This window comes from Streptomyces sp. NPDC003038 (assembly GCF_040611115.1).
Taxonomy (GTDB): domain Bacteria; phylum Actinomycetota; class Actinomycetes; order Streptomycetales; family Streptomycetaceae; genus Streptomyces.
In genome coordinates, this window is the sequence record NZ_JBEXNN010000008.1 from 167,216 (window position 1) to 224,886 (window position 57,671).

Annotated in this window: 42 protein-coding genes and 2 pseudogenes (1 of these 44 cut by a window edge); 27 read left to right on the top strand and 17 right to left on the bottom strand. The window is 72.0% G+C overall.

What is annotated here, in order from left to right; all coding sequences use genetic code 11:
• Positions 1 to 832, top strand: partial view of a chaperonin GroEL gene (gene groL / locus ABZX75_RS13330; RefSeq protein WP_355410263.1) — the 3' portion only. The gene continues 791 nt to the left of window position 1, outside the view; 832 of the gene's 1,623 nt are visible here — the last part of the coding sequence; its start codon lies off the left edge, out of view; the stop codon is at positions 830 to 832.
• An 88-nt stretch (positions 833 to 920) separates the two neighbouring features.
• Here the strand turns inward: groL and ABZX75_RS13335 are convergent, their stop codons facing one another.
• The 3 genes from ABZX75_RS13335 to ABZX75_RS13345 form a co-directional block, all read right to left on the bottom strand.
• The gene (locus ABZX75_RS13335) at positions 921 to 1,619 is read right to left on the bottom strand and encodes an ester cyclase (RefSeq protein WP_355410264.1); all 699 of its coding nucleotides are present in this window, start codon (positions 1,617 to 1,619) and stop codon (positions 921 to 923) included.
• A gap of 72 nt (positions 1,620 to 1,691) precedes the next feature.
• On the bottom strand, positions 1,692 to 2,465 hold the full coding sequence (locus tag ABZX75_RS13340; RefSeq protein ID WP_355410265.1) for an SDR family oxidoreductase: 774 nt from the start codon (positions 2,463 to 2,465) through the stop codon (positions 1,692 to 1,694).
• Positions 2,466 to 2,490: 25 nt separating this feature from the next.
• On the bottom strand, positions 2,491 to 3,171 hold the full coding sequence (locus ABZX75_RS13345) for an MOSC domain-containing protein (RefSeq protein WP_355410370.1): 681 nt from the start codon (positions 3,169 to 3,171) through the stop codon (positions 2,491 to 2,493).
• Positions 3,172 to 3,261: 90 nt separating this feature from the next.
• Between ABZX75_RS13345 and ABZX75_RS13350 the strand changes: the two genes are divergently transcribed.
• Positions 3,262 to 4,170, top strand: a complete 909-nt coding sequence (locus ABZX75_RS13350) for a LysR family transcriptional regulator (RefSeq protein WP_355410266.1) — start codon at positions 3,262 to 3,264, stop codon at positions 4,168 to 4,170.
• A 148-nt stretch (positions 4,171 to 4,318) separates the two neighbouring features.
• Here ABZX75_RS13350 and ABZX75_RS13355 read toward each other — a convergent pair whose 3' ends face one another.
• Complete coding sequence (locus tag ABZX75_RS13355; protein WP_355410267.1) at positions 4,319 to 4,690, bottom strand: WhiB family transcriptional regulator; 372 nt, start codon at positions 4,688 to 4,690, stop codon at positions 4,319 to 4,321.
• 379 nt (positions 4,691 to 5,069) lie between these two features.
• Here ABZX75_RS13355 and ABZX75_RS13360 point away from each other — a divergent pair, with 379 nt between their 5' ends.
• The 4 genes from ABZX75_RS13360 (at position 5,070) to ABZX75_RS13375 (ending at position 9,768) form a co-directional block, all read left to right on the top strand.
• The gene (locus ABZX75_RS13360) at positions 5,070 to 5,681 is read left to right on the top strand and encodes a response regulator transcription factor (RefSeq protein ID WP_003948568.1); all 612 of its coding nucleotides are present in this window, start codon (positions 5,070 to 5,072) and stop codon (positions 5,679 to 5,681) included.
• Between the two features lie 413 nt (positions 5,682 to 6,094).
• On the top strand, positions 6,095 to 6,766 hold the full coding sequence (locus ABZX75_RS13365; protein WP_355410268.1) for a sigma-70 family RNA polymerase sigma factor: 672 nt from the start codon (positions 6,095 to 6,097) through the stop codon (positions 6,764 to 6,766).
• A gap of 154 nt (positions 6,767 to 6,920) precedes the next feature.
• Positions 6,921 to 8,429, top strand: a complete 1,509-nt coding sequence (guaB, locus tag ABZX75_RS13370; protein WP_355410269.1) for an IMP dehydrogenase — start codon at positions 6,921 to 6,923, stop codon at positions 8,427 to 8,429.
• Between the two features lie 214 nt (positions 8,430 to 8,643).
• The gene (locus tag ABZX75_RS13375) at positions 8,644 to 9,768 is read left to right on the top strand and encodes a GuaB3 family IMP dehydrogenase-related protein (protein ID WP_355410270.1); all 1,125 of its coding nucleotides are present in this window, start codon (positions 8,644 to 8,646) and stop codon (positions 9,766 to 9,768) included.
• A 136-nt stretch (positions 9,769 to 9,904) separates the two neighbouring features.
• On the opposite strand, the gene ABZX75_RS13380 is transcribed toward ABZX75_RS13375, so the two are convergent.
• Positions 9,905 to 11,134 (bottom strand): nucleotide sugar dehydrogenase, encoded by a 1,230-nt coding sequence (locus ABZX75_RS13380; protein WP_355410271.1) that lies wholly within the window; start codon positions 11,132 to 11,134, stop codon positions 9,905 to 9,907.
• Positions 11,135 to 11,403: 269 nt separating this feature from the next.
• Between ABZX75_RS13380 and ABZX75_RS13385 the strand changes: the two genes are divergently transcribed.
• The 6 genes from ABZX75_RS13385 to ABZX75_RS13410 all read left to right on the top strand — a co-directional run bounded on the left by ABZX75_RS13385 (position 11,404) and on the right by ABZX75_RS13410 (position 23,875).
• On the top strand, positions 11,404 to 13,110 hold the full coding sequence (locus tag ABZX75_RS13385) for a glycerol-3-phosphate dehydrogenase/oxidase (protein WP_355410272.1): 1,707 nt from the start codon (positions 11,404 to 11,406) through the stop codon (positions 13,108 to 13,110).
• 149 nt (positions 13,111 to 13,259) lie between these two features.
• The gene (locus ABZX75_RS13390) at positions 13,260 to 15,638 is read left to right on the top strand and encodes a protein kinase (RefSeq protein WP_355410273.1); all 2,379 of its coding nucleotides are present in this window, start codon (positions 13,260 to 13,262) and stop codon (positions 15,636 to 15,638) included.
• A 78-nt stretch (positions 15,639 to 15,716) separates the two neighbouring features.
• Positions 15,717 to 18,371 carry a serine/threonine protein kinase gene (locus tag ABZX75_RS13395; protein WP_355410274.1) on the top strand — a complete coding sequence of 885 codons (2,655 nt, stop codon included), beginning with the start codon at positions 15,717 to 15,719 and terminating at the stop codon, positions 18,369 to 18,371.
• A 125-nt stretch (positions 18,372 to 18,496) separates the two neighbouring features.
• The gene (locus ABZX75_RS13400) at positions 18,497 to 20,206 is read left to right on the top strand and encodes a serine/threonine-protein kinase (RefSeq protein WP_355410275.1); all 1,710 of its coding nucleotides are present in this window, start codon (positions 18,497 to 18,499) and stop codon (positions 20,204 to 20,206) included.
• Positions 20,207 to 20,344: 138 nt separating this feature from the next.
• Positions 20,345 to 21,976, top strand: coding sequence for a succinic semialdehyde dehydrogenase (locus ABZX75_RS13405; RefSeq protein ID WP_355410276.1), 1,632 nt, complete (start codon positions 20,345 to 20,347; stop codon positions 21,974 to 21,976).
• A gap of 108 nt (positions 21,977 to 22,084) precedes the next feature.
• Positions 22,085 to 23,875, top strand: a complete 1,791-nt coding sequence (locus ABZX75_RS13410) for a GMC family oxidoreductase (RefSeq protein ID WP_355410371.1) — start codon at positions 22,085 to 22,087, stop codon at positions 23,873 to 23,875.
• A gap of 547 nt (positions 23,876 to 24,422) precedes the next feature.
• On the opposite strand, the gene ABZX75_RS13415 is transcribed toward ABZX75_RS13410, so the two are convergent.
• Entirely contained in the window at positions 24,423 to 24,686 is a 264-nt protein-coding gene (locus tag ABZX75_RS13415) for a chorismate mutase (RefSeq protein ID WP_355410277.1), read from the bottom strand.
• 301 nt (positions 24,687 to 24,987) lie between these two features.
• On the opposite strand from ABZX75_RS13415, the gene guaA reads away from it, so the two are divergent.
• From guaA to ABZX75_RS13435, 4 genes are all read left to right on the top strand, one after another.
• On the top strand, positions 24,988 to 26,574 hold the full coding sequence (gene guaA, locus ABZX75_RS13420) for a glutamine-hydrolyzing GMP synthase (RefSeq protein WP_355410278.1): 1,587 nt from the start codon (positions 24,988 to 24,990) through the stop codon (positions 26,572 to 26,574).
• A 153-nt stretch (positions 26,575 to 26,727) separates the two neighbouring features.
• Complete coding sequence (locus ABZX75_RS13425; RefSeq protein ID WP_355410279.1) at positions 26,728 to 27,573, top strand: class II aldolase/adducin family protein; 846 nt, start codon at positions 26,728 to 26,730, stop codon at positions 27,571 to 27,573.
• A 102-nt stretch (positions 27,574 to 27,675) separates the two neighbouring features.
• Positions 27,676 to 28,941, top strand: a complete 1,266-nt coding sequence (locus tag ABZX75_RS13430) for a hypothetical protein (RefSeq protein ID WP_355410280.1) — start codon at positions 27,676 to 27,678, stop codon at positions 28,939 to 28,941.
• A gap of 87 nt (positions 28,942 to 29,028) precedes the next feature.
• Positions 29,029 to 29,490, top strand: coding sequence for a DoxX family protein (locus ABZX75_RS13435; protein WP_355410372.1), 462 nt, complete (start codon positions 29,029 to 29,031; stop codon positions 29,488 to 29,490).
• 8 nt (positions 29,491 to 29,498) lie between these two features.
• On the opposite strand, the pseudogene ABZX75_RS13440 reads toward ABZX75_RS13435, so the two are convergent.
• From ABZX75_RS13440 to ABZX75_RS13460, 5 genes and pseudogenes are all read right to left on the bottom strand, one after another.
• A pseudogene (locus ABZX75_RS13440) lies at positions 29,499 to 29,968 on the bottom strand (NUDIX domain-containing protein).
• A pseudogene (locus tag ABZX75_RS13445) lies at positions 29,968 to 30,237 on the bottom strand (XRE family transcriptional regulator); the annotation flags it as partial. The pseudogenes ABZX75_RS13440 and ABZX75_RS13445, both read right to left, overlap by 1 nt.
• A 339-nt stretch (positions 30,238 to 30,576) precedes the next feature.
• The gene (locus tag ABZX75_RS13450) at positions 30,577 to 32,109 is read right to left on the bottom strand and encodes a recombinase family protein (protein WP_355410281.1); all 1,533 of its coding nucleotides are present in this window, start codon (positions 32,107 to 32,109) and stop codon (positions 30,577 to 30,579) included.
• 96 nt (positions 32,110 to 32,205) lie between these two features.
• Positions 32,206 to 32,430 carry a hypothetical protein gene (locus ABZX75_RS13455; RefSeq protein WP_355410282.1) on the bottom strand — a complete coding sequence of 75 codons (225 nt, stop codon included), beginning with the start codon at positions 32,428 to 32,430 and terminating at the stop codon, positions 32,206 to 32,208.
• Positions 32,417 to 33,727 (bottom strand): PspC domain-containing protein, encoded by a 1,311-nt coding sequence (locus tag ABZX75_RS13460; RefSeq protein WP_355410283.1) that lies wholly within the window; start codon positions 33,725 to 33,727, stop codon positions 32,417 to 32,419. Before ABZX75_RS13460 ends, ABZX75_RS13455 begins: the two co-directional genes overlap by 14 nt.
• Positions 33,728 to 33,858: 131 nt before the next feature.
• On the opposite strand from ABZX75_RS13460, the gene ABZX75_RS13465 reads away from it, so the two are divergent.
• The 3 genes from ABZX75_RS13465 to ABZX75_RS13475 all read left to right on the top strand — a co-directional run bounded on the left by ABZX75_RS13465 (position 33,859) and on the right by ABZX75_RS13475 (position 37,036).
• Positions 33,859 to 35,160 carry a PspC domain-containing protein gene (locus tag ABZX75_RS13465; RefSeq protein WP_355410284.1) on the top strand — a complete coding sequence of 434 codons (1,302 nt, stop codon included), beginning with the start codon at positions 33,859 to 33,861 and terminating at the stop codon, positions 35,158 to 35,160.
• Positions 35,157 to 35,849, top strand: coding sequence for a response regulator transcription factor (locus tag ABZX75_RS13470; RefSeq protein WP_355410285.1), 693 nt, complete (start codon positions 35,157 to 35,159; stop codon positions 35,847 to 35,849). The genes ABZX75_RS13465 and ABZX75_RS13470 overlap by 4 nt, the downstream gene beginning before the upstream one ends.
• Before the next feature lie 83 nt (positions 35,850 to 35,932).
• Entirely contained in the window at positions 35,933 to 37,036 is a 1,104-nt protein-coding gene (locus tag ABZX75_RS13475; protein ID WP_355410286.1) for an alpha/beta hydrolase-fold protein, read from the top strand.
• 12 nt (positions 37,037 to 37,048) lie between these two features.
• On the opposite strand, the gene ABZX75_RS13480 is transcribed toward ABZX75_RS13475, so the two are convergent.
• Positions 37,049 to 38,116, bottom strand: coding sequence for an NlpC/P60 family protein (locus ABZX75_RS13480; RefSeq protein ID WP_355410287.1), 1,068 nt, complete (start codon positions 38,114 to 38,116; stop codon positions 37,049 to 37,051).
• Between the two features lie 128 nt (positions 38,117 to 38,244).
• The gene (locus ABZX75_RS13485; protein WP_355410288.1) at positions 38,245 to 38,598 is read right to left on the bottom strand and encodes a hypothetical protein; all 354 of its coding nucleotides are present in this window, start codon (positions 38,596 to 38,598) and stop codon (positions 38,245 to 38,247) included.
• 173 nt (positions 38,599 to 38,771) lie between these two features.
• Here ABZX75_RS13485 and ABZX75_RS13490 point away from each other — a divergent pair, with 173 nt between their 5' ends.
• The 4 genes from ABZX75_RS13490 (at position 38,772) to pcrA (ending at position 45,946) form a co-directional block, all read left to right on the top strand.
• On the top strand, positions 38,772 to 39,077 hold the full coding sequence (locus ABZX75_RS13490) for a metalloregulator ArsR/SmtB family transcription factor (protein ID WP_355410289.1): 306 nt from the start codon (positions 38,772 to 38,774) through the stop codon (positions 39,075 to 39,077).
• A 615-nt stretch (positions 39,078 to 39,692) separates the two neighbouring features.
• Entirely contained in the window at positions 39,693 to 41,135 is a 1,443-nt protein-coding gene (locus ABZX75_RS13495; RefSeq protein ID WP_355410290.1) for a VCBS repeat-containing protein, read from the top strand.
• Between the two features lie 539 nt (positions 41,136 to 41,674).
• A complete protein-coding gene (locus ABZX75_RS13500; RefSeq protein ID WP_355410291.1) occupies positions 41,675 to 43,162 on the top strand; it encodes a VCBS repeat domain-containing M23 family metallopeptidase in 1,488 nt (495 codons plus the stop codon).
• A 210-nt stretch (positions 43,163 to 43,372) separates the two neighbouring features.
• Positions 43,373 to 45,946, top strand: coding sequence for a DNA helicase PcrA (gene pcrA / locus ABZX75_RS13505; protein ID WP_355410292.1), 2,574 nt, complete (start codon positions 43,373 to 43,375; stop codon positions 45,944 to 45,946).
• Positions 45,947 to 45,974: 28 nt separating this feature from the next.
• Here the strand turns inward: pcrA and ABZX75_RS13510 are convergent, their stop codons facing one another.
• Together ABZX75_RS13510 and ABZX75_RS13515 are read right to left on the bottom strand one after the other, a co-directional pair.
• Positions 45,975 to 47,654 (bottom strand): M23 family metallopeptidase, encoded by a 1,680-nt coding sequence (locus ABZX75_RS13510; protein WP_355410293.1) that lies wholly within the window; start codon positions 47,652 to 47,654, stop codon positions 45,975 to 45,977.
• Positions 47,655 to 47,818: 164 nt separating this feature from the next.
• Positions 47,819 to 48,610: an alpha/beta fold hydrolase gene (locus ABZX75_RS13515; RefSeq protein ID WP_355410294.1), complete on the bottom strand. Its 792-nt coding sequence runs from the start codon at positions 48,608 to 48,610 to the stop codon at positions 47,819 to 47,821.
• Positions 48,611 to 48,821: 211 nt separating this feature from the next.
• Here ABZX75_RS13515 and ABZX75_RS13520 point away from each other — a divergent pair, with 211 nt between their 5' ends.
• Entirely contained in the window at positions 48,822 to 49,223 is a 402-nt protein-coding gene (locus tag ABZX75_RS13520; protein WP_355410295.1) for a cobalamin B12-binding domain-containing protein, read from the top strand.
• A gap of 288 nt (positions 49,224 to 49,511) precedes the next feature.
• Here ABZX75_RS13520 and ABZX75_RS13525 read toward each other — a convergent pair whose 3' ends face one another.
• Positions 49,512 to 51,095: a DUF5691 domain-containing protein gene (locus ABZX75_RS13525; protein WP_355410296.1), complete on the bottom strand. Its 1,584-nt coding sequence runs from the start codon at positions 51,093 to 51,095 to the stop codon at positions 49,512 to 49,514.
• Between the two features lie 274 nt (positions 51,096 to 51,369).
• A complete protein-coding gene (locus ABZX75_RS13530; protein ID WP_355410297.1) occupies positions 51,370 to 52,707 on the bottom strand; it encodes an SWIM zinc finger family protein in 1,338 nt (445 codons plus the stop codon).
• A 134-nt stretch (positions 52,708 to 52,841) separates the two neighbouring features.
• On the opposite strand from ABZX75_RS13530, the gene ABZX75_RS13535 reads away from it, so the two are divergent.
• From ABZX75_RS13535 to ABZX75_RS13545, 3 genes are all read left to right on the top strand, one after another.
• Positions 52,842 to 53,948, top strand: coding sequence for an AAA family ATPase (locus tag ABZX75_RS13535; protein ID WP_355410298.1), 1,107 nt, complete (start codon positions 52,842 to 52,844; stop codon positions 53,946 to 53,948).
• Positions 53,945 to 56,344 carry a DUF5682 family protein gene (locus ABZX75_RS13540; RefSeq protein WP_355410299.1) on the top strand — a complete coding sequence of 800 codons (2,400 nt, stop codon included), beginning with the start codon at positions 53,945 to 53,947 and terminating at the stop codon, positions 56,342 to 56,344. Before ABZX75_RS13535 ends, ABZX75_RS13540 begins: the two co-directional genes overlap by 4 nt.
• Before the next feature lie 113 nt (positions 56,345 to 56,457).
• Positions 56,458 to 57,663 (top strand): VWA domain-containing protein, encoded by a 1,206-nt coding sequence (locus tag ABZX75_RS13545; RefSeq protein ID WP_355410300.1) that lies wholly within the window; start codon positions 56,458 to 56,460, stop codon positions 57,661 to 57,663.
• Positions 57,664 to 57,671 lie beyond the last annotated feature (8 nt).

Sequence of the window (57,671 nt, forward strand, 5' to 3'; positions counted from 1 at the left end):
CAACAAGATCCGCGGCACCTTCAACGCGGTGGCCGTCAAGGCCCCGGGCTTCGGCGACCGCCGCAAGGCCATGCTCCAGGACGTCGCCACCCTCACGGGTGCGACCGTCATCGCCGAGGAGGTCGGCCTCAAGCTCGACCAGGCCGGTCTGGACGTCCTGGGCTCCGCCCGCCGCGTCACGATCTCCAAGGACGACACGACCATCGTCGACGGTGGCGGCAGCCACGAGGAAGTCGTCGGCCGTGTCAACCAGATCAAGGCCGAGATCGAGTCCACGGACTCGGACTGGGACCGCGAGAAGCTGCAGGAGCGCCTGGCGAAGCTCGCCGGCGGCGTCTGCGTCATCAAGGTCGGCGCCGCCACCGAGGTGGAGCTCAAGGAGAAGAAGCACCGCCTTGAGGACGCCATCTCGGCGACCCGCGCCGCGGTCGAGGAGGGCATCGTCTCCGGCGGTGGCTCCGCGCTCGTCCACGCCGTCAAGGTCCTCTCGGACAACCTGGGCCTGACCGGCGACGAGGCCACCGGTGTCGCGGTCGTGCGCCGCGCCGCGGTCGAGCCGCTGCGCTGGATCGCCGAGAACGCCGGCCTCGAGGGTTACGTCATCACCTCGAAGGTCGCCGAGCTCGACAAGGGCCAGGGCTTCAACGCCGCCACCGGCGAGTACGGCGACCTGGTCAAGGCCGGCGTCATCGACCCGGTCAAGGTCACCCGTTCCGCGCTGGAGAACGCCGCCTCCATCGCCTCCCTGCTGCTCACGACCGAGACCCTGGTCGTCGAGAAGCCGGCGGAGGACGAGGGCGACGCCGGTCACGGCCACGGCCACAGCCACTGACGCTGTCGCTCGTACACGAGAGGCCCCCGTCCCGCCGTTTCGTACGGCGGGACGGGGGCCTTCCCGTTGGTCGCGAGGCGGTGCGCGCTCAGCCCTCCATCAGGCCCAGCTGCCGCATCATGCTCATGATGTCGTAGTGCCACCAGCCCTCGGCGATCATGCCGTCCTTGCAGCGGAAGGTCGTCGAGCCGGTCGCACTGACCTTCTTGCCGGTCGGCGCCAGGCCCATGAACTCACCTGTGTGCGTGGCGTTCCAGGTCCACAAGGTGGTGACGAAGTCGCCTTCGGCGAGTTGGTGGTCCTTGGTGAAGGTCATGTCGAAAGCGGACCGCCACATGTCGAGGTCCGCCATCAGACCGTCGATCCCTTGCGCGTCGGGGTCGGCCTTGAAGATGTCGTGGTCGACGTAGTCGGGGGTGAAGATCTCCTCGGCGATGGAACGGTCCCCCGTGACGGCCAACTCGTCGAACATCCGGTCCACAACCAGCTTGTTGAGGTTCTCGTCGCGGACCACGTCGAGGTTGGTGAAGGTGGGCATCCCCTCGCACAGCGCCACCATCTCCTGGAACATCCTGTCCGTCTCCGGGAGATGAGAGTTCTTCATGGCGTCGTCGTACGAGGGGAATTCGACCACGTCCACGTAGTGGTTCTCTGCCTCGCGGTCCTTGCCCACGATGCTGTGGGTGACCGTGCGCTTGCCCTGGCTCTGCGAGACGTACCGGTCCAGCAGCTGGTTGAGGTCGTCCTGCCGACTGGTCTTGTAATCGATTATCTGTACGAATGTCATGACGCCTCCCGGGTGGATGGGACATGTCCAGTCTAGGAAGATTTCACCCGTTCGGCCGGTTTTACCGGCGAGTTACTGGGGCCCGTACTTGCGCCCCGTACGCGAGGTCACGCCACCCAGCAGCGCGCGCGGCGTCAGCTTCACCACGCCCATCAGCGCCTTGTACCGCGGGTCCGGAACCGACACCGTCTTGCCCCGCGCCAGGTCGGCCAGGGCCGCGGCGACCAGCTTGTCGGCGTCCAGCCACATCCAGCCGGGGATGTTGTCCGTCCCCATGCCGGCGCGCTCGTGGAACTCCGTCCGTACGAAGCCCGGGCACAGCGCCATCAGCCGTACCCCCGACCCCGCCAGGTCCTTCGCCGCGCCCTGGGTGAACTGCACGACCCACGCCTTGCTCGCCCCGTACGTGCCGCGCGGCACGAAGGCCGCCACCGAGGCCACATTGATCACGCCGCCGCGGCCGCGCGAGCGCATGGACTCGGCCGCGGCCGAGGTCAGCCGCAGGACCGCCTCGACGTGCACCTTCAGCATGGTGAGCTCGTCGGCCATGGGGACTTCGAGGTACCGGCCCTTGTTGCCGAAGCCCGCGTTGTTGACCAGCAGGTCCACCGGGTGCGTGCGGTCTCCCAGGCGCTGCTCGACCGCCGCGATGCCCTCCTCCGTGGAGAGGTCGGCGGCCAGCACCCCGGCCTCGATGCCGTGCCGGTCGTGCAGCTCGGTGGCCTGCTCGCCGAGGCGCTTGTGGTCGCGCGCCACCAGCACCAGGTTGTGGCCCTGGGCGGCGAGCCGCCGGGCGAAGGCGGCGCCGATGCCCGCCGTGGATCCCGTAATCAACGCAGTCGTCATAGGCGCAACCTAGCCTCCCGGGATGTCAGGTCAGCGCGTGCCCGTGCTGTCGCGCGTACGCCAGCGCCTTTTCCCGGACGTCCGGGGCCAGGGCCCGGCCCGCCGCCAGGACGCGGGGCAGCAGCGCGCGCTCCGTGGTCCAGGCACGGAACAGGAAGGCCGAGGTCACCTCGTGGTCCGGTCGGTGGGTGATCTCGATCCGGTCGCCGGGGGAGACCCGGCCCTCGCGGACCACCCGCAGATAGGCGCCCGGCCGCCCCTCCTGGGTGAACCGCTTGACCCAGCCCTTCTCGCCCAGCGCGCCCTGGAAGGTCCGGCACGGGATGCGGGTGGAGGAGACCTCCAGCTCCACCTCGGAGCCCACCTGCCAGCGCTCGCCCAGCAGTGCGCCGCTGAGGTCGATGCCGCTGGTGGTGAGGTTCTCGCCGAACAGGCCGGGCGGCAGCGCGCGGCCCAGCTCGCGCTCCCACCAGTCGAGGTCCTCGCGGGCGTACGCGTAGACGGCCTGGTGGTCACCCCCGTGATGGCGGCGGTCGCACACGGCGTCGCCCTCCAGGCCGCTGCCGAGGCCGGTGGCCTTGAGGCCCGGGGCGAAGACGCGGACCGGCCCGGGGACCGGCAGCTTGCCGATGCCGGTGACCCCTCCCTCCGCGTCGGTGTAGTCGACGACCGTCGCGCGGCCGAGGTTCACGGAGACGAGATGCATAGGCGGCATGGGAGGACACGCTAGCCGAGCCTCCTCAAAGAGTCGCGGGGATATTCGCATCCCGGTCAAAGCGGCCCTTATGCTCGAAGGGTGATCGAGGCACGTCATCTCCGGGTTCTGCGCGCTGTCGCCGGGACCGGGTCCTTCTCCGCCGCCGCCCGCGAGCTGGGCTGCACGCAGCCGGCCGTCTCCCAGCAGATGAAGGCGCTGGAACAGTCGGCCGGCACCCCGCTGCTCATCCGTACCGGCCGCGAGATGCGGCTCACCCAAGCCGGCGAGGCCCTGGTCCGGCATGCCGCCGGGATCCTCGCCGGGCTGACCGCCGCCGAGGAGGAGGTCGCGGCCATCGCCGGCTTGCGCGCGGGCCGGGTCCGGCTGGTGTCCTTCCCCAGCGGCAGCTCCACCCTGGTGCCGACCGCGCTCGCGGCGATGCGCGCCGCGCACCCGGGCACCCGTATCTCGCTGGTCGAGGCCGAGCCCCCGCGCTCGGTGGAGATGCTGCGCGAGGGCGACTGCGACGTGGCGCTGGCCTTCCGCTACGGCGGGGACGGCGGCTCGCCGGGGACCGCCGCCGAGTGGGAGGACCTCGTGGTGCGCCCGCTGCTGACGGACCGGCTCGTCGGGCTGGTCCCCGAGGGGCACCGGCTGGCCGGAGCCGAGCGCGTGGGCATGGCGGAACTCGCCGACGAGCCCTGGATCGCGGGCTGCCCGCGCTGCCGCCGCCATCTGGTGGAGGTGTGCGAGGCCGCGGGCTTCACCCCGCGCATCGACTTCGCCACCGACGACTACCCGGCGGTGGTCGGCCTGGTCGGCGCGGGGCTGGGCGTCGCGGTACTGCCGGAGCTCGCGGTGGAGTCCGTACGGGCCAAGGGCGTGAGCACCGTGGCCGTGGAGCCGGCCGTCGAACGGGAGGTCGTGGCCCTGACCCTGCCCGACCTGGCCCGGGTGCCGGCCGTGGCGGCGACCCTGGCCGAGTTGGAGCGGGCCGCCACGCGCTGAGCCGGGGCTCCACCCGGCGGTGCCGGGGGGAGGTACGGCCGAACGCGTGACGCCCGATGCCCGTGGTGCGACACGCCCGGGCGGGTTGGTCCGTCAGTGAATCGAGGAAACGTTCCTTCAGGCGTTTTCCGATCCGGTCAGGATCCGGTCAGTGAGGTGCGACCGGTCCGATGGGTCCGACCGGGCCGACCGGGCCGACCGGGCCGACCGGTCCGATCGCGCTGGACGCGGGGATCAGGCGATGCCGGGCGCGACCCATCAGTTCCTCGCGCTCGTCCTCGGTGAGGCCGCCCCACACCCCGTAGGGCTCGCGGACGGCGAGTGCGTGCGCCGCGCATTCCGAACGCACCGGGCAACGCATGCAGACCTCTTTAGCCGAGGCCTCGCGCGCGCTCCTGGCCGCGCCCCGCTCGCCTTCCGGGTGGAAGAAGAGGGAGCTGTCGACCCCCCGGCAGGCAGCCAGCAGCTGCCAGTCCCAGAGGTCGGCGTTCGGTCCGGGGAGGCGGGAGAAATCTGCCATTGGTAGTCCTCTTGGTGCCGGTACTGAGGCGGATACGGTCCATGTCTCCACACCTACTGTCCTAGTAGATGTAAATATGACTCATTCGGAATCTAGCCTCAGACACGTGCCAAACGGAAGGAAAGCCGCCAAATAGGGCATAGCTCCAGATGGAGGACGGATGGCTTGTGGCGCCTACGCCGTGTTCGCTTCCTCACGTAGAGTGCCGAAGGTGTCCGTCCGACCCGTAACTCTTTCGAGTGACCATCGTTGAGTGTGCGAAGGCGGTTGAACCAAGAAGTTCTCGGACGGGTGTCCGGGGGCATCGACCGCACAGGTGACGATACGTACCAGCCTGGAGGCTCAAGGTGACGCGCATCAGCAGCTGCGGAGGGCGGTCATGACATCCGTCCTCGTCTGCGACGACTCCCCGCTTGCCCGAGAGGCGCTCCGTCGCGCGGTTGCCACCGTGCCCGGCGTCGAGCGTGTGACGACGGCTGCCAACGGCGAGGAAGTCCTCCGCCGCTGGGGTGCCGACCGCTCCGACCTCATTCTCATGGATGTACGGATGCCCGGGCTCGGCGGTGTGGAGACGGTCCGACGGCTGCTCTCGGCCGACCCCGGGGCCCGCATCATCATGCTGACGGTCGCCGAGGACCTGGACGGCGTGGCCCTCGCGGTCGCCGCCGGTGCCCGGGGCTATCTGCACAAGGACGCCTCGCGCGCCGAACTGCGGGCCACGGTCACCCAGGCCCTCGCCGACCCGACCTGGCGACTGGCCCCGCGCCGGCTCCGCTCGGCCGAGATGGGCGCCGCGCCCACGCTCACCGCGCGCGAGATCCAGGTACTGGAGGGCATGAGTCACGGCCGGTCCAACGCGGAGATCGGGCGCGAGCTCTTCCTCTCCGAGGACACGGTCAAGACGCACGCCCGCAGGCTGTTCAAGAAGCTGGGCGCCTCCGACCGGGCCCACGCCGTGGCACTCGGGTTCCGCTGGGGCCTCGTCCGCTGACCTTCGGGCCACGGCCGTCCGCCGTCGGTCGCGGACCGCGCGGAGCGGTCCCGTCCGCCATCGGCGGGCGGGGCGGCACTCCCGGGACCACCGCTGGGGGTGCCCCCTGCTCGCGGGGTACCGCGTCCGGCCTGTCCGGCGGGCGCCTCCTCCGTCCTGCCGTACCCGGTGCGCGGCCGGGGGTTGGCGGGGCACAATCCGGGGGACGTGTCGCTTCGCGGGCGATGCCGCATCCTTGAGGGTGTGCCGCATCCTTGGAGGTGTGGAGTCCCCGGGGAATCCTCGGGGGCGATTCGGCCGAGCGGGAGGGGAGGGCGCAGACCATGAGTTCCGGCGCACCCGCTCATAACGCTTCGATGCACAACACGGGCCACGGTGCCACGGATGCAGCGGCGTCAAGGCACCATGGATCGATGCGCGACGACGAGGCCCTGGGGTCACCTGCGGCCACAGGCCCCACAGGCCCCACCGGCGCCGCCAAAGGCGGCAGCCGTGGCGGCAGTGGTGGCAGCGGTGGTCCCGGCGCCGGGCCCGTCAGCGCGCTCGTACGCCGCGCGGTGGAGGGTGACGAGCAGGCCACGCACGACCTGCTCGCCTTCGTGCACCCGCTGGCCATCCGCTACTGCCGCACCCGGCTCTCGCGGCTTCCCGGTGACGCTCGTCACTTCGTGGAGGACCTGGCGCAGGAGGTCTGCGTCGCCGTCCTGATGGCCTTGCCGCGCTACCGGGACACCGGGCGCCCCTTCGAGGCCTTCGTCTTCGCCATCGCCGCGCACAAGGTCGCGGACCTGCAGCGGGCCGCCATGAGGCATCCGGGCAGCACGGCGGTGCCGTCCGACGAGATGCCGGAGCGGCCCGACGACTCGCTGGGCCCGGAAGAGCGGGCGCTGCTCAGCAGCGACGCCGCCTGGGCCAAGAAGCTGCTGGCCAACCTGCCGGAGAACCAGCGCGAGCTCCTCGTCCTGCGGGTGGCGGTCGGGCTGACGGCGGAGGAGACCGGTCAGATGCTCGGAATGTCCCCCGGTGCGGTGCGGGTGGCCCAGCACCGGGCGCTCAGCCGGCTGCGGGCGCTCGCCGAGCAGTAGGGGCGCGGTGGCGGCGCCGTTAGGAGGCCGCGGTAGCAGGGTGTCGTCGTAGGAAGCGACGAAACTTTTCCCTGTCCTTAGTGGTGGAATGAGACGCTGCGGGATCCCGTTAGCATGGACATCCGCGCTGAGCAAGACCATTTGGGAAGGTGTCATGACTGACAGCGGTTCGACTGGAGTGCCCGACAAATTCGCCACGCTCGGACTGACCTACGACGACGTGCTGCTGCTGCCGGGCGCGTCGGACATGTCGCCGAATGCGATCGACACCTCCTCCCTCATCTCGCGGAACATCCGTGTGAACGTTCCGCTGCTGTCCGCCGCCATGGACAAGGTCACCGAGGCCCGCATGGCCATCGCGATGGCCCGTCAGGGCGGCGTCGGCGTGCTGCACCGCAATCTCTCCATCGCGGACCAGGCCAACCAGGTCGACCTGGTCAAGCGCTCCGAGTCCGGCATGGTCACCGACCCGATCACGGTGCACCCGGACGCGACGCTGGGCGAGGCGGACCAGCTGTGCGCGAAGTTCCGCATCTCCGGCGTTCCGGTCACCGACGCGGCGGGCAAGCTGCTCGGCATCGTCACCAACCGCGACATGGCCTTCGAGTCGGACCGCAGCCGCCAGGTGCGCGAGGTCATGACGCCGATGCCGCTGGTCACGGGCAAGGTCGGCATCTCCGGTGTGGACGCGATGGAGCTGCTGCGCCGCCACAAGATCGAGAAGCTTCCGCTGGTCGACGACGCGGGCATCCTCAAGGGCCTCATCACGGTCAAGGACTTCGTCAAGGCCGAGCAGTACCCGAACGCCGCCAAGGACAGGGAGGGCCGGCTGCTGGTCGGCGCCGCCGTCGGCGTCGCCGGTGACGCGTACGACCGCGCCCAGGCCCTGATCGAGGCGGGCGCCGACTTCATCGTCGTCGACACCGCCCACGGACACTCCCGGCTGGTCGGCGACATGGTCGCCAAGATCAAGTCGAACTCCACCGTCGACGTCATCGGCGGCAACGTCGCCACCCGCGACGGCGCCCAGGCGCTCATCGACGCCGGCTGCGACGGCATCAAGGTCGGCGTCGGGCCCGGCTCCATCTGCACCACCCGCGTGGTCGCCGGCATCGGCGTCCCGCAGGTCACCGCGATCTACGAGGCCGCACTCGCCGCGAAGGCCGCGGGCGTCCCGGTCATCGGCGACGGCGGCCTCCAGTACTCGGGCGACATCGCCAAGGCCCTGGTCGCGGGCGCCGACACGGTGATGCTCGGCTCGCTGCTCGCGGGCTGCGAGGAGTCTCCCGGCGAGCTGCTCTTCATCAACGGCAAGCAGTTCAAGTCGTACCGCGGCATGGGCTCGCTCGGCGCGATGCAGTCCCGTGGCGAGCAGCGCTCCTTCTCCAAGGACCGCTACTTCCAGGAGGGCGTGGGCGGCGACGACAAGCTCATCCCCGAGGGCATCGAGGGCCAGGTGCCCTACCGCGGTCCGCTCTCCGCGGTCGTGCACCAGCTCGTCGGCGGCCTGCGCCAGTCGATGTTCTACGTCGGCGGCCGCACGGTTCCCGAGCTGCAGGACCGGGGCCGCTTCGTCCGGATCACCTCGGCGGGCCTCAAGGAGAGCCACCCGCACGACATCCAGATGACGGTCGAGGCGCCGAATTACTCCCGCAAGGGCTGAGCGGACGGCGTAGCGCGGCGGTGAAGGGCGGGCCCGGACGAACCGGGCCCGCCCTTCCGCCGTACGGGTCCGCCCGTCCGCCGTCCGGGTGTGTTCCCGGTGCCCGCGACGGCCGCGCCGCGCGCGAGCGGCGTCCGTACAGCGGTCACCGGAACGCGGCCCCCCGGGGTTCGGGGATACTGGACGGGCAGACCCAGAGGAAAGGCCACCACACGTGACTGAGATCGAGATCGGGCGCGGCAAGCGCGGCCGCAGGGCGTACGCGTTCGACGACATCGCCATCGTCCCGAGCCGGCGGACCCGGGACCCGAAGGAGGTCTCGATCGCCTGGCAGATCGACGCGTACCGCTTCGAGCTCCCGTTCCTGGCCGCCCCCATGGACTCGGTCGTCTCCCCGCAGACCGCGATCCGCATCGGCGAGCTCGGCGGCCTCGGCGTGCTGAACCTCGAAGGCCTGTGGACCCGGTACGAGGACCCGCAGCCGCTGCTCGACGAGATCGCGGAGCTGGACGAGGAGTCCGCCACCCGCCGTCTCCAGGAGATCTACTCCGCGCCGATCCAGGCGGACCTGATCCGCCGGCGCATCAAGGAGGTGCGCGACTCGGGCGTCGTGACCGCCGCCGCGCTCTCGCCGCAGCGCACCGCCGAGTTCTCCAAGGCCGTCGTGGACGCGGGCGTGGACATCTTCGTGATCCGCGGCACCACCGTGTCGGCCGAGCACGTCTCGGGCGCCGCGGAGCCGCTGAACCTCAAGCAGTTCATCTACGAGCTCGACGTCCCGGTGATCGTCGGCGGCTGCGCCACCTACACCGCGGCCCTGCACCTGATGCGCACCGGCGCCGCGGGCGTCCTGGTCGGCTTCGGCGGCGGCGCCGCGCACACCACGCGCAACGTGCTCGGCATCCAGGTCCCGATGGCGACCGCCGTCGCGGACGTGGCCGCGGCCCGCCGCGACTACATGGACGAGTCCGGCGGCCGCTACGTGCACGTCATCGCGGACGGCGGCGTGGGCTGGTCGGGCGACATCCCCAAGGCCGTCGCCTGCGGCGCGGACGCCGTGATGATCGGGTCCCCGCTGGCCCGTGCCACCGACGCGCCCGGCAAGGGCAACCACTGGGGCATGGAGGCCGTCCACGAGGACGTGCCGCGCGGCAAGAAGGTCGACCTCGGGACCGTCGGCACCACCGAGGAGATCCTCACCGGTCCGTCGCACAGCCCCGACGGCTCGATGAACATCTTCGGCGCGCTGCGCCGCTCGATGGCCACCACCGGCTACAGCGAGCTCAAGGAGTTCCAGCGGGTCGAGGTCACGATCGCGGACTCGCAGCACAGCCGCTGATCCGCTTCGGCCTCCCGTACGTACGCTGGAGGGCCGGCACCCCGAGCGGGGTGCCGGCCCTCCGGCACGTCCTGGGGCCGGGCGGCCGTGTCAGTCGCCGACGCCGACCGCGGCGTAGAGGGGGATTCTCCGGCCGTCAGAGCCGGTGCGCCGCGCCCGCGGGGCTGGCGCCGCGGGTGTCCAGGAGCAGTTGGGCCTTCACCGCGAGGCCTTGCATGTCGTAGGTGCGGTGGTGCTGGAGCAGGATCGTGAGGTCGGCGTTCGCGGCGGCCTCGTACAGCGACTCGGCGCGGGGGATCGGCTGGTCCCTGACCCGCCAGCCCGCGATGTAGGGGTCGTGGTAGCTGACCAGCGCACCCAGGTCGATCAGGCGGCTGGCGATCTCGCAGGCCGGGGAGCCCTCCTGGTCGGCGAGGTCGGGCTTGTACGTGACCCCGAGCAGCAGGACCCGGGCCCCGCGGGCGGATTTGCCGTGCTCGTTCAGCAGGGTGGCGGAGCGCTGGATGACGTACTGGGGCATCCGGGTGTTGATCTCCTGCGCCAGGCCGACCATGCGCAGGGGGTGGCCGGGGGTGCGTGTGGTGTGCGGGAGGTAGTTGGGGTCGAGGGGGACGCCGTGGCCGCCGACCCCGGGGCCGGGGCGGAAGGCCTGGAAACCGTACGGCTTGGTCTCGGCGCAGCGGATGACGTCCCACAGGTCCACGCCGAGGTCGTGGCAGAGCACCGCCATCTCGTTCATGAGGGCGATGTTGACGTGCCGGTAGTTGGTCTCCAGGAGCTGTACGGTCTCGGCCTCGCGCAGGCCGCGGGCGCGGACCACCTTCTCGGTGAGGCGGGCGTAGAAGGCGTGCGCGGACTCCGTGCAGGCCGGGGTGAGGCCGCCGATCACCTTGGGGGTGTTGGAGATGCCGTGCGTGCGGTTGCCCGGGTCGAGGCGGCTGGGGGAGTAGGCCAGGTGGAAGTCCCGGCCGGCCCGCAGGCCGGAGCCCTCTTCGAGGATCGGGCGCAGGTAGTCCTCGGTGACACCCGGATGGGCGGCGGATTCGAGGATCACGGTGGTGTGTGCGCGCAGCCGGGCGGCGAGTGCGCGGCCGGCCTCGCCGACGGCGGAGAGGTCCAGTGCGCGATCGGCGCCGAGCTGGGTGGGGGCGCAGATGACGGCGGTGCGGACCCGCCCGAGTTCGGCGGGGTTGGTGGTGACCCGGAAGCCGGCCGCCGACATGCGGCGGATCTCGGCGGCGGTGAGGGTGGAGTCCGTGACCGGACCGCTGTCGTAGCCGACCGTCTCGATTCCGGCGGCCACGGCCGCCTGGGCGAGCGGGAGGCCGAGATGGCCGAGTCCGATGACGGCGAGATCTGCGGGCATGGGGGTGCCGTCCCTTCCCTGACATGAGGGGGCTGCCGCGCAAGTCCTCCGGGGTTCCTCCGGCCGAAGTGTGGGGGAACAGGGGAGCTGGCGCAATGTCAGACTAGGCGTATATATGACAGATATGTCGCATTCTGAGGTGGCGGCCGCCGTTGTGTTGTCCACAGGCGGTGGCTGATGTGGGTGCGGGCGGTCAGAATCATGAACGGGGAATGTGAGCGGGATCACCCGCGCGACGCTGGGATTCCCCGCACCAACGGGAGGCAGCCGTGAGGACAGCGACACTGGGACCGGCGCAGCGCGCCGAGGCCCTCGCCCGGATGGCCGAGCGGGAGCTGGATGTACTGGTCGTGGGCGCGGGAGTGGTCGGTGCCGGCACCGCACTCGACGCGGTGACCAGAGGCCTCGCCACCGGGCTGGTGGAGGCGCGCGACTGGGCGTCGGGCACGTCCAGCCGGTCGAGCAAGCTGATCCACGGCGGCCTCAGATACCTGGAGATGCTCGACTTCGCCCTCGTGAGGGAGGCGCTGAAGGAGCGCGGGCTGCTCCTGGAGCGGCTGGCGCCGCACCTGGTGAAGCCGGTGCCGTTCCTGTACCCCTTGCAGCACAAGGGCTGGGAGCGGCTCTATGCCGGCTCGGGCGTCGCGCTGTACGACGCGATGTCGGTGTCCAGCGGGCACGGGCGGGGACTTCCCGTCCACCGGCACCTGTCGCGCAAGCGCGCGCTGCGGGTCGCGCCGGCGCTGCGCAAGGACGCGCTGGTGGGGGCCCTTCAGTACTACGACGCCCAGATGGACGACGCCCGGTACGTCGCCACGCTGGTCCGCACGGCCGCGGCGTACGGGGCGCACTGCGCCAACCGGGCGAGGGTGATCGGCTTCCTGCGTGAGGGCGAACGGGTGGTCGGCGCGCGCGTAGAGGACGTGGAAGGCGGCGGCGAGTACGAGATCCGCGCCAAGCAGATCGTGAACGCGACGGGGGTGTGGACGGACGACACCCAGGCGCTGATCGGGGAGCGGGGGCAGTTCCACGTACGGGCGTCGAAGGGCATCCACCTCGTCGTCCCGAAGGACCGGATCCATTCGAGCACCGGGCTGATCCTGCGGACCGAGAAGTCCGTACTGTTCGTCATCCCGTGGGGGCGGCACTGGATCGTGGGCACCACCGATACCGACTGGGACCTGGACAAGGCGCACCCGGCGGCGTCGAGCGCGGACATCGACTACCTGCTGGAGCACGTGAACTCGGTGCTGGCCGTGCCGCTGACGCGCGACGACGTCCAGGGGGTCTACGCGGGCCTGCGGCCGCTCCTGGCCGGGGAATCGGACGCGACGAGCAAGCTCTCGCGCGAGCACACGGTGGCGCACCCGGTGCCGGGGCTGGTGGTGGTGGCGGGCGGCAAGTACACGACGTACCGGGTCATGGCGAAGGACGCGGTCGACGAGGCGGTGCACGGGCTGGACCAGCGGGTGGCGGAGTGCGTGACGGAGGACGTGCCGCTGGTGGGCGCGGAGGGGTACCGGGCGCTGTGGAACGCGCGGGCGAGGATCGCGGCCCGGACGGGGCTTCATGTGGTGCGGGTGGAACACCTGTTGAACCGGTACGGGGCGCTGACGGAGGAACTGCTGGACCTGATCGCCGCCGATTCCGGGCTGGGCGAGCCGGTGTCAGGGGCGGACGACTACCTCCGGGCGGAGATCGTGTACGCGGCCTCGCACGAGGGCGCGCGGCACCTGGACGACGTGCTGACGCGGCGGACGCGGATCTCGATCGAGACCTTCGACCGGGGGACGCGGTCGGCGCGGGAGTGCGCGGAGTTGATGGCGCCGGTGCTGGGCTGGGACAAACAGCAGATCGAGAAGGAGGTGGAGCACTACGAGAAGCGGGTACAGGCGGAACGGGAATCCCAGCGCCAACCGGACGACCAGACGGCGGACGCGGCCCGGCTCGGGGCGCCCGACATCGTTCCGTTGTAACTCCGGGATGTGGAAGGGGGAACCACGGACCCGGGGGGTCCGTCCGTTGCGGAGTGAGGAACAATGAGGGTTCTGCCGGGGAGGGTTACCGCGCACCCCGGCCGCTGCCGGGGCAGCCGGAACGGGCGGCACGATCGCAGAGGGGACGCATGTCGAAGCCGGAGCACATCGAGCCGCCTGTGGCGAAGCCTGAGGCCGGATCGCCTGCCGGGTCGCCTGCCGGGTCGCCTGCCGCGAAGCCTGTGGTGGAGGGTGCCGCGCGTGCGGGGTCGCCTGCGGCGAAGCCTGGGGGTGTTGGCCCGGCTGAGGCCGCTGCGGTGGGGCGCGAGGATGTGAAGCGGGCTGTGGCGGAGCCGGGGTTGGAGGATGCGGAGCCTGAGGATGCCGAGCCTGAGGATGCGAAGCCTGAGGCCGGGTCGCCTGCCGGGTCGCCTGCGGCGAAGCCTGTGGTGGAGGGTGCCACGCGTGCCGGGTCGCCTGCGGCGAAGCCTGGGGGTGTTGGCCCGGCTGGGGCCGCTGCGGTGGAGCCTGAGGATGCGAAGCCTGACGTGGCGAAGGCGGGGTTGAAGAAGGCCCAGTCGGCTGAGGTCGTGGTGGAGTCCGGGGACGCGAAGTCCCGTGCGGGCGCGGTGAAGGACGAAGGGCGGTTGTTGGCCGGGCGGTACCGGTTGGGGGATGTGCTCGGCAAGGGCGGGATGGGCACGGTGTGGCGGGCCCAGGACGAGACCCTGGGGCGGACCGTCGCCGTCAAGGAGCTCCGCTTCAGCACCGGGGTCGACGAGGACGAGAAGCGTCGGCTCATCACCCGTACCCTCCGCGAGGCCAAGGCCATTGCCCGGATCCGCAGCGGCGGCGCGGTCACGGTCTACGACGTCGTGGACGAAGACGGCCGGCCGTGGATCGTGATGGAGCTCATCGAGGGCCCCTCGCTCGCCGAGTTCGTACGGGAGAACGGCCCCCTGACCCCGCACCGCGCCGCCGAGGTCGGCCTCGCGGTGCTCGACGTACTCCGTGCCGCGCACCGCCAGGGCATCCTGCACCGGGACGTCAAGCCGTCCAACGTGCTCATAGCCGGCAGCGGCCGCGTCGTCCTCACCGACTTCGGCATCGCGCAGGTCGAGGGCGACCCCTCCGTCACCTCCACCGGCATGCTCGTCGGCGCCCCCTCCTACATCTCGCCCGAACGGGCCCGTGGCTACAAGCCCGGTCCGCCGGCCGACATGTGGTCGCTCGGCGGTCTGCTCTACGCCGCCGTCGAGGGCGTGCCCCCGTACGACAAGGGGTCCGCGCTCGCCACCCTCACCGCCGTGATGACCGAGCCGGTGGACCCGCCCAAGAACGCCGGTCCACTGACCGAGGTCATCTACGGGCTGCTCGCCAAGGACCCTGCCCAGCGCCTCGACGACGAGACGGCGCGGGCGATGCTCACGGCCGTGCTCAACGCGCCCGAGCCCGTCACGGCCCCCGTACTGGCGGCGACCGCCGAAGAGACCCGGCAGGTCTCGCTGGCGGATGCCAAGGAAGCCGCCGAGAAGGCCGCGGCGGACAAGGCCGCCGAGAAGGCCGAGAAGGCGGAGAAGAAGGAACGCGAGCGGCGGGAGCGCGAGCAGCGCGAGCGGGCCCGCGCCGCGCTGAAGTCGGCCCGCAAGGCGGCGGTCACCGCTGCCACGGCCGCCACTGCGGCCGCCTCCGCCGCGGAGGCACCTCCGTCCAAGCGGGCGCCGGTGGTGGCCTCGCTCACCGACGTCGTGCCGCGCCGGACCATCGCGCTGGCGATAGCCGGCGTCGTCGTGGCGCTGGCGGTGATCGGCTCGCTGATCGCCTACGCCTTCAGCGGCGACGACAAGGGCGGCCGGAAGAACGAGGGCAAGGGCAGTCAGGGCACCCCGTCCGTGTCCGGCAGTGCGTCGCCGGGTTCCTCGGCCGGAACACCGCAGTCCTCTCCGGCGCCCGCCGCGCCGGGCGGCAACGCCGGTGAGCCCGGCCAGGGCCAGCAGACGCCGGGCGCCGACCAGGGACAGGGTCAGAGTCAGGGGCAGGGCGCCCCTCCCGGCGCTCCGGTCGCCGGACTCCCGGCCGGATACGCCATGGTGACGGACCCTGGGTTCCACTTTTCGATGGCGATGCCCGATGGCTTCAAGCGGACGGGCACAGCGGGCAAGAACTCCGGCGGCATATACAGCAAGGACGGCGGCTTCCCGCGGATCCAGGTCGACTACACCGACAAGCCGGGCGATGACGCCCGCGCCGCCTGGCTCGCCCTGGCCCCGGCCGTGGAGTCCAGCAGCAAGGCATACCGGCTGATCTCGATCGAGCCGAGGGACTACCGGGGCTACCCGACCGTCGCGGACTGGGAGTTCGAGCGCGAGCACGACGGCATGAAGGTCCGTGTGCTCAACCGCGGCTTCAAAATGGACGCGACGCACGGCTACGCCATCATGATCAGCTGCGCCGCCGACCAGTGGGACGGCGCCGAGTGCACGCAGATGCGCACCACGGCATTCGAGACCTTCCGGCCTCTGGGCTGACCCCGGGACGCGGGCGGCCCCGGAGACGTATCGTGTCAGCGGGGCCATGGGGGGCCCACCGCACTCGGGGGAGGCGATGTGGAGGACTACGCGGGCCGGATCCTGGCCCACCGCTACCGTCTGCCGCTGCCGCCCTCGGACGAGGTCGAACTGGTCGAGACCCGGGCCTTCGACACGCGCAGCGGGCAGGAAGTCCTGGTACGGCAGGTGCCGTTGCCGGAGGTCGTGGACGCCGAGCTGCTGGACGGACACCGGGCCCCGGCGGCGGGGGGTCGCTCGGCGGCGGACCTGCCGGCCGTGCGCCGTGCGATCGAGGCGGCGCAGGCGGCGGCCTCGATTCCCGACCATCCCCGGCTGGACCAGGTCTTCGACGTGTTCGCCGAGGGCGGGTCGCTGTGGATAGTGAGCGAACTCGTCCCGGCCAGGCCGCTCGCCGCGCTGATCGCCGATGAGCTGCTGACCCCGTACCGGGCGGCGGAGGTGGCGTCGGACGTGCTGACCGCGCTGCGCGTGCTGCACGCGCACGGCTGGACGCACCGGAACATCACCATCAGGACCGTCCTGATCTGCGATGACGGGCGGGTCGTGCTGACGGGCCTGGCGGCGGGAGCCGCGGAGGAGGCCCTGTGCGGGTACGACCCGCTCCCGCCGAGCGCGTCCGGTGGTGAAGCGGAGGCGGGCTGGGGCGTCCCGGCCCCGGCGCCTGCGCCTGCGCCTGCGCCCGCGGGACGGGAAACCTGGTCCGGCGCGGCCGGGCCGGGCCCCGCCCTCGGCCTGGAGCCGGGCGGCGGTCTCGGGCCCGAGGGGAATGCCACGTCGGGCGGTAGGAGCAGTTCCGGTTCCGGTGCCGGGACGGCCGTACGGGAGCCCGCGCGATCCGGAGATCCCGGCCGGGACGGCGGCGGCTCCGGCCCGACCGGGCCGCAGGGCCGCGCCGGAGCGGGAGAGTCCGGGTACGCGCCGCTCGTGGCTCCGGGGTACGACACCGGGCCCCGGTACAACGACCACATCACCCCCGGGCGGCCCGAGGAGCGGCCCGACATCAAGGCCGCGGCGCGCGCCGGGGCCATCGCGGCCTACCGGGCCGGGGCGCAGGCCGCCGCCGCGCGGGTCACCGAGCAGCGCAGGGCCGGCGCCGGTCCCGCGCCGGAGCCGCGGCCCGAGGGGTCGAGCCTCCCGCAGGGGTACTCGTACCCGTACGGCGGTCCCGAGACCGGCGGCGGCGCGCCCTGGCACGGTACGACCCCGCGCCGCCAGGCCGCCCTTCCGCCGGCCGAGCAGCAGCCGGAACACCGTCCGCAGCATCAGCTGGAACCCGGGCACCAGCACCCGCCGGAGCCCCGTCCGCAGCATCACCCGGTACCCGGGCACCCGCACCTGACGGCACCGCAGCCTCAGGCCGAACCGGTGAGCCCGCCCGCCCCGCCCGCCCACCCCCCGCTGCCCGCGCAGCTCGCCCTGCCCCAGGGCTACCGCCAGGCCGACGCCCCGGGCGGCCCGGCTCCGGCTCCGGCCCCCGCCACCGGCGGCTGGGCCGGCGGCCCCCGTACCGGCCTCGACGCCGAGCGGGCGCGGCAGACGCGCATGGCCGTCGTCGGGGCGGTCACCGAGCGGTGGGCCCCCGAGCAGGCCGGCCCGGTGCGGGGCCACTGGCAGCTGGCGCCCCCGGTGGGGCCCGCCACCGACCTCTGGGCGCTCGGCGCGCTGCTGTACCGCGCCGTACAGGGACATGCCCCGTATCCGGAGGACAGCGTCGCCGAGCTCGTCGAGATGGTCTGCGCAGAGCCCCCCGCCTTCGCGGAGGAGTGCGGCGCGCTGCGCCCGGTCGTGGAGTCGCTGCTGCGCCAGGACCCCACCGAGCGCCCGGACTTCGAGGAGCTCCGCGGCTGGCTGCGCTCGCTCGTACGGTCCGCCCCCGAGCCGGAGGGGGCCGGCTTCGTCATGCTCCCGATGGCGGACCCGGATCCGGCGCGGCTGCCCGTCATCCGCAGGCGCGGCGATCTGCACGGGCGCCACCGCAATCCGACGGCCCCCCGCAAGCCCCGCGCCCTGGGCCTCACCCTGCTCCTCGGCATCCTGGTCCTGCTCGCCGGGGCCGTGGCGTACGCGGTGCTGTTCATGCCCCGCTCCGCGCCCGAGGAGCCGGGCGGATCCGCCGGGACGCCGCCGCGGCAGAGCCCGGCCGGCAGCCCGAGCGCCTCGGTCAACACCCCCACCGGAACCCCGGAGTCCAGGCCGGCGCCGCAGACGGCCCCACCCGCCTCCTCGCCCGCCGCCCCGGCTCCGCCGGGCTACACCGCCCAGCAGGATCCGGAGCACTTCGAGATCGCCGTCCCCAACGGGTGGGAGCGCCGAGGCATCAACGAATCGGGTCAGGTGCGGTACACCGACGGCCAGTTCGTCCTGACCGTCGTGCCCGGCCGGGACAAGGTCGAGGGGAATCCGGATCCGGCGGCCTACCAGAAGGACAAGGAGCAGGAGCTGACCCCGTACCGGACCTCGACCTGGTCCACCGTCAGCGAGGTCAAGAGCACCAGGGTCGGCCAGCAGCTGCGGGCCACCGGCAAGTACACGTGGATCGACGGCAACGGCCGCAACGTCGTGGCCCGCAACTACGTGGTCGCGCTCGGCGGCGCCTATCACGTCGTCATCGTCACGGGCCCGCAGGACGAAGAGGGCAAGGTGACCGAGGTCTTCGAGAAGGCCACGGCCAGTTACCGCGCGGGCGGTTGAGACCCGGCTGACGGGGACTCAGTACGGCAATTGCGTCACAGTGCTGTCTCACCGCGCCCGCGTGGTTCCGGCAGTACCCGAGGGCTCCGTAATCTGGCCCGAAGTGCACAGAGCGGCGGGGTTTCGTGGAACAGCAGACAGGTGCGGGCGCCGTGCTCGCGAGCCGGTACCGGCTCGTCGAGCCCATCGGCAGAGGCGGCATGGGCAGGGTGTGGCGCGCGCATGACGAGCTGCTGCACAGGACGGTCGCCGTCAAGGAACTGACGGCGGGTCTGTACGTCGCCCAGGCCGACCGGGACGTCATGCACGCCCGGACGCAGAAGGAGGCCCGGGCCGCGGCGCGGATCCAGCATCCCGCGGTCGTCACCGTCCACGACGTGCTGGAGCACGACGACCGGCCGTGGATCGTCATGGAGTACATCGACGGCCCGTCGCTGGCGGAGGCGGCCAAGGCGGCCGGGCGGATAGAGCCGCGGGAGGCGGCCCGGATCGGGCTCCACGTGCTGGGCGCGCTGCGCGCCGCGCACGCGGTCGGTGTCCTGCACCGGGACGTGAAGCCGGGCAATGTGCTGCTGGCCAAGGACGGCCGGGTGCTGCTCACGGATTTCGGGATCGCCGCGATCGAAGGCGACTCGTCCATCACGCGCACCGGCGAACTGGTCGGCTCCATCGACTACCTGGCTCCCGAGCGGGTCACCGGCGGGGCTCCCGACCCGGCCTCCGACCTGTGGTCGCTGGGCGCCACCCTGTACACGGCCGTGGAGGCCCGCTCGCCGTTCCGCCGCACCTCGCCCATCTCCAGCCTGCAGGCCGTGGTGAACGAGGAGCTGCCGCCCCTGCGCCAGGCCGAGGCCCTGGGCCCGGTCATCACGGCCCTGCTGCGCAAGGATCCCGCCCATCGGCCCTCGGCCGTGGAGGCCGAGCGGATGCTGCTGGAGGCGATGGAGGGCCGGGAGCCGAAGGCGGCGCACGCGTACGTACCGACGCGTGCGCTGACCTCGCAGGAGCTCTCCCCGGCGCAGGGGCAGAGCGCCCCGCCCGCCCCGGCCGCGGACCAGGCGCCTCCGGCGGCGAGCGCCCCGCTCCGGGAGTCGCCGGCTCCCGCGCCCGCGCCCTCGCCCTCGCCCGCTTCGGCGGACGACGCCCGGGGCCGGATCCGGCGCGCCGCCGCCGTGGCTCTGGTGGCGGCGCTGCTCGGCGGCGGCGGTGTCTTCGGGGTGCTGAAGTACACCGGCGAGGCGGGCGATGGCGGCGACAGCGGAGCCGGTACCAAGGGCTCCGGCACGAGCGTGAGCGCGCCCGACGAGCAGCAGCCGGTCGGCGATGCCGAGCAGCAGCAGGGCGACGGGGCCACGGTGCGGCCGGCGGCCGCCGCCCCGGCGGGCTGGCGGAAGGTCACCGACCCCATCGGCGGCTTCACCCTGTTCGTCCCGGAAGGCTGGAAGCGCCAGGCGAATGGCGACCAGATCGACTACACCCCGGACGACGGGAAGCACTTCATCCGGATCGCCGTCGACCCCAGCCCGGACTACAAGGACCCGTACGCGCACCTGCTGGACTTGGAGAGGCAGGTGGCGAAGCGGACCGACTACAAGAAGCACCAGCTGAACCAGAACACCTTCCGGGACAGCACCCGGGCCGCGCTCTGGGACTTCAGCTGGACAGAGAAGGTGAACCACCCCGGTCCGCGCAGGGCCAGGGAGCAGATGTACATCGCCCCGGACGAGACCGAGTACGCGATCTACATGTCGAGCCCCGTCGCCGACTGGGATACGACCCGCCAGCAGTTCGACATCGTGCTCAGCGGCTGGGAGCCGCCCGCGGAAGCCCGCTGATCCCGCCGATCCCCTGATCCCCGGATTCCCCTGGTTCCTCTGGGTCCCGGCCATCCTGCCAGCGATCACTGGCGGATATGGGAAAATCCGGTTACCCACGGGTACCCAAAGGCTCTCCGGCGCAATACGCTCACCGCCATGACGGACTCGCAGGCCCCCGCCGCCCCCCTCCGCGCCACACCGCAGCCCACCAACCCGGTCGCCCCGGCCCCCGCCGGTGCCCGCACCGCCGCGGACGTGGTGACCCCCGACCTCGTCGCCCGGCTGACCCGCGGAGTGATCGGCTCCGGCCGCACCGCCAATCACACGCCCTTCACCGGGGACCGGCTGGCGGAGCTCCCCGAGGCCACCCCCGAGGACGTCGCCGAGGCCTTCGAACGGGCTCGCGCCGCCCAGGCGGCCTGGGCCGCCGTCCCCGTACGCAAGCGGGCGGCGGTCCTGCTCCGCTTCCACGACCTGGTCCTGGCCCGGCAGGGCGAGGTCCTCGACCTCATCCAGCTGGAGACCGGCAAGGCGCGCCTGCATGCCCACGAAGAGGTCCAGGCGGTCGCCGTCGCCGCCCGCCACTACGGCCGCAAGGCCCCCTCGTACCTGCGCCCCAAGGGCCACACGGGCGCCATGCCCACCCTCACCAAGGTCACCGAGCTGCGCCAGCCGCGCGGCGTCGTCGGCCAGATAGCCCCCTGGAACTACCCGCTGGAGCTGTCGGTCGGCGACGCCCTGCCCGCCTTCGTCTCCGGCAACGCGGTCGTCATGAAGCCCGACACCGAGACCGCGCTGACCGCCCTGTGGGCCCGCGACCTGCTGATCGAGGCCGGACTGCCCGCCGAGGTCTTCCAGATCGTCCTCGGCGAGGGTCCGGTCGTCGGCCCCGAGGTCGTCCGCCACGCCGACTACGTCTCCTTCACCGGCTCCACGCGCACCGGCCGCGAGGTCGCCCAGGGCGCGGCCGCCCGCCTCGTCGGGGTCTCCCTCGAACTCGGCGGCAAGAACGCCATGCTCGTCCTGCACGACGCCGACGTGGAGAAGGCCGCCGCGGGCGCCGTCCGCGCCTGCTTCTCCTCCGCCGGCCAGCTGTGCATCTCCATCGAGCGGCTGTACGTCCACACCTCGATCGCCGACGCGTTCGTGGAGCGGTTCGCCGCCCGGACCAAGGCCATGCGCCTGGGCAGCTCCCTCGCCTACGGCGCGGACATGGGCTCGCTGGTCGGCGAGCGCCAGCTGGAGACCGTACAGCGGCACGTGGACGAAGCCGTCGCCAAGGGCGCCACCCTCGTCGCGGGCGGGACCGCGCGCCCCGACATCGGCCCGCTCTTCTACGAGCCCACCATCCTCGACGGCGTCGAGGCGCCGATGGCGGTGTGCGGGGAGGAGACCTTCGGCCCCGTCGTCTCCATCTACCGCTTCACCGACGAGGACCAGGCGATCGCGGACGCCAACGCCACCGCCTACGGCCTGAACTCCAGCGTGTGGACCAAGGACTCCCGCCGCGGCCACGCCGTCGCCGCCCGCCTGCGCACCGGCACCGTCAACATCAACGAGGGCTACGCCCCCGCCTACGGCAGCGCCCAGGCACCCATGGGCGGCATGAAGGACTCCGGCCTCGGCCGCCGCCACGGCTCCGAGGGCATCCTCAAGTACACCGAGGCCCAGACCGTCGCCCACCAGCGGCTGCTGCCGATGGCGCCCTCGCTGGGCATGGACGACGAGAAGTACGCCGCGTTCATGACCCGCAGCCTCCAGGTCATGAAGGCCCTCCGACTGCGCTAAGGGGTACCCGTGCCGCACGACGACGCACACGACGCACACGACGTCACGCACGACCGGGCGTACGACGACACGTACGACGACACGCACGACCAGGCATACGACTACGACGTGATCGTCGTCGGGTCGGGCTTCGGAGGGTCGGTCTCGGCGCTGCGCCTCACGGAGAAGGGCTACCGGGTCGGCGTCCTGGAGGCAGGACGCCGCTTCACCCGCGAGAGCCTGCCGAAGAACAGCTGGGACCTGCGCAACTACCTGTGGGCCCCGGCCCTCGGGCTCTACGGGATCCAGCGGATCCACCTGCTCGGCCATGTGATGGTGCTCGCGGGCGCCGGTGTGGGCGGCGGCTCGCTCAACTACGCCAACACCCTGTACGTGCCGCCCGCCGCCTTCTTCGAGGACCGGCAGTGGGCGTCGATCACCGACTGGCGCGAGGAACTCGCCCCGTACTACGACCAGGCCAAGCGGATGCTCGGCGTACGGCTCAACCCGACGACGACCCCCTCCGACGTCCACCTGAAGGCGGTCGCCGAGAAGATGGGCGTGGCGGACTCCTTCCACATGGCCCCGGTCGGCGTCTTCTTCGGCGACGGCGAGGACGCCGGGGGAGCGCCCCGGGTCCGGCCCGGCGAGGAGGCCGCCGACCCGTACTTCGGCGGCGCCGGCCCCGCCCGCAAGGCCTGCACCGAGTGCGGCGAGTGCATGACCGGCTGCCGCCACGGCGCGAAGAACACCCTGGGCGAGAACTACCTGCACCTCGCCGAGCGGGCCGGGGCCGTCATCCACCCGATGACCACGGTCACCGCGCTCTCCGAGCATCCCGAGGGCGGCTACCGGGTCCGTACGGTCCCCACCGACGGCCGCCGCAGGGGCATCGCCAAGGTGCTGCGCGCCCGGTACGTGGTCGTCGCGGCGGGCACGTACGGCACGCAGACCCTGCTGCACACGATGAAGGACCGCGGCGAGCTGCCGCGGCTGTCGGACCGGCTCGGCGATCTGACCCGGACCAACTCGGAGGGCCTGGTCGGCGCGCAGACCAACGACCGGCGCTACCGCAAGCGCCACGGCAAGGTCCCCCAGCCATCGCTGGGAGGCGCCCCCGGGCGGGCCGACTTCACGCGGGGCGTGGCGATCACCTCCTCCGTGCACCCCAACGCCGACACCCACATCGAGCCCGTCCGCTACGGCAAGGGCTCCAACGCCATGGGGTTCATGACCGTCCTCCAGGTCCCCTACGCCAAGCACCGGGTCCGCGCCTGGCTGGCCAGGGCCGTGACGCACCCGGTGCAGCTGGCCCGGTCGCTGTCCAACCGGCGCTGGTCGGAGCGGACCATCATCGGCCTGGTCATGCAGTCGCTGGACAACTCCCTGACGACGTACCGCAAGCCCCGCGGCATCGGGAAGGGCCTGCTCACCGCCCGCCAGGGCCACGGGGCCCCCAACCCGGTCCAGATCCCGGAGGCCACGCTGGCCGCGACCCTGCTGGCCGAGGAGATCAACGGCTTTGCGGGCAGTAACGTCGGTGAGCTGATGGGGACCCCGCTGACCGCGCACTTCCTCGGCGGCTGCCCGATCGGGGCCTCGGCGCGGGAGGGTGTGGTGGATCCGTACCACCGGCTCTACGGGTACCCGGGCATCTCGGTGGTGGACGGCTCGGCGATCTCCGCGAACCTCGGTGTCAACCCGTCGCTGACGATCACGGCGCAGGCCGAGCGGGCGATGTCGTACTGGCCGAACAAGGGCGAGCGGGACCCGAGGCCTGATCAGGGCGGTGCCTACGTCCGCCTGGCCGCGGTCGAACCGGCCCGTCCGGCGGTTCCGAAGGACGCCTTCGGCGCGCTGCGGCTGCCGTTCCTGGCGATTCCGGAGATCCCGCGGCGCAGTCCGGAACCGGCGGAATGACGGCGGCGGGTTCTGCGCTCCCCCTCCGAGCGCAGAACCCGCCGCGGTACATACGTGACAGATGTTCAACCACGATGGTTGTACCGGAATCCCGTCTGCCGGTCTGTGGTGTCGATCACGTACCGAAAGGTGCAACGGCGGCAGACGTTCGAGGACGCGGCAGCGGAGCACGGGGGAACGGAGCGCGGGGCGCGGGCGCGGGACCGACAACGAGAACGAGAACGAGAACGGCCGGCCCGGGGCGTCCCCCGGGCCGGCCGTCTCTTTCACGGGGTGACCGGGCTGCTGTCCCCTGCCGTCCGGTCACGCGAGGGAGCGAGGTCCCACGACGTACGCTCCGAAGGGGGTGCACGTCTCATCGCTCCGGCGGAGCCACGCGTGGTGCTGCGGTCCCGCACCTGGCTGGCGCGGACATCCTCACCAACGAAGGGTCCCGGAGCCGGTCACGGTCCGGACGGGTGACGAACGGCCGATCGCAAGCCGACCGCCGAGCCGACCGCCGAGCCGACGGCCGCCGAGCCGATGGCCGAGCGGTGCGCGGGGCGGCTCACACGCGGCCGCGGCACAGCTCCAGCAGGGTCATGGCGAGGGTGGTTCCGGGCTTCCCGAGAGCGTCGCTCCAGTGCGAGAGCACCTCCATCTCGCGGGACAGGTGCACCCGGCGCCCGCCGGAGGCGATCCTGGCGTCCTGGATGACAGCCGAGACGGCCATCCGCTCCTGGATCAGGCCGATGATCCGGTCGTCGAGGGCGTCGATGCGCTCGCGGGAGTCGGCGATCAGCTGCTCGGGGGCGGTGGTGATCGTGGTCATGGTCGGTCGGTCTCCTGTCGGGTGTGGGCCCGCAGGTCCGGAGAACGCCAGAGCGCCCCGGTCCTGTCGGACCGGGGCGCTCTGGGAAGTCAGCGGCTCAAGCGAGCATCACGAGGACCCATGGCGACCGGACCGGCCGGTGCCATAGGTAAAGAGGAAGCTCAGCTGCTTGCGCATGGAAGGGATTATGGCCTTCTGTCCCTGGCCCGGCCAAGCACGTTCGGATGGTGAGACGAAGAGACCCTTACGTCCCCCGTTAGAATCGACAAAACAGCCACCTCTTCCGCCGGAAGGCCGTCCCGTGCCAGAAGCACCCTCCGCCGCCCACGACAGCGCCCCGGACACGGTCCTCGTCGTCGACTTCGGCGCCCAGTACGCCCAGCTCATCGCCCGCCGCGTCCGCGAGGCACGGGTCTACAGCGAGATCGTCCCCAGCACGATGCCGGTGGCCGAGATGCTGGCCAAGAACCCCAAGGGGATCATCCTCTCCGGCGGCCCCTCCTCCGTGTACGAGGAAGGCGCGCCGACCATAGACCGCGCCCTGTTCGAGGCCGGTGTCCCCGTCTTCGGCATGTGTTACGGCTTCCAGCTGATGGCGGTCACCCTCGGCGGGCAGGTCGACAACACCGGTGCCCGCGAGTACGGCCGCACCCCGCTGGCCGTCTCGAAGTCGGGCTCCACCCTCTTCGAGGGCACCCCCGACCACCAGTCGGTGTGGATGTCCCACGGAGACGCCTGCTCCGCCGCCCCCGAGGGCTTCAGCGTCACCGCCTCGACCAACGTCGTCCCGGTCGCCGCCTTCGAGAACGACGAGAAGAAGCTGTACGGCGTGCAGTACCACCCCGAGGTGATGCACTCCACGCACGGCCAGCAGATCCTGGAGCACTTCCTCTACCGCGGCGCCGGCCTGGCCCCCAGCTGGACCACCGGCAACATCGTCGAGGAGCAGATCGCGGCCATCCGCGAGCAGGTCGGCGACAAGCGCGCCATCTGCGGCCTCTCCGGCGGCGTGGACTCCGCGGTCGCCGCGGCGCTCGTGCAGAAGGCCATCGGCTCCCAGCTGACCTGCGTGTACGTCGACCACGGTCTGATGCGCAAGGGCGAGACCGAGCAGGTCGAGAAGGACTTCGTCGCCGCCACCGGCGTGCAGCTGAAGGTCGTCGACGCGCAGGAGCGCTTCCTGAACGCGCTGGCCGGGGTCTCCGACCCGGAGACCAAGCGGAAGATCATCGGCCGCGAGTTCATCCGCGTCTTCGAGCAGGCCCAGGCCGAGATCATCGCCGAGGGCGGGCCCGACGTCGCCTTCCTGGTGCAGGGCACCCTGTACCCGGACGTGGTCGAGTCCGGCGGCGGCACCGGCACCGCGAACATCAAGTCCCACCACAACGTCGGCGGGCTCCCCGACGACATCGAGTTCGAGCTCGTCGAGCCGCTGCGCCAGCTGTTCAAGGACGAGGTCCGCATGGTCGGACAGGAGCTGGGCCTGCCGGACGAGATCGTCCAGCGCCAGCCCTTCCCGGGCCCGGGCCTCGGCATCCGCATCGTCGGCGAGGTCACCAAGGAGCGCCTGGACCTGCTGCGCGAGGCCGACGCCATCGCGCGCCACGAGCTCACCGCGGCCGGCCTGGACCGCGAGATCTGGCAGTGCCCGGTCGTCCTGCTGGCGGACGTCCGCAGCGTCGGCGTCCAGGGCGACGGCCGGACCTACGGCCACCCGATCGTGCTGCGCCCCGTCTCCTCCGAGGACGCGATGACCGCGGACTGGACGCGCATGCCGTACGAGGTGCTCGCGCGGATCTCGACCCGCATCACCAACGAGGTGCCGGGCGTGAACCGCGTGGTCCTGGACTGCACGAGCAAGCCCCCGGGCACCATCGAGTGGGAGTAGTCCCCACCCGTACGTGACGAAGCCGCCGCCCGGCCTCCACCACCGGGCGGCGGCTTCGCCGTTTCTCTGGCCACTTCCGCGGGCCGCCGGTACCTTGCGCCGCGAGCCGAGCCGAGCCGAGCCGAGCCGAGCCGAGCCGTCGAAGGAGCAGCCATGGCCGAGCAGCCCGCGCCGATTCCCGTGGACCGGTTGCGGTTCGAGATGCCCCCCGTGCACGACTCCGTCGAGGAAGCGCGCGCCTACCGCAAGGAGCGGCTCGCCGAGGCGCTGCGGCTGCTGGGGCGGCTCGGGTACGAGGACGGGGTGGCCGGGCACGTCACCGCGCGGGATCCCGAGTTCGAGGACTGCTACTGGGTGAACCCCTTCGGGCGGGCCTTCGGCGGACTGACCCCCGACGACCTGCTGCTGGTCGACGGGGACGGGCGCGTGCTCCGGGGCGGTCACCGGGCCAACGAGCTGGCCTTCGCGGTGCACGCGGCCGTCCACAGGGAGCGCCCCGAGGTGATGGCCGTGGTCCGCACGCAGGGCCCGTACGGCCGCGCCCTCGCGTCCCTCGGCGAGCTGCTGGCCCCGATCACGCAGGAGGCCTGCGCCTTCTACGAGGACCACGCGCTGCTGGACGCGTTCACCGGTCCCGAGGACGCGGGCCGGATCGGGATCGCGCTGGGCCCGTACAAGGCGCTGATCCTGCGCCACCACGGGGTGCTGACGGTCGGGGACTCGGTGGAGGCGGCGGCCTGGTGGTTCATCGCGGCCGAGCGGGCGGCGCAGGTGCAGCTGATCGCGCGGGCGGCCGGGAAGCCGGTGCGCATCGACCACCGCAGCGCGGTCCTGACGCGCGAGCGGTTCGGGTCCGATCTGGCCGCCTGGGTGAACTACCAGCCCCTGCGCCGGCAGGTGTCAGCGCAGGAGCCGCCCCGGGCGCCGCAGCAGGCATCGCAGCACGCGCCGCAGCAGGCACCACAACAGGCGCCACAGCAGGTGGCGTCAACATCATGAACCGTTAATCACCTGCTCTGACATCGTGCGCAATCCGGAGCACTGCCGCAGTGGTGCACAATTCGCTGGCATCGCACCGAAGTTCAGAGAGGCGGCACGCACGTGGCTGTCCAAGAGGTCTCCCGAAGTACCCACGGCGGTGGCTGCACCTGCGAGGACTGCCCGCACGGAGCACAGGAGGGGCACCGGCGCGCCGTCGCCGCGTTCCTCGAGAAGCGGGACGAGTTCGCCGCGGGGCAGGGGCTGCCGGCCGCCGTGGCCCGGTCCGCCGGGGCGTCCCGGCAGTGGGTTTCCGACGAGCTGACCCTGTCGGCCCGTACCGTCGCCGACCGGGGGCGGGACGCCGGGAACTCCTGGCTGTACCTGTTCTCGCGGCGGGCCGTGCTCGCCGTGTGGATCGCGGCCGGGCTACTGCTGCTGGTCCAGGTCGGCACCGCGCTCGGCACCGGCTGGTCCACCGCACGCACCGCCGGGTTGCTCGCGGCCCTGGTGCTGGCCGGGCTGCTCACCGTCGCGGCCCGGGCCCAGTCGCTGCGCGGCGGGCTGCTGGCCCCGCTGGTCGGCGAGGACAACCGGCTCTCCACATCGAAGGCGGTGCCGAGCGCCTGGGTGGTGCTGACCGCGTTCGCCGCGCTGCTGCCCGCGCTGCGGCTGGCGGCCTCGGCGCCCGGCCCGGACCGGCAGGCGCTGTACGCGGGCCTCGCGCTCGGCCGGGCGCTGCCGCTGCTGGCGGTGGTCGCGCTGACCTCGGCCGTGGCGGTGCTGGTGCGCCGCGTGGTCTCCGTACGGATCATGGGCCAGCGGCTGCAGAAGCTGCCGGCGGACCGGCCGCGCGGGGTCGACCTGCTGACGGACGACGCGGGGCGCGGGAGTTTCCCGGACGCGCAGTACGTGCTCGTCTCGACGGTGGTGCTGGGCTACGCGGCGGTGTCGCTGGCCCGGTTCCCGGACCGGCTGCCGCAGCTGCCGTGGGCGCTCGCCATGCTGGTGGCGCTGTCGGCCGCGGTGTACCTGGCCGCGAAGTACGCGGAGGGCACGCGCCCGCTGGTGCTGTCCGTGGTGCGCAGACGGGAGCCCGGGGACCTGGACGCGGCCGTCCGCCCCGGGGACGACATCGAGATCCGGGGCGTGGGCTTCGTGCCGCCCGGGGCGCAGACGCCGGAGATGATGGCCCGGCTGGTGGTGCGGATCGGCACGCTGCACGTGCACGTGCCGCTGGTTCCGGTGGCGGGCGGGTTCGCCAACCCCTCGGACGCGGTCCTGACCGTCCCCGTACCGGCGGAAGTGGAACCGGGCCGCATCGAGATCCAGGTGGTGACCGCCGCCGGAGTGGAATCCAACCGATGCACCATCGACGTGGCCGAGTGATGGGGGTACACATGGGGCGTGACCCGAACTGACGCCCCTTCACCCGGCACCCCCGAGGCCGCCGCCCCTCACACCGCGGCCGGCGGTCTGAGGGAACAGGCCACGCGGTACGCGCTCCTCCCCCTGCGGATCTTCCTGGGCGTGACCTTCGTCTACGCGGGCCTGGACAAGCTGACCGACTCCGCGTTCCTCTCCGCCACCGGCGAGGGTTCCATCGGAGACCTGATGCGCGGGGTACGGGACACCTCGGCCGTCCCCGCCCTGGTGGACCTGGCGCTGAAGTCCCCCGTCGGCTTCGCCGTGGTCCTGGCCATCGGGGAACTCCTCGTCGGCCTCGGCGTCCTGGCCGGACTGCTGACCCGGCTCGCGGCCGTCGGCGGAGCGCTGATCTCGCTCGGCCTGTGGCTCACGGTGTCCTGGGCGGTGACCCCGTACTACTACGGCAACGACCTCCCGTACATGTTTTGCTGGGTGCCTCTCGTGCTGGCCGGAGCACCCTACTGGTCACTGGATGCCCTGATCAGGCGCAGGCGGAGGCAGACCGCCTGAGGCCGGAGCTACCCGAGGTAGGGGGTCTCCCGGTCCTCCAGGAAGTGAGTCAGCCTCAGCCGTTGCGTGTGGTGCATGTCCAAGGTGCCGAGAGCTCCAGGGTCCACCCAGCGGAGTTCCAGGGACTCATCCGAGACGGCCAGGGTCCCGCCCACCATGCGGGCCCGGAAGCACACGTTGAACTGTCGGCGTACCTCTCCGTCGCTGTACGCGATGACGTGCCGGGGTCGGTGTACGTCCCGACAAGCCCAGTGATCTCTACGTCCAGGCCGGTTTCTTCCTTGACCTCTCGGACGGCCGTTCCGGGCAGGCTGTCGGTCATCTCCATGCCTCCGCCCGGCAAAGCCCACAGACCGCTGTCCGAGCGCTTCTGGAGCAGGATGCGGCCCTTGTCATCGGTCACCACGGCAGACGCCGCGACAACCATGCTGTTCGGCTCCGGGACGTCCGGATCATCGAAGTACTCGATACGTGCCACTAGCTGACCTCCCGGGCCGTCGACCAGACGGCCTCAAAGCTCTCGGCGTAGGTGTCGAACATGGATCCGCCCTCGATGCGTCGCAGGTGCCACACCGGCGCACCGTACGCGTTCACGCCCCACACGTGGGCATTGACCAGGGCCTGGTCGTCGGCTCTGTAGATCGAGTTGTAGAGCGTCGTCCCATGGGTCCTGATCTCCACGCCGGCGACGTCGACAAGTGACCGGTAATGAAGCTGCGCCAGTCGGCACCGTGACTCGATGCCGTGCTCCGCGACCCCTTGGTGGTCACTGTCGGCATGTCTCGGTAACCACGGTTTTTGAGACGCCCTTCGGCGGCCGCCAGGCGGGCCCCTGTTGGGTTCGATCTGCCTGGGGTAACGGTTGGCGAATACCTTCCTGCGGACCGCCGGGGCGCTTACGTTCATCCTGTACGGGTTTCCTGAGTCGTCTTGAACCGGCGTGAAGCCTTGGTGGTGTGATCTCGATCTCAGGTTCCCCGGGTTCTGTCCGAGACTCGCGCGCAGGACAGGTGCATCTATTTTGCGGGGTTCTCTATATCTACTAGCTACTAGTAGTGTGAGCCCCTTTCGGGGCCCAGCTATTTGTCAGTGGATCGTGAACGGCTGGCTCAGGTTGCCCAGATCTACCTCTGCGCCGAAGTCTGTGGTATTGGAGACTCCCTTGATGAGCGGGTTCAGGCGGACGCTGATTCCCGCCTTGAGTAGGTGGCGTGTTCTCTCGGCGTCGTTGCCTTCGTTCCGCTCCCACATATAGCGGAAGGTCTCCCCTGTGTCCCGGTATTCGTACCTGTCCGGCTTGTCTCCCTCGGCCGCGAGGGAATCGTGTTCCTCGTAGAGGGCTGCAATCTCTTCTTCAGTGGCCCTCTTGGCGAAGCCGGCCGAGTTCTTCCCTCCGGGGCGGATGGACCTCTGGAGTTCCGTCACGTACTCCTTGATCTCCTGGAGTCTCTGGGAATTGTTCGAACCCTTGACGTAGTGACGCTCATGCATGGGGAAGTCTCCGATGACTCCCAGTACCGTGGCCTCTACGACCTCCCTCACCTTCTCGGCTCGGAAGGCGTAGCCCTTGCCGCAGGACTCCCGGTTAGCCGACTTGTTGCAGCGGTAGACGGGCTTGCCCTGCTGTCTCTCCGGATTGAAGAGATACAAGTTGCCGCCGCAGCCGCCGCACAGGACCACGCCACGGTATGCAGTCGTGTTCTTTGTGGAGCGACGGGCGGCACTTGGGCGCCCATTCATTTCGTCCTGGAGCTTCGCCCATTCGTCATCTGTAAGAATCGGGTCTGCCATCCGGATCTTCCCTTCGGAAGTCAGGATCGGTTGGGAGGATCCGTACTTCTTTCCGGGAACCTTCACTTCCTCGCACTTCCAGCCGAGGATTGTTTCAGACCTCAGGATGGATGTGAGGGTGCGGCTCCGCCATATCGGCAGAGCTTCGCCGTTGTTCTTCCGGCGATTTGACATCCTCTCGCCGCCAGGGGAAAGAATTCCTCTGGCGTTGAAGTCGTCGCAGATGGACGAGTAGGGTTCGCCGGCCTCGACTACCCGCTTGTACATCTCCCGAATTACTTCCTTCTGATTCTCACGCACCCGGAGTCTCATGGCTCCGTCGGTGTCGCGGAAGGATTCGTAACCGTAGGGAGGGATCCCCTTAGCCCAGACATTGTTGGACTTGGCGTAGCTCTGGAACGACTTGACTCGCATGGAGATGTTCTGAGCTTCGGTCTCGGCGATGGCCGCGAAGAGGTCGATGATGACGTGCCGAAAGGGACCGACCATGTCGAGCACGGGTTCCTTGGCTGAAACCAGAAATTTGCCGCCGTGAGCGGTCGCCCATTTGATCATGTCCTGCATGTCGACGACTTTGCGGACGAACCTGTCCATCTTCCAGAACAGCAGCAGATCGAATTCGGGCGCCCGATTGTTCAGCCATTCCCCGAGTTGCGGTCTCTCGAACGGATGGGACTTGGTGGCGGAGATGTGGGCGTCCTTGGCTACACCTACCACTTGCCATCCGAGGTGTTGCCTCTCGGCTACGTAGGCCATGCAGTCCTGGAGCTGCCGTTCGAGCGAAGTGGACGCGTCGGTCTCGTTGCTGATCCTGAGGGCGATCAGCACACGCACAGGCTTCATGGGCGATCACCGTACAACAGCAGTACGTCAGTGACTGATCTACCTGATGGCCTGGATCCCGCTGGTCCTCGCCGGGGCGCCCTACCTCTCGCTGGACTCGCTGATCCGGTCGCGCCGGTCCCGCCGTACGGCGTAGGTGGCCATCCCCACCAGTGCGGCGAGAGCGAGCCCGCCCATCGTGATCGGGATGACCGCGAACCAGGGCACATCCGCCTCGCCGCTGCTGTCGAGCAGGTAGAGCACGCCCGCCAGCAGCACGAACAGTCCCGCGATCAGCCGTCCCGGCTGGAACTCATGACGCCGCACGGGCCACCTCCACCTGTCCCACACCCGCGGTCAGGTGCAGCTCGATCGTCCCGCCGGCCTCCGTGCCGGCGGCGGGCGGCAGCGTCGCCGCCCGGTTCTGGTCACGGACGCCCTCGATGCGGTCCGCGCGGTCGCCCGGCAGCCGCACGTCCCCCAGCCGGACCCGGACGTCGGCCTGCGCGGTGACCTCGCGGGGCACGACCACCTTGAGCCGGCCCGCGTCGATGGAGACGCGGACGGCCACGGTGGTGCCCTTGGGCACGTCGAGGCGGCTCAGGTCCAAGGTGGCCAGTCCGGTGTCCGCCTCGTACACGGGCCGTACCGCCGCGACCGCCGCGGGACGCCAGTCGACCCGCTTCCAGTCCGTGCCGATCTCCCGGGGCAGCACGGCCGCGCCCGCGAGCAGGCACGACGCCAGCACCACCAGCAGGATCGTGCCGAGGCCGGTACGGCCGAGCAGGGAGCTGACCGCGAGGCCCAGCCCGAAGACGAACAGCGCGGCGGCGAGCCCGGCCTGCAGGGCCTCGCCCAGGGGGCGGCCCTGCCAGTCGGCCGCCGCGCCGGCGATCCCGGCGAGCACGGCCAGGAGGAAGACCCGGCCGCCGATGCCACCGCGCGGACGGACCGGGGCAGCGGGCGGCACCACCACCGCGGCCGCGGCGCCATCCGGCGCGGCGTCCGCGGCGGCGTCCGCCGGGCCCCACAGGTATCCCGTCCCGCCGACCGGTCCGGTCGTGCCGTCCTTGACCAGCGGGTCCCGCCACCAGGACGGGCCGCCGGGGGCGGGCGGCGCCTTCGTCTCCGGCGGGGCGGGCGGGTGCGCGGTCCGCTGCGAGACGGGAGCCTGCGCCTCGGGAGCGTGCGCCTGCCGCCGCTGCCGCGACCAGTAGGAGGCGCCGGCCAGCGCCAGGATGACCAGGATGGAGAAGGCCCCCAGCCCGCCGTTGTCCAGCATCGACAGGAGCAGCGCGCAGCCGGCCAGGGCGGCGAACGCCGCGGCCAGGGTGGCGCCTTCGACCCGGCCGGTCAGCAGCTTCTTCGCCTCGCTGTCCTCCTCGCCCTCCTGCGGCAGCAGCAGCCACGCGAAGCCGTAGAAGATCAGGCCGACACCACCGGTCACCGCGAGCACGCCGAGGCCGATCCGGAAGATCACCGGGTCCAGGTCGAAGTACCGGCCCAGCCCCCCGCACACGCCCGCGAGGAGCTTGTCGCGCTTGCCGCGGCGCAGGGGTGGCCGGTCGCCGGCTGCCGGGGAAACCCCCGGGTCCGCCGGCGCGGCGTCGTGTACTTCCGTCATGCGTCCATGGTGACGGTGCGCGGCGGCCCGTGGCATCCGGCCCGACCCTGGCACAACCCTGATATCCCCCCGGGGAAACCGGGGGGATGCCCTGATGCCGCGCCGCCCCCGCGCGTGTGACCATCAGTGGCATGCCCGTAGCCGCCACCCAGCGCACCCCGCACGCAGCGGACCCCCCACCCGAGCCGACGCCGCAGCGCAAGCTCTACCGCAGCGCCGACGGCCGGATGCTCGGCGGTGTGGCGCGCGGACTCGCCGGGCACCTCGGGCTGCCCGTGATCTGGGTCCGGCTCGCCTTCCTCGGCCTGTTCCTCTTCGGGGACGGCCTCGGCGTGCTGCTGTACGCCGCGTTCTGGGTCTTCGTACCGCTCGGCGTCGGCGGCCGCACCGGCCACCGCCCCTTCTACGAGACCCTCGCCGACGGCGGCCGCCGCCTGCGCAAGCCCGACCGGGGGCAGATCATCGCGCTGATCGCCCTCTTCGCGGGCGCCGCGACCTTCATCTCCAAGGTCCAGGCCGGTGGCGAGTCGGGCCGGTACGTATGGCCGACGCTGCTGGTCGGAGCCGGGGTGGTCCTCGTATGGCGGCAGGCGGACAACGCCCGGCGCGCCCACTGGAGCGCCGCAGCCGGACGGAACGGGCGGCTGCTCCACGCCGCCCGGGCGCTCACGGGCGTCGCGCTCGTCGGCGTGGGCCTGACCCTCTTCATCGTCGTACGGGGTTCCGCCGCGCAGCTGGGCAACGTACTCACCGCCACCCTCGCCGTCCTCGTCGGGATCGCCCTGCTCGCCGGACCCTGGCTGATCCGGATGACCCAGGACCTGTCCGAGGAGCGCCTGATGCGCATCCGCGCCCAGGAGCGCGCCGAGGTCGCCGCCCACGTGCACGACTCGGTCCTGCACACCCTCACCCTGATCCAGCGCAACGCGGAGGACGTGGGAGAGGTACGCCGCCTCGCGCGGGCGCAGGAGCGGGAGCTGCGCAACTGGCTGTACAAACCCGAGGGCACCGGCAAGGACGAGGCGCAGGAGCCGGCCACCCTGGCGGAGGCCGTGAAGAAGACCGCCGCCGATGTCGAGGACCACCACGGGGTGCCCATCGAGGTCGTGGTCGTCGGCGACTGCCCGCTGGACGAGGGGCTGGCGGCGCAGATCCAGGCCGCGCGCGAGGCGATGGTCAACGCCGCCAAGTACGGTGGCGAGGGCGGGCCCGTGCAGGTGTACGCGGAGGTGGAGGGGCGGACCGTGTTCGTGTCCGTACGGGACCGGGGACCGGGCTTCGACCTCGACGCGGTACCGGACGACCGCATGGGCGTACGAGAATCGATCATCGGCCGGATGCAGCGCAACGGCGGGACCGCACGGCTGCGGTCCGCGCCCGACGGCGGCACGGAAGTCGAGCTGGAGATGGAGAGGGCGGCGAAAGCGGCATGACCGAGCAGAACGCAGGCGTGGAAGTGACCAGGCGGGTCCGGGTGGTGCTCGTCGACGACCACCGGATGTTCCGTACGGGCGTGCAGGCCGAGATCGGCGAGACCGACCGGACCGGCGTCGAGGTGGTCGGCGAGGCGGCCGACGTCGACCAGGCCGTCACCGTCATCACCGCCACCCGGCCCGAGGTGGTCCTGCTCGACGTGCACCTGCCCGGCGGCGGCGGGGTCGAGGTGCTGCGGCGCTGCGCCCCGCTCATGGCGGCGGGCGAGAATCCGGTGCGGTTCCTGGCCCTGTCGGTGTCGGACGCGGCCGAGGACGTCATCGGGGTCATCCGGGGCGGTGCGCGCGGGTACGTCACCAAGACCATCACCGGCGCCGACCTGGTGGACTCGGTCTTCCGGGTGCAGGACGGGGACGCGGTGTTCTCGCCGCGGCTGGCGGGCTTCGTCCTCGACGCCTTCGCCTCGACGGACGCGCCGCCCGTCGACGAGGACCTGGACCGGCTCACGCAGCGCGAGCGGGAGGTGCTGCGGCTGATCGCCCGCGGGTACGCGTACAAGGAGATCGCCAAGCAGCTCTTCATCTCGGTGAAGACGGTGGAGTCGCACGTCTCCGCGGTCCTGCGCAAGCTCCAGCTGTCGAACCGGCACGAACTGACCCGCTGGGCGACGGCCCGCCGGCTGGTCTGAGCGGGCGGGTGGGCCCGGTGTGATCCACGCCGCAGGCGGGCGGAGCAACCGGGCCGGGCCGCGCCGCCCTCTTGGGTGGCGTGATGAGCCTGACCGGGACCCCCCTCTTCGCGACGGCGGTCGCCCTGACCCTGACCGCCGTCGTCCTGCCCCTCGCCGTGTGGAGCAAGGTGCGCGGCCCCGCCGCCGTACGCGTCCTGTCGCGCGGTCTGATGATGGTCTTCGCCCAGGTCACCGCCATCGCGCTGGTCTTCATCGGGGTGAACAGGGAGCAGAACTTCTACGCCTCCTGGGGCGACCTCCTCGGCACCGGCACGTACGTCACCGCCGCCCCCGACCTCGGCCCCGACGGACTCGGCGGGAAGAAGCTGGAGGCGGCCCCGAAGGTGCGTCAGGAATTCCAGCCGGTCGAAGGACTCGACGGCCGGGTCCGGAAGACCGAGCTCGACGGCAAGATCTCCGGGGTCAAGGGCGATGTCATGGTGTGGCTGCCGCCGCAGTACGACGACCCCGCCTGGAAGGACAAGAAGTTCCCGGTGGTCGAGCTGATCCCGGGCATTCCGGGGACGGGCAAGTCCTGGTTCCAGGGACTCAAGGCGCACGAGATTCTGGAGCCGCTCATGAAGAGCGGCAAGGTGCAGCCGTTCATCCTGGTCTCGCCGCGCGCCATGCTGCTGGGGAACGCCGACACCGGCTGCGCCAACCTCCCGGGCAAGGTCAATGCGGACAGCTGGTTCAGCGTCGACGTCCGCAAGATGGTCGTCGACAACTTCCGGGCGTCCGACGAGGCCCGCAGCTGGGGTGTCGCCGGGTACTCGGCCGGCGCGTACTGCGCGGCCAAGCTGGCGATCTCCCACCCCGACCGCTACAGCGCCGCCGTCTCCCTGTCCGGCTACAACGACCCGGGCCAGGAACCCTCCTCGCTGGTCGCCCAGGACCCGGAGCTGCGCCGCACCCACAACCTGCTGAACGTGCTCAAGGCCGCGCCGGCGCCGCCGCCGGTCTCGCTGTGGATGTCGGGCGCCCAGCAGGACGGCTACCTGTCGGGCCTGGACCTCAAGGGCGCCTCGCAGAGCCCGACCGTGGTGCACGCGGAGAAGGTGGTCGGCGGCCACAACGTCGAATCGTGGTCGCGGCAGCTGCCGCAGACCTTCGGGTGGCTGAGCACGCAGGTCAAGGCGCCGTAACGCGCCGGACGGCTACGCCGGGCGGGCCGCGCCGGCCCAGGGCATCGAGTCGATCGGAGCCACCCGGACCGTCGATCCGGGACGGGGGGCGTGGATCATCTGGCCGTTGCCGATGTAGAGGCCGACGTGGGTGATTCCGGAGTAGAAGAACACCAGGTCGCCGGGGGCCAGTTGGTCGCGGGAGACGCGCCGTCCGGAATTGATCTGGGTGTAGGTGGTGCGGGGGAGGGCGACCCCGCCCGCACGCCAGGCCGCCTGGGTCAGGCCCGAGCAGTCGAAGGACCCCGGACCCGTCGCGCCCCACACGTACGGCTTCCCGACCGCCCCGTGCGCGAAGGCCACGGCGCGGGCCGCGCGGGAGCCGTCGGTGGGGGGCGGGGGCGTGCGCCGCTGGGTCGTGGCCTTGGGGCCGGCGGTGGCGGTGCCCGCGGCCGGGGCGCCGGCGGACCGGGCCTCGTACGCGGCGCGCTCCTCGGCGGTGAGCCGGGCCAGCAGGCGCTGGGCGGCGGTGAGCTTCTCCTCGATCTCGGCCTTGTGCCCGGCGAGTTCGTCCTGCCGGGAGCGGAGGTCGGCGAGGTGTCCGGCGGCCTTCGCCCGCAGCTGTCCGACCTCGTCGAGGCGGCGGCGCACGGCGGTGACCCCGGCGGCGTTGCGGTCCCCGGCGCGGGCCATGAAGGAGGCCTGGCTGAGGTACTTCTCCGGGTCCGCGGCGAGCGCGAGCCGTACGGCGGGGCCCAGGGAGCCGCTGCGGTACTGGCTCGCGGCCAGCGAACCGATGGCGCTGCGGGCGGTGTTGAGCTGCTCCGTCTTGCGGGCGGTCTCGTCGCGCAGACCCGTCAGCGCTCGCTGGGCCTCGTCCGCCTTCTCCTTCGCCCCGTTGTACCGCTCGGTCGCCGCCCCGGCCTCCTCGTACAGCCGGTCCACCTGCGACTTCACCTGGGAGGGGCTGAGCCGGGGGTCGGCCTGCGAGGTGCCTTCGAAGGCGGTGGCGGTGGCAGCGCCCGCGAGGGCGATGGTGGCGGCGGTCCGTACGGAGCCGCCGGAGAGCGCGCGCTGCCTGGGCTTTCGATGACTGGCCACGAGGGCCTCACGTCCTTCCTCTGTCGGTGCTTGGAGGAGGACGCTAGACCCGAAGGTAACGGGCAGATGACGGGATGATCGTAAGTGGCTTGATGTGACTGGAGATGGCTGCTGGGGACCGGTATGGATCAGCGCCAGAGGACGGCGATAAAGATATTGATCACGGTCAGGCCGCCGACCGCCCCGAACAGCGCCTTGTCCACCCGCTCCTCGTCGCGCTTGACGTAGACGAGGGCGAGGATCACGAAGAGGAGCGCGAGCTTCACGCCGATCTTGACGTTGTTGACCGGATCGCCGTCCATCTGACGGAATCCGACGAGGAGTACGCCGGTCACGAGCATGGTGAGCGCGCCGTGCAGCATGGCGGGCACGAAGCGGGCGGTGCCGGCGCTCATCGCCTTCATCTGGGTCAGGAAGCCGCCGAGGAGCGAGGCGATCCCGATGATGTGCAGGCCGACGAAGACATTGATGAGTACGTCCATGGCTTCGAGCGTACGGGGTGGCCACCGGCGGATTCCGGGCAGGCGGGCCGACGGGGCGGGCGGGCCGGTGCGGGTGGGCGAGGCGGCGTGGGGCGGCGTGGGGCGGCGAGGCGGCGGGGGCATAGGCCGCCCTCCCACCCGTTGTCCTTACGGGTTTTGCGTACAGTGGGCCCATGGCCGCCGAAGAGCTGCACCACCCCGACGCCGCGCGGATCCAACTGGTCCAGGTCCTGGCCGCCCTCGGCCATCCCGTACGGCTGGACATCGTCCGCGCCCTGGCCTCCGGCGAACACACCTGCTGCGGCGCGGTGGTTCCCGATCTGCCCCGCTCCAGCGTGACCCACCACTTCCGCGCGCTGCGCGAGGCCGGCGTCATCCGCCAGCGCCGCGAGGGTCGCAAGCTCTTCCTGACGCTCCGCCGCGAGGACCTGGACCTGCGTTTCCCGGGCCTGCTGGCGATGGTCGTGGACCAGGCCTGACCCGCGCGTCTCCGAGGGGTGCTGACCGGATGGGGACATGGCCGGTTCGGTCCTGTTGACAGCTCTTCCGCGCGGTGCGAACGGCGGCGAAGCTTATGCATGTCGCCGGGGGAAACCCCGGTGACACCCCTCGAAGCCCTGAGCGACGTCACCGCGGGACGTGCGTAAGGCGGCGAGGCCCGTCCCTCGCCCCACGTCCCACCGGAAGGAACCCCCTCACCATGCGCACCGGACTCGCACGAGCCGCCGTGGTCGACGCTCTCACCCTCGGCATCACCGCCACCGCTCCCATGGCCTGCGCGGTTCCCGCCGCCAGGACGGTGGACGCCGGCCGGTAGGCCGGGCACCGCGGCCCCGCTCATCGCGGCCGCCTCCCTCTCACACCGCCCGGCGGTGAATCCGCCGCGATTCCCTCGCCGGTGTCCGGGCCGCTGCCCGGTGTTCCGCCGGTGTCTCCCCGGCGACGGCCGGCCGCGTGCTGCCGCCGTCGCCACGGACCGCCGTACCCGCAGGACCGCTGTCCTGCGATCGAGACCTTTCCCGTGTGACCGCCGGTCGAGCCCGCGTGGCCCCCGGCCCCTCCAGACCTCACTGACCATGAACCGGAGTTCCGTCATGCCTCGTTCCACCCGCAGGACCCGCACCACCGCCGTCGCCGCCCTGATCACCGCCGCCGTCGCCACCGGCGCGGTGATGACGGTCGACTCGGCAGCCTTGGCCGCCCAGGCCGCCGCACCCGCCACGGCCCTGACGGCCGACCCCATACCGAGCCCGAACCCGGACTACGGCAGTACCGGACAGGGCGAGGAGGTCCCGGTCACGGGTGAACTCAGAGGCTCCGCCTACTCGTCCACGACGACGAAGATCAGCCGCAGCCAGGTCATCGCCCGGGCCAAGAGCTGGGTCGGTATCGGCCTCGACTACAACGGGGGCGGCAAGCACGGCGGTTACCGTACGGACTGCTCCGGCTTCGTCTCGATGGCCTGGGACCTGGACTCCTCGCTGACCACCGACACCTTCGCTCCCCGCGGCGTGGTCACCTCGATCGGCAAGGCGGACCTCAAGGCGGGTGACGCCCTGCTGGACGATGACGGCGGCGCCGGTGGCCACGTCGTCCTCTTCGAGAAGTGGGCGAACAGCGACAAGACCCAGTACTGGGGCTTCGACTTCACACCGAGCGGCGTGCACCACCGCGTGTACGACTACCCGTACTACCCGGGCTACGGCCCCTACGCCCCGGTCCGCTACAAGAACATCGTCGACGACGCGACGACCACTCCGCCGGCGACCCCGACCGGCATGACCGACCTGATCGCCGCCAACCTCAACGGCGACGCGGTCGACGACGTCATCGGGGTGCAGGCCTCCACCGGCAAGCTCTTCCTCTACCCGGGCACGGGCAGCGGCCTGGCGGCCCGCAAGGAGATCGGCGCGAGCGGCTGGAACGGCATGTCCAACCTCGCGGCCGGCGACTTCACCGGTGACGGCAAGGACGACGTCGTCGCCACCGAGGAAGCCTCCGGCAAGCTCTTCCTCTACCCCGGCAACGGAACCGGCCTGAACGTCCGCAAGGAGATCGGGTCGGGCGGCTGGAACGGCATGCACGACGTGGTGGGCGGTGACTTCACCGGTGACGGGAAGGCCGACATCGCCGGGGTCGAGGCCTCGACCGGCAAGCTCTGGCTCTACAAGGGCAACGGCGTCGGCGCGATCAGCGGTGGCAGCGCCCGCGTCCTGATCGGCGCGAGCGGCTGGAACGGCATGCACGACCTGGTCGGCATGGACGTCGACAACGACGGCAAGAGCGACGTCGTGGGGGCGGAGACCTCCACCGGCAAACTCTTCTTCTACAAGAGCAACGGCAGCGGCCTGGATGCCCGCAAGGAGATCGGCACCGGCGGCTGGAACGGCATGAACGACCTGATCGGCGGTGACTTCACCGCGAACGCGTACGACGACCTCATCGCCGTAGAGAAGTCGACCGGCAAGCTCTTCCTCTACCCGGGCACGGGCAGTGGCCTGGGCGCCCGCAAGGAGATCGGCACGAGCGGCTGGTAGCCGTTCACCGGGCCGGGCCGGCAGGCAATCCGTCCGCCCGCCCGCCGGTGCGGCGCTGCGGCGGTCGGTACTCCGCCCGACCGGGGCAGGTGGCGGTTCGCCGCCCGAACCGGCCGATCCCGGGCCTGTGGCCATAAAGCGCCGCCTCCCGTCTCGCCTGCCCGGGGCGGCAGGTAGTCCGCCAGGGCGGGTGCCGCCCGCCCGTCCGAGCCAGCCGACCCCGGGCCTGTGGGCATGAAGCGCCGCCTCCCGTCTCGCCTGCCCGGGGCGGCAGGTAGTCCGCCGGGCCGACTCGGGTGGCCGTTCGCCCGTCTGAGCCGGCCGACCCCGGGGCCGCGGGGGCCTGATGGCTCCCGCTCCCCGCCCCGCCCGCGCCCACGGTTCCCCGTGCCCGCGCCACCCGTGCCCGCGCCTGACTCCGCGCCGCACACCTGGGCCCGCGGCTCCGGCGGTCCCGCGGCTCGCCGCACTCCCGCTCCACCTCGACTCTTCCAGCTTCCCCTCTCCCTTGGCACCCGTGTGCCGGTTTGGACCTCCCCGTGTTCTCTTCGCCCTCCCCGACCTCCCCGCGCCGCATGTCGAAGCGGCTCCGCATCGCCACCGGACTGATCTGCGCCACCCTCGCGGCCACCGCCCTCTCCATCAGCGGCGCCCAGGCCGAGGGCGAGGACCACCACGAGGTGCTGCCCGTACTGACCGCCGCGGAGATGGGCCTGCCCGACTCCTACGACGCGCCGCCGATGGCGATGTACGCCACCAGCGATACCCGCCCCAAGTTCCAGATGCCGTTCACGTGCGGTGAGACCTGGTTCGGCGACTCCCGCCCCGCGCACAGCCCCTCCGCGAACGCCGTCGACTGGACGCACGGCAGCACGACCACGAACAAGCCCGTGCTGGCCAGCGCCGGCGGCACGGTCCACCTGCGGGACAAGGGCAGCACCAGCTACGGAAAGTTCATCACCATCGACCACGGCGGCGGCTGGAGCACGCTGTACGCCCACCTCAACGCCTTCAAGGTGCAGGAGGGCCAGCGGGTCGCGGCCGGCGAGCTGATCGGCCTCGTGGGCAGCACCGGCGGCTCCACCGGCCCCCACCTGCACTTCGAGCAGCGCCTGAACAGCAGCTACCAGCGCACCGTGTTCAACGGCACCGCCTTCTACCCCGATGCGTCGCTGACCAGCAAGAACTGCGTGGCCCCGCCGGCTGACCCCAAGCCCGAGGGACCGGGCGGCACCACCACCGGCGACACCGGCATGATCGATCTGGCGTCGCCCGACCTGACCGGCGACGGCGTGCTCGACGTGGTGGCCGTCGAGAAGTCCACCGGCAAGCTGTGGATGTACCAGGGCAGCGCCACCGGGACCATCGCAGCCGGCAGCAGCCGCGTCCTGATCGGTACGAGCGGCTGGCTCGGGATGTCCAATCTGACCGGCGGCGACTTCACCGGCGACGGCAAGGACGACATCGTCGCGGTGAAGGAGTCCACGGGCGAGCTCTGGCTCTACAAGGGCGCGGACAACTCGACCATAGGCGCCGGCGGCCGGATCCTGATCGGTACGGGCGGCTGGAACGGCATGTCCGACCTGACCGCGCTCAACCTCAACGGCGACGTCGTCTCCGACATCGCGGCGGTGGAGAAGTCCACCGGCAAGCTCTTCCTCTACCCCGGCTCGGTCGGCGGCCAGCTCGGTGCCCGCAAGGAGATCGGTACGGGCGGCTGGAACGGCATGTCGAACCTGACCGGCATGGACGTCAACAACAGCGGCAAGCAGGACCTGGTGGCGGTCGAGGAGTCCTCCGGCAAGCTCTTCCTCTACCCCGGTGACAAGGGCTACCTGAGCCCGCGCGTCGAGATCGGGTCGAGCGGCTGGAACGGCATGTCCGACCTGATCGGCGGAGACCTCCAGGGCGCCACGGGCGCCGACGACCTGGTCGCGGTACAGAACTCGACCGGCAAGCTCTTCCTCTACCCGGGTACGGGCAGTGGCCTGGGTGCCCGCAAGGAGATCGGCAGCAGCGGCTGGTAGTCCGGCCCGGCCCGGCCTGCCGGTCGGGCCCCGGTCGGCCCCCGTTCCGGCCCCCTGTCAGGCCCGGAACCCGGCCCGGCATGTGACGCAGGAGGTGGCCTGTCCCCCCGGGGGCAGGCCACCTCGCGGCATGCCCGCCCCGGCTTCACATCCCCGATTTTCCCGGGCCCGGGACCGACTGTCGGTCCGGCCCCCTAGACTCGGAGGGCGATGAGCAGCCTCTTTGACGACAGCTTCCTGGCGGACCTCACCCCCTCCGACGAGGTCCCGCCGCCGCCCGAGGATCACGCCGCCCCCGAAGCGGGCGCGGACGATCTCTTCGGGGGCCGGTTCGACGTACCCATGAGCGGGGACGCGTACTACCGGGACGGGGCCCGCAAGCCCGTCATCGACCCGGCGACGCTCCTGGAAGGGCTCAATGAGCAGCAGCGCGCGGCCGTGGTGCACGCGGGCTCGCCGCTGCTCATCGTGGCCGGCGCCGGCTCCGGAAAGACCCGGGTGCTGACCCACCGCATCGGGCACCTGCTGTCCGCGCGGCACGTCCACCCCGGTCAGATCCTGGCGATCACCTTCACCAACAAGGCCGCCGGTGAGATGAAGGAACGCGTCGAGAGCCTGGTCGGCCCGCGCGCCCACGCCATGTGGGTGTCCACCTTCCACAGCGCTTGCGTCCGTATCCTGCGCCGCGAGTCGAAGAGGCTCGGTTTCACGTCCTCGTTCTCGATCTACGACGCGGCCGACTCGAAGCGTCTGATGGCGCTCGTCTGCCGCGACCTGGACCTGGACCCGAAGAAGTTCCCGCCGAAGGCCTTCAGCGCCAAGATCTCCAACCTGAAGAACGAGCTGATCGACGAGGAAGCCTTCGCCGACCAGGCAGTCGATGGTTTCGAGAAGACGCTGGCCCAGGCGTACGCGATGTACCAGGGGCGGCTGCGCGAGGCCAACGCGCTCGACTTCGACGACATCATCATGACCACGGTCCACCTGCTCCAGGCGTTCCCGGATGTCGCCGAGCACTACCGGCGCCGCTTCCGGCACGTCCTCGTGGACGAGTACCAGGACACCAACCACGCTCAGTACACGCTCGTGCGCGAGCTGGTCGGCACCGGCTATCAGGACCTGCCGCCGGCCGAGCTGTGCGTGGTGGGTGACGCCGACCAGTCGATCTACGCCTTCCGTGGCGCGACGATCCGCAACATCCTCCAGTTCGAGGAGGACTACCCGAACGCGACGACGATCCTGCTGGAGCAGAACTACCGCTCCACGCAGACGATCCTGTCCGCCGCCAACGCGGTCATCGAGCGCAACGAGAACCGCCGCGCGAAGAACCTTTGGACCGAGGCCGGCAGCGGGGCGGTGATCACGGGGTACGTCGCCGACACCGAGCACGACGAGGCGCAGTTCATCGCCGACGAGATCGACCGGCTGACGGACGCCGGCGAGGCCAAGGCGGGCGATGTCGCGATCTTCTACCGGACCAATGCTCAGTCCCGCGTGTTCGAGGAGATCTTCATCCGGGTCGGCCTGCCCTACAAGGTCGTCGGCGGCGTCCGCTTCTACGAGCGCAAGGAGGTCCGGGACGTCCTCGCGTACCTGCGCGTCCTCGCGAACCCCGAGGACAACGTCCCGCTGCGCCGCATTCTCAACGTACCCAAGCGCGGCATCGGCGAGCGCGCGGAGGCGATGATCGACGCGCTCGCGATGCGCGAGAAGATCACCTTCCCGCAGGCGCTGCGGCGCGTGGACGAGGCCTTCGGCATGGCCGCCCGCTCGACCAACGCGGTGAAGCGGTTCAACGTACTGATGGAGGAGCTCCGCACGATCGTCGACTCGGGCGCGGGCCCGGCGGTGGTGCTGGAGGCGGTGCTGGAGCGTACGGGCTACCTCGCGGAGCTCCAGGCGTCGACCGACCCGCAGGACGAGACGCGGATCGAGAACCTCCAGGAACTGGCGGCGGTGGCGCTGGAGTTCGAGCAGGCGCGGGAGGCCGCCGCGGCCGAGGGCGCGGGTGCGGGCGCTGGTGCTGACGCGGAAGCGGCCGGTGCGGACGCGGCCGCCGGTCCGGGGCCCGGCACGCTCGCCGAGTTCCTGGAGCAGGTCGCGCTCGTCGCCGACTCCGACCAGATCCCGGACGAGGAGACGGAGGGCACGGGCGTCATCACGCTCATGACCCTGCACACCGCCAAGGGCCTCGAGTTCCCGGTGGTCTTCCTGACCGGCATGGAGGACGGCGTCTTCCCGCACATGCGGGCGCTGGGCCAGACCAAGGAGCTGGAGGAGGAGCGGCGCCTGGCGTACGTCGGCATCACGCGGGCGCGCGAGCGGCTGTACCTGACCCGCTCCTCCATGCGCAGCGCGTGGGGGACGCCCTCCTACAACCCGCCGTCGCGGTTCCTGGAGGAGATCCCGGAGCAGTACCTGCAGTGGAAGCGCACGGGCGCGGCCCAGAAGCCGGCGGGCCCGATGCGGAGCTCGGGCTACGGATCCGGCTCGGGTTCCGGTTTCGGTTCCGGTTCCGGGAAGGCCACGTTCGGCACCTCGCCGGAGTCGTTCCTGTCCTCGTCGCGTACGAAGGCGGGCCCGTCAGGATTCGCGACGCGCCGGGCCACCGACAAGCCGGTCGTCGCGCTGGTGGTCGGGGACCGGGTGACGCACGACCAGTTCGGGCTCGGCACCGTCATGGAGGTCAAGGGAGCGGGCGCGGACGCGCAGGCCACCATCGACTTCGGGGACGACAAGCCGAAGCGGCTGCTGCTGCGCTACGCGCCGGTGCAGAAGCTGTAGCGCAGCAGCAGCCGCAGCGCTGCTCCCGCTACGTGGGATCCAGCCCGTGGCTGCGCAGCCACGGCAGGGGGTCCACCGCGGCCCCGCCGCCGGGCCGTACCTCGAAGTGGAGGTGCGGGCCGGTGGAGTTGCCGGAGTTGCCCGAGTAGGCGATGACCTCGCCGGCCTTGACCTTGCCGCCGCGGATCTTGGTGCTGCTGAGGTGGCAGTACCAGGTCTCGGTGCCGTCGGGCGAGGTCACTATGGCCATGTTCCCGTAGGCGCTGTTGTACTGGGTGCGCACGGTGCCGTCGGTGGCGGCCATGACGGGGGTTCCGTAGGAGACCGGGAAGTCGATACCGGTGTGCACGGACATCCACATGCCGCCGGACTGGCCGTAACTGGCGCTGAGGCCCTGACGCTCCACGGGGATCGCGAACTTGGGGCGGGCCGCCTCCTTGGCCGCGGCCTCCTCCGCCTTCTTCTTCTTCTCCTCCTCCTGACGCTGACGCAGGTCGATGCGCTCCTGCGTGCGGCTCGCGCGGTCCGCGAAGTCGCCCGCGTCGGCGCTGAGCGCGGCCAGTTGGGTGTCGAGCTTGGTGTTCGCCGCGACCGGCTTCACCGAGGCCGGGTCGGGCGCGGCCATCGTGGTGGTGTCCTCGGCAGGCTTCTCCGTGCCGGTGAGCCCGCCGACGGAGGCGGCCGCGACGCCGGCGACGCCCATCACGCAGACGGAAGGCATCGCCACGGTCAGCAGGGCGGAACGCTTCGCCGGGGTGCGGCGACGGCTGCTGCCGCCCGCCTTGCCCGTCGCGGCCTTGGCGTTCGCCTTGCCGTTGCCCTTTGCGTTCCCCTTGGCGGCGGTCCGGCGCGCGGCGCGCGGCTCGTGGGCCGTCGACGGCGAGGCCGCGCTCACGGGCATGGTCTGGGTGGGCAGGTCGTGGGCCTCGGCGGTGGGCCGGAAGTCGGCCTCTTCGTCGGGGACCGCCTCGAAGACGGTGGTTTCGCTGTAGGTGTCGGGCTCGGCGGCGGCCGGAGCCTCGTAGGCGTAACCGGTGGAGGCGGCCGAGGTGTCGTACGCGTACTGCTGCTGCTCGTACGACTCCTGCTCGTACGGCTGCTGTTGCTCGTACGGCTGCTCGTACTGCTGTGCGGGCTGGTACTCGTACGCGTAGGCGGCTTCGGCCTGCGCCTCGGGCTGGGGCTGCATTTGGGCCTGGGCCTGGGCCTGAGGGTCGGTGCCGGTGCCGGTGCCGGGGACGGTGTTCCAGGCGGTGGCGTCGTAGGCGCCGGTCTCGGTGCCGGTGGTGCCGTAGCCCGGCATCGCCCAGTGTCCGGTCTGCTCCGCGGAGGCGTCGTAGCCGAAGGAGGCGGGCTGTGGGTCCGGGTAGCCCTGATACTGCGCGCCCGGCGTGTTCCAGGCGCTCGCGTCGTACTGCCCGGTGGTGTCCTCGGGCGTCCCCTGGTGGGGGATCGTGGACAGGTAATTGTCTTGGGAGGCCCACGCGGTGGTGTCGTACGCGCCTGTCTCGTAGGAGCCGTAGGCGGCGTAATTGACCCCTTGGCCCTGCGTTTCATAGGAAACGTAGGTCGAGTCACCAGCGAAAGTGGTGGTGGAAAGGCCGTCATACCCGTTATCGGGGTACGGGCCCGACGAGGGGCGGTCGTTCACCAACTTCTCTTTCGCCTCGGCAGTGGGGGCCTGGGTGGCCGGGAACTCGAAGTTCACCGGAGGAGAGCAGTGGCGTGACTGTACCCGGCGGTTACTCGCAACGACAATCTTCCCCGGGTCCCCGGATCCCCGGAACCGGGCATTCGGCCGCCTTTCGGTCGCCGAAAGACGTAGCCTTGGCCTTGAGTTCGATATTCGTTCGAGTGGCGGCCGTTTGGCGGCTACGCCACGGAAGCGGCGCCCGTTCCCCCGGCCACCGTCGGGCCGGGCCCGTCGAGCACGCGCCGGACCGCCGCGATCACGGAGGGATGGGCGGGCAGCGCGAGATGCCCGATACCGGTGACCTGCACGTTCTCCACCGCTAGATCCGGGTGGATGATGCGCGCCGTCCCCACCGGAGTCATCAGCGCGTCGAACTCGCTCCAGAACGCCACGCACCGGGTCGGGCAACCGGGCGCGGGCGCGGCGAGCTCGACGATCACCTCCGAGTCGGGTCGCATCTGGCGGACCATGGGATGCGCGTCCAGCAGGGGGGCGACCAGCGTCCCGGAATGCGGGGTACCGAGCGTGACGAGCGTGCGGACGCGGGCGTGGCCGCCGAGCCGCTGGACGTAGTAACGGCCGACCAGCCCGCCGAGGCTGTGCCCGACCAGGTCCACCTGCTCCTGCCCCGTGCGGTCACACAGCTCCTCGACCCGCCGGGCGAGATGGCGGGCGGTGACGCGAAGGTCGCGGGTGAAGGGGGAGTAGTTGTACGCCTCCACGTGCCGCCGGCCCTCCGCCCCGAGGGCGCGGCGCAGCAGGACGAAGACCGAGCGGTTGTCGGTGAACCCGTGGAGAAGGAGGACGGGGGGCCGTGTCGCGGTCGCGGGAGGGCCGGTGATGACCACCTTCTCCTGGCGCACTCCGGTGGCATAGAGGAGCAGGTGTCCGCCGAGGACGACCACCTCCAGCGCGCCGGCCCGCAAGGCGGCACCGGAGAAAGGTACGGACAAGGGTACGGACAGCCCCATTGACGGCCTCCCCAAAGCCTCTTGGGATGGCGGCCGGACACGCCCCCGGCCTGCCGCGCCACCGTGCCGTGCGGCTGGCGGCACGGGGGCGCGGATAACGATGGCGGTGAATCAACGCCGTCCCACGTGTGATTTCCCCCTCCTGGTTGACCGTGAAACGGTGGCGTGCGCAATGCTGTACTTAACGTTCGTTCACTCGGGAGGCAGTGCGATGGGTGTGACCGGTCCGATCCGTGTGGTGGTGGCCAAGCCGGGTCTCGACGGCCACGACCGCGGCGCCAAGGTGATCGCGCGGGCGCTGCGGGACGCGGGCATGGAGGTCATCTACACCGGCCTCCACCAGACCCCCGAGCAGATCGTGGACACCGCCATCCAGGAGGATGCCGACGCGATCGGCCTCTCGATCCTGTCCGGCGCGCACAACACGCTCTTCGCCCGGGTGATCGAGCTGCTGAAGGAGCGGGAGGCGGAGGACATCAAGGTCTTCGGCGGCGGCATCATCCCGGAGGGCGACATCGCCCCCCTCAAGGAGAAGGGCGTGGCCGAGATCTTCACCCCGGGCGCGACGACGACGTCGATCGTGGACTGGGTCCGCGCGCACGTCCGCCAGTAGCCCCCCGGCGGGTCCTTGATCCCCGCCGCGCCCCCGCCCGCGCGTCTGCGGCCGACCGCCCCGCACCCTTGGGCGCGGCGCCGCCCGGCCAGGCCGGCCATCCCGGCACCGGCCATCCCCGCACCGGCCTGGTCTGGGCACCGGCCTGTGGGCCGGACGGGACGGGCGCGGTCAGGTGCGGGGTACGGGGCTGGCCCGGGCCGGGCTGCGTACCAGTGGTCTACGCGACCGCCGGGGCCGCGAGGGCTGCGGGCCGCGGTGAGCCGGAGCCCGGGGCGGCCGCAACGGTTACGTCGGGGTCAGTTCCGACAGCATCGCCGCGCGGAGGTGGAGGGTCGCCACCAGGCGCTGGAAGGCTTCCGCCCAGTACGCCGCGGCGCCGGGAGACGCGTCCGGCGGGTCTTCCACGGCGGCGGTCAGGGCCTCCAGACGGCCTGCCTCCGCAGGGTCGAGGCAGCGTTCCGCCAGGCCCATCACCCCGCTGAAGCTCCACGGGTAGCTGCCCGCCTCCCGGGCCGACTCCAGCGCGTCCACCACCGCCCGTCCCAGCGCCCCCGCCCACGGCACCACGCACACGCCGAGCAGCTGGAACGCCTCCGACAGCCCGTGCGCCCGTATGAACCGCGCGACCCACTCCGCCCGCTCGCCCTCCGGCAGCGTCTGAAGCAGCTTCGCCCGTTCCGCCAGCGACGCCGTGCCCGGGCCCGCAGCGGGCGGCGCGGACGCCTCGCCGAGCAGGGCGTGCGACCACTCCGCGTCCCGCTGCCGGACGGCCGCCCGGCACCACGCCGCGTGCAGTTCCTCCGCCCAGCCCTCGCCGGCGGCCACCGGCAGCGCCACGATCTGCGCCGGTCCGAGCCCCCCGAACCGCTCCCGCCAGCAGGACAGCGGCGCCGCCTCCACCAGCTGGCCCAGCCACCAGGCCCGTTCCCCGCGCCCGGCCGGCGGCCGCTTGACCACGCCGTCCCGCAGCATCCCCGCATCGCACTCGGCCGGCGGTGTCACCCCCTCAGGGCCGACGCAGGCCAGCGCCCGCTCCGCCATCCGCCCCGCCAGCGCCGACCTGGGCAGCGCGGACAGCAGCTCCGCGGCCGTCGCCCGGACATTGCGGCTGCGGTCGCCCAGGGCCGCCTCCAGGAACGGCTCGTCCCCCTCCGACAGCCCCGCCCTCAGCGAATCGAGGAACATCAGCCTGTCCTCGGCCCGTTCGGTGGCCCACGTCGTCGCCAGCAGCCGTGGTGCGGCCGCCCGCTCATGAGCCCGCACGGCGCCCAGCAGCGCCACCCGCTCCGCGAACAGCCCCTCCTGCCACAGCCGTTCCACGCCCTCCCGGTCCGTCACGTCCGGCAGTTCCCCCGCGCCGCCGGCCCCGCCGCGCAGGGCGAACCGCCAGTCGGGATTGAGCCGCGCCAGCCACAGGCCCCGCGGCCCGGCCAGGGCCAGCGCCTGCGGCCGCAGATCCGTGCGGGCCCGGGCCGCGTCCAGCAGGGCCGGCACGAGCGCGGCCGGCGCCCGGTAGCCGTGGCGTCCGGCCGCGGCCAGCCACTGCGGCAGCAGCTCCGTCAGATCCGGGGCGGCGCCGCGCCGCCCGCCCCCGCTGCCCGCGCCGGTCCGGCCGGCCAGCAACTGTGCGAGCCGCCGCCGGGCCGGCTCCGGTGGTGCCGGGCGCGGGTCCCGTGCCGCGGGCTCCGGCCGGGGGCCGGCCTCGGCGGGCCGCAGCCCGGCCCGGCGGCGCACGGTGTGCAGGGCCGCCGCGTCCAACAGCGCCTCCGGCGAGCCGGCCGGCCCTCCGCCGCGCCGCCGTTCGGTGCCCAGCAGCGCGGCGCCGACCAGGTCGTCCCAGTCCCCGTACCCCTCGTCACCCTTGCCCATCAGGCCCCTCCCTCGTCGAGTACTGCGCTCCGGTCCCGTCCCCTCCACGGGACCGGAGCTGTCGATGTCCCCGCTCACATGCGCTCAACTGGCATGGTTGTCGTTCACAAAAGCCCCCCGGCTTCTCGTCGCCACGCGCCGACGCCCCCGCGCCGCCACGGCCCGCGCCCTCCCTACGACGCCCCCGCGTCCCTTCGCTCCCCCTCCCTTTCCTCCCTGTCTCCCTCGCTCCCCGCCTTTCGCGCCCCCCGGCGCTCCGGCAGGCTTTCTCCGGTCAGCTCAGCGCCACCGGCTCCGCCCGGCCCGGCTGCCAGGCCGTCAGCGGCGTGAAACCGCGGTGGCCGCACTCGCCGAAGACGGTGACCGGTCCGCCGCCCGAGAGGGCGGCGAGCTGCCACAGGCCGGAGCGCGAACGTCCCCCGGCGACGGCGACCGGCAGCGCGGAGGTGCCCTCCGCGTCCGCCAGCTGCCAGCCGAGCTCTCCCGGTACCGGGATCACCGGGCCCAGGACCACCGGCCAGGAATCCAGCCAGGGGTCCTCCCGCAGCGCCGCCCCATACGCCTCCAGGGCAGCTCCCGTACTGATCCCGGCCGGGACCTCCGCGCAGGGCGCGGCCGCCGCGAACCGCTCCCCGAGGTCCGCCCGCAGCCCCGCCGAGCCGGGCCGGAAGCGGGTCTCCGCCTCCAGTACCAGCCCCACCGGCAGCGCCAGCCCCGGCGGGCGCCCGGGCGGTCCGAAGTCCAGCACCAGCGCGGGCCGACCGCTCGCCAGCCCGCGCAGCCATATCCGGCGGGTGGTGAGCCGGCCGTCCGGTGACACCGAGTCGTACTGGGCCAGCACGAGCCAGCGGTCCCGTACGGCCTCCGCCTCCCCGGAGGCCGGCAGTCCCACCCGGCCGCGGACCGTTGCGGCCAGCGGTTCCGGCAGCGACGACACCCCGAGCCAGGCCCGGTCCAGCAGGTGCAGCAGCGCCGCCTCCTCCAGCATCCGGGCGGGCCAGCCCGGGCCGCAACTGGGTATCGTCCCCAACTCCCGTACCCGCGCGGCAAGTCCGGGCGCCTGCGCGTCGACCATCCGGGCGGCGGTCTCCTCCCAGGCCGCGTACCCCGTCTGCTCCTGGCCGGCGAGGCCGCCGCGCAGCAGGTCAGCGAGCCGCTGCTCCAGCTCGGTGACACCCGCGCCCACGCGGGCCGCCCGGCGCTCGGCCCGCCGACGGACCGCCTCCTCGTCCACCGGCCGGCCCGCCCCGGCAGCCGGACGCGCGGCCTTCACCGCCCGCTCCGCCAGCCACTCCGCGGCCCAGTCCGGCACTTCGCCGGGCTCGCCCACCCCCTCGGCGGCCCAGAGCAGCAGCAGCCCGAGCGCGTGCTTGCACGGGAACTTCCGACTCGGGCAGGAGCACTTGTACGCCGGGCCCGTCAGGTCCACGACCGTCCGGTACGGCTTGCTGCCGCTGCCCTTGCACAACCCCCACACCGAACCGGAAGCGGAACCTCCGATCTGCGACCACGGCCCCGCCCCGCCGAGTCTGCCTCCCGCCTTGCGTGAGGCATCGTCAGGAGCCAGAGCCAGTACTTGTTCCGCCGTCCAGCGGACCCCCTGCTCAGTCATGTGAACCACCGTAGGGACCCCCACTGACAATCACTCTGACCTGCAACAACGCTTCGAACAAGGTCCGTTGTCAGTGGCGTGGTGCACCGTGGTGGCAGCAGTCGGAAGCGGCTGCCGAGCATCGGAGGGGGACCATGACCATGCCCGAGAACAGCACCGGCGCCGAGGCGCTGCGACCGCACGCCGAAGACGCCTTCGCACACGAACTGAAAGCCTTGGAAGCGGCCGACGACCGGCCCCGCCCCACCCGTTGGAAGCTCTCCCCGTGGGCCGTGGCGACGTATCTGCTCGGCGGTGAACTCCCCGACGGGACGGTGATCACACCCAAGTACGTCGGGCCGCGCCGCATCGTCGAAGTCGCCGTCACCACCCTGGCCACCGACCGCGCCCTGCTCCTGCTCGGCGTCCCCGGCACCGCCAAGACCTGGGTGTCCGAACACCTCGCCGCCGCCGTCAGCGGCGATTCCACCCTCCTCGTCCAAGGCACCGCCGGCACCCCCGAAGAAGCCATCCGGTACGGCTGGAACTACGCCCGGCTCCTCGCCCACGGCCCCAGCCGCGAAGCCATCGTCCCCAGCCCCGTCATGCGCGCCATGGCCGACGGCATGACCGCCCGCGTCGAGGAACTCACCCGAATCCCCGCAGACGTCCAGGACACCCTCATCACCGTCCTGTCCGAGAAGACGCTCCCCATACCGGAGCTCGGCGAGGAGGTGCAGGCCGTGCGCGGCTTCAACCTCATCGCCACCGCCAACGACCGCGACCGCGGGGTCAATGAGCTCTCCAGCGCGCTGCGCCGCCGCTTCAACACCGTCGTACTGCCCCTGCCCGCCACCGCCGACGCCGAGGTCGACATCGTCGCCCGCCGCGTCGACCAGATGGGCCGCGCCCTCGAACTGCCCGCCGCACCCGAGGGGCTGGAGGAGATCCGCCGCGTCGTCACCGTGTTCCGCGAGCTGCGCGACGGCGTCACCGGCGACGGCCGTACGAAGGTGAAGTCGCCCAGCGGCACTCTCTCCACCGCCGAGGCCATCTCGGTCGTCACGGGCGGTTTGGCCCTGGCGGCCCACTTCGGGGACGGCGTGCTGCGCCCCTCCGACGTGGCCGCGGGCATCCTCGGCGCCGTGATCCGGGACCCGGCCGCCGACAAGGTCGTCTGGCAGGAGTACCTGGAGGCCGTGGTCCGCGAGCGGGACGGCTGGAAGGACTTCTACCGCGCCTGCCGGGAGGTGACGGTATGAGCCCCACGGCCGAGGCCGCCACCGACAGCTCTCCGGCAGCGGCCGGGCCATGGGCGACGCGGGGGCCGCTGCTGCTGGGCGTACGGCACCACGGGCCCGGCTCGGCCCGCGCCGTGCGGGCCGCCCTCGACGCCGCCCGGCCGGCGGCCGTGCTGATCGAAGGACCGCCCGAGGGGGACGCGCTGCTCGAACTGGCCGCCGATCCCGGGATGCGGCCGCCCGTGGCGCTGCTCGCGCACGCCGCGGACGACCCCGGCCGGGCGGCGTTCTGGCCGCTGGCCGACTTCTCTCCCGAGTGGGTCGCGATCCGCTGGGCGCAGCGGGCCGGGGTACCGGTGCGGTTCATCGACCTCCCGGCCGCGCACTCGCTGGCCACCCAGGCTCCGGCCGCCGAAGGCGCCCCGGCCCCGGCCCCGAGCCCGGCCCCTATCCCGGCCCCGGACACGCCCGATGCGCCGGAAGCCGACCGGGGGCGGCTGGACCCGCTCGCGGTGCTGGCCGAGACCGCCGGGTACGACGACCCCGAGCGCTGGTGGGAGGACGTGGTCGAACACCGGGGCACCGGAGGCGTACGGGAGAACGCGCTCGGCGCGTTCGAGGCGCTCGCGGAGGCCATGGGCGCCCTGCGGGAGGCGTACGGGGACGGCGGCCACGCCCGGGACCTGGTGCGCGAGGCCCACATGAGGCAGCGCATGCGGGCCGCCCGCCGGGAGTTCGGTGATGCCTACGCGGTGGTGTGCGGAGCCTGGCACGTGCCGGCGCTGGCGGCGAAGACCACAGCGGCGGCCGACAAGGCCCTGCTCACCGGGTTGCCCAAGGTCAAGGTGGAGACCACCTGGGTGCCCTGGACCCACCGCCGGCTAGCCCGGGCCGGCGGATACGGCGCCGGGATCGCCTCGCCCGGCTGGTACGCACACCTCTTCTCGGCCCGGGACCGGCCCGTCGAGCGGTGGCTCACCAAGGTCGCGGGCCTGCTGCGGGAGGAGGACCGGCAGGTCTCCTCGGCGCACGTCATCGAGGCGGTCCGGCTGGCCGACACCCTGGGCGCCATGCGCGGGCGGCCGCTGCCCGGGCTGACGGAGACCATGGAAGCGGTCCGGGCCGTGATGTGCGACGGCTCCGACATACCGCTCGCGCTGATCGAGGACCGCCTCGTCGTCGGAGACGTGCTCGGCGAGGTCCCGGACGCGGCGCCCGTCGTACCGCTGCAGCGCGACCTGACCCGGCAGCAGCGCTCACTGCGGCTCAAGGCCGAGGCGCGGGACCGCGAGCTGGAGCTCGACCTGCGCAAGGACACCGACACGGCGAAGTCCCTGCTGCTGCACCGGCTGCGGCTGCTCGGCATCGAGTGGGGCACGCCGACCGCCTCGCGGGGGAGCACCGGAACCTTCCGGGAGACATGGCGGCTGCGCTGGGAGCCGGAGCTGTCGGTGCGGGTCGCCGAGGCCGGGATCTGGGGCACCACCGTCCTGGCGGCCGCCACCGCCAAGGCCGAGGCGGACGCGGCGGGGGCCGAGGAGCTGGGCGAGGTGACGGCGCTGGCCGAGCGGTGCCTGCTGGCCGGGCTCTCGGAGGCGCTGCCCGCCGTACTGCGGGCGCTCGCGGACCGGGCCGCGCTGGACACCGATGTGGCGCGGCTGGCCAAGGCCCTGCCGGCGCTGGCCCGCTCGCTGCGGTACGGCGACGTCCGGGGCACCGACGCGGCGGCCCTGGGCACCGTGGCGGCCGGGCTCGCCGAGCGGATATGCGTGGCCCTGCCGCCCGCCTGCACCGGTGCTCTGGACGCCGACGCGGCGGCGGAGCTGCGGGGCCATGTGGACGGGGTGCACGGGGCCGTCGGCCTGCTGGACGGCGCGGAGGAAGGGCTGCGCGAGCGCTGGTCCGCGGTGCTGCGCACGCTGGCCGGCCGGGACACCGTCCCGGGCCTGATCCGTGGCAGGGCGGCCCGGCTGCTGCTCGACGACGGGCGGCTGCCGCCCGAGGAGACGGCCCGGCTGATGGGGCTCGCCCTGTCACCGGCGTCCGCCCCTGCCGACGCGGCGGGCTGGATCGAGGGCTTCGCGGGCGGGAGTTCGGGCGGCGGCACGCTGCTGGTCCACGACGACCGGCTGCTCGGGCTGATCGACGCCTGGCTGGTGGGAGTGCCGGAGCGCGCCTTCACCGACGTACTGCCGCTGCTGCGGCGGACGTTCGGGGCGTACGAGCCGGGCGTGAAGCGGACCCTGGGCGAGCTGGTCCGCCGCGGCCCCGGCGGCTCGGCGGCGGCGACCGGTCCGGGTTCGGCGCCCGAGGGCTTCGCCGCCGAGCTGGACCGGGACCGCGCGGACGCGGTGGAGGAACTGGTCCGGATGCTCCTGGCCGGGCCGCGGGCCGAGGAGGTGGCGCCGGCGCCCTGACGGCCGGGCCGAGTGCGGGGCTTCCGTGGCCGGGTGGTGGGGCGGGGTGGATGGGGCGGGCGGAGTGGCCGGCGTGGAGACGTGAAGCAGTGGGACGACGAGGGGGCAGGGCAATGACCAGGACGAGTGAGAACGGCCCCGCGGTGGCGGCGGGCACGGACGGCGCCGGGAGTGAGCGGCTGCGGCGGTGGCGGATGGTGCTCGGCGGGGGAGAGGCCGACGGGACCGGGTGCGCGCTGACCGGCCGGGACGCGGCGATGGACGCCGCGCTCGGTGCGCTGTACGGCGGCGGCGCGAGCGCCGCCGGCACCGGTGGGTCCCGCAGGGCGGCGGGGGAGCGGTCGGCCGGCCTCGGGGGCTCCGCGCCGAATGTGGCCCGCTGGCTCGGGGACATCCGGACGTACTTCCCGAGCTCGGTGGTCCAGATCATGCAGCGGGACGCGATCGAGCGGCTCGGCCTGTCCAGCCTGCTGCTGGAGCCGGAGATGCTGGAGGCCGTCGAGCCGGACGTCCACCTCGTCGGGACCCTGCTCTCGCTGAACAAGGCGATGCCGGAGACGACGAAGGAGACCGCGCGGGCGGTGGTCCGCAAGGTGGTCGAGCAGCTGGAGAAGCGACTCGCGACCCGCACCCGGGCCACGCTCACCGGCGCTCTGGACCGTTCCGCCAGGGTGAGCCGGCCCCGCCACCACGACATCGACTGGAACCGCACCATCCGGGCCAACCTCAAGAACTACCTGCCCGAGTACCGCACCGTCGTCCCCGAGCGGCTGATCGGTTACGGCCGGGCGGCGCAGTCGGTGAAGAAGGAGGTGATCCTCTGCATCGACCAGTCGGGTTCGATGGCGGCCTCCGTCGTCTACGCCTCCGTCTTCGGCGCCGTCCTCGCCTCGATGCGCTCGATCGCCACCCGCCTCGTCGTCTTCGACACCGCCATCGTGGACCTGACAGATCAGCTCGACGATCCGGTGGACGTGCTGTTCGGCACCCAGCTGGGCGGCGGCACCGACATCAACCGGGCGCTGGCCTACTGCCAGTCGAAGATCACCCGTCCTGCCGACACCGTCGTCGTCCTGATCAGTGATCTCTACGAGGGCGGCATACGGAACGAGATGCTCAAGCGGGTCGCGGCGATGAAGGGAGCGGGGGTCGAGTTCGTGACCCTCCTCGCCCTGTCCGACGAGGGCGCTCCCGCCTACGACCGCGAGCATGCCGCCGCCCTTGCGGCGCTGGGCGCGCCGGCCTTCGCCTGTACCCCCGACCTGTTCCCGGACGTCATGGCCGCCGCACTGGAGAAGCAGCCCCTGCCGATGCCCTGACCCGTGGA

Bases quoted from the DNA above. Each gene is read 5' to 3' on its own strand.
- ABZX75_RS13335 (WP_355410264.1), bottom strand. From the start codon at position 1,619: ATGACATTCGTACAGATAATCGATTACAAGACCAGTCGGCAGGACGAC.
- ABZX75_RS13340 (WP_355410265.1), bottom strand. From the start codon at position 2,465: ATGACGACTGCGTTGATTACGGGATCCACGGCGGGCATCGGCGCCGCC.
- ABZX75_RS13345 (WP_355410370.1), bottom strand. From the start codon at position 3,171: ATGCATCTCGTCTCCGTGAACCTCGGCCGCGCGACGGTCGTCGACTAC.
- ABZX75_RS13355 (WP_355410267.1), bottom strand. From the start codon at position 4,690: ATGGCAGATTTCTCCCGCCTCCCCGGACCGAACGCCGACCTCTGGGAC.
- ABZX75_RS13360 (WP_003948568.1), top strand. From the start codon at position 5,070: ATGACATCCGTCCTCGTCTGCGACGACTCCCCGCTTGCCCGAGAGGCG.
- ABZX75_RS13365 (WP_355410268.1), top strand. From the start codon at position 6,095: ATGCGCGACGACGAGGCCCTGGGGTCACCTGCGGCCACAGGCCCCACA.
- guaB (WP_355410269.1), top strand. From the start codon at position 6,921: ATGACTGACAGCGGTTCGACTGGAGTGCCCGACAAATTCGCCACGCTC.
- ABZX75_RS13380 (WP_355410271.1), bottom strand. From the start codon at position 11,134: ATGCCCGCAGATCTCGCCGTCATCGGACTCGGCCATCTCGGCCTCCCG.
- ABZX75_RS13390 (WP_355410273.1), top strand. From the start codon at position 13,260: ATGTCGAAGCCGGAGCACATCGAGCCGCCTGTGGCGAAGCCTGAGGCC.
- ABZX75_RS13405 (WP_355410276.1), top strand. From the start codon at position 20,345: ATGACGGACTCGCAGGCCCCCGCCGCCCCCCTCCGCGCCACACCGCAG.
- ABZX75_RS13415 (WP_355410277.1), bottom strand. From the start codon at position 24,686: ATGACCACGATCACCACCGCCCCCGAGCAGCTGATCGCCGACTCCCGC.
- ABZX75_RS13425 (WP_355410279.1), top strand. From the start codon at position 26,728: ATGGCCGAGCAGCCCGCGCCGATTCCCGTGGACCGGTTGCGGTTCGAG.
- ABZX75_RS13460 (WP_355410283.1), bottom strand. From the start codon at position 33,727: ATGACGGAAGTACACGACGCCGCGCCGGCGGACCCGGGGGTTTCCCCG.
- ABZX75_RS13465 (WP_355410284.1), top strand. From the start codon at position 33,859: ATGCCCGTAGCCGCCACCCAGCGCACCCCGCACGCAGCGGACCCCCCA.
- ABZX75_RS13470 (WP_355410285.1), top strand. From the start codon at position 35,157: ATGACCGAGCAGAACGCAGGCGTGGAAGTGACCAGGCGGGTCCGGGTG.
- ABZX75_RS13475 (WP_355410286.1), top strand. From the start codon at position 35,933: ATGAGCCTGACCGGGACCCCCCTCTTCGCGACGGCGGTCGCCCTGACC.
- ABZX75_RS13485 (WP_355410288.1), bottom strand. From the start codon at position 38,598: ATGGACGTACTCATCAATGTCTTCGTCGGCCTGCACATCATCGGGATC.
- ABZX75_RS13490 (WP_355410289.1), top strand. From the start codon at position 38,772: ATGGCCGCCGAAGAGCTGCACCACCCCGACGCCGCGCGGATCCAACTG.
- ABZX75_RS13495 (WP_355410290.1), top strand. From the start codon at position 39,693: ATGCCTCGTTCCACCCGCAGGACCCGCACCACCGCCGTCGCCGCCCTG.
- pcrA (WP_355410292.1), top strand. From the start codon at position 43,373: ATGAGCAGCCTCTTTGACGACAGCTTCCTGGCGGACCTCACCCCCTCC.
- ABZX75_RS13515 (WP_355410294.1), bottom strand. From the start codon at position 48,610: ATGGGGCTGTCCGTACCCTTGTCCGTACCTTTCTCCGGTGCCGCCTTG.
- ABZX75_RS13520 (WP_355410295.1), top strand. From the start codon at position 48,822: ATGGGTGTGACCGGTCCGATCCGTGTGGTGGTGGCCAAGCCGGGTCTC.
- ABZX75_RS13525 (WP_355410296.1), bottom strand. From the start codon at position 51,095: ATGGGCAAGGGTGACGAGGGGTACGGGGACTGGGACGACCTGGTCGGC.
- ABZX75_RS13530 (WP_355410297.1), bottom strand. From the start codon at position 52,707: ATGACTGAGCAGGGGGTCCGCTGGACGGCGGAACAAGTACTGGCTCTG.
- ABZX75_RS13535 (WP_355410298.1), top strand. From the start codon at position 52,842: ATGACCATGCCCGAGAACAGCACCGGCGCCGAGGCGCTGCGACCGCAC.
- ABZX75_RS13540 (WP_355410299.1), top strand. From the start codon at position 53,945: ATGAGCCCCACGGCCGAGGCCGCCACCGACAGCTCTCCGGCAGCGGCC.
- ABZX75_RS13545 (WP_355410300.1), top strand. From the start codon at position 56,458: ATGACCAGGACGAGTGAGAACGGCCCCGCGGTGGCGGCGGGCACGGAC.